This is a genomic window from Acidithiobacillus albertensis, from assembly GCF_001931655.1.
Classification (GTDB): Bacteria; Pseudomonadota; Gammaproteobacteria; order Acidithiobacillales; family Acidithiobacillaceae; genus Acidithiobacillus; species Acidithiobacillus thiooxidans.
In genome coordinates this window covers 1530277-1586199 of record NZ_MOAD01000001.1, presented here as the reverse complement: position 1 = coordinate 1586199, position 55923 = coordinate 1530277, and the positions used below count along the sequence as shown (strand labels likewise).

General features: G+C 53.7%; 62 protein-coding genes and 1 tRNA gene (1 of these 63 only partly in view). 28 read left to right on the top strand and 35 right to left on the bottom strand.

The window, feature by feature from the left end:
* Positions 1–1145: the 3' portion of a cysteine--tRNA ligase gene (gene cysS, locus BLW97_RS08185; protein WP_075322901.1), read on the top strand. Its footprint begins 256 nt before the window's first position; only the last 1145 of its 1401 coding nucleotides appear in the window; the start codon falls outside the window, past its left edge; the stop codon is at positions 1143–1145.
* Positions 1146–1172: 27 nt separating this feature from the next.
* Here the strand turns inward: cysS and BLW97_RS08180 are convergent, their stop codons facing one another.
* On the bottom strand, positions 1173–3638 hold the full coding sequence (locus BLW97_RS08180; protein ID WP_242947770.1) for an Rne/Rng family ribonuclease: 2466 nt from the start codon (positions 3636–3638) through the stop codon (positions 1173–1175).
* A gap of 198 nt (positions 3639–3836) precedes the next feature.
* Between BLW97_RS08180 and rluC the strand changes: the two genes are divergently transcribed.
* The 6 genes from rluC (at position 3837) to BLW97_RS08150 (ending at position 7953) form a co-directional block, all read left to right on the top strand.
* Positions 3837–4790, top strand: coding sequence for a 23S rRNA pseudouridine(955/2504/2580) synthase RluC (gene rluC / locus BLW97_RS08175; protein ID WP_075322900.1), 954 nt, complete (start codon positions 3837–3839; stop codon positions 4788–4790).
* Positions 4787–5449 (top strand): HAD family hydrolase, encoded by a 663-nt coding sequence (locus tag BLW97_RS08170; RefSeq protein WP_075322899.1) that lies wholly within the window; start codon positions 4787–4789, stop codon positions 5447–5449. The genes rluC and BLW97_RS08170 overlap by 4 nt, the downstream gene beginning before the upstream one ends.
* A 10-nt stretch (positions 5450–5459) precedes the next feature.
* Complete coding sequence (locus tag BLW97_RS08165; protein WP_143214864.1) at positions 5460–5672, top strand: hypothetical protein; 213 nt, start codon at positions 5460–5462, stop codon at positions 5670–5672.
* A 175-nt stretch (positions 5673–5847) separates the two neighbouring features.
* Entirely contained in the window at positions 5848–6819 is a 972-nt protein-coding gene (locus BLW97_RS08160; RefSeq protein WP_077218321.1) for a DMT family transporter, read from the top strand.
* 463 nt (positions 6820–7282) lie between these two features.
* On the top strand, positions 7283–7531 hold the full coding sequence (locus tag BLW97_RS08155; RefSeq protein WP_010638602.1) for a type II toxin-antitoxin system Phd/YefM family antitoxin: 249 nt from the start codon (positions 7283–7285) through the stop codon (positions 7529–7531).
* A complete protein-coding gene (locus BLW97_RS08150) occupies positions 7528–7953 on the top strand; it encodes a type II toxin-antitoxin system VapC family toxin (protein ID WP_010638603.1) in 426 nt (141 codons plus the stop codon). The genes BLW97_RS08155 and BLW97_RS08150 overlap by 4 nt, the downstream gene beginning before the upstream one ends.
* Before the next feature lie 180 nt (positions 7954–8133).
* On the opposite strand, the gene BLW97_RS08145 is transcribed toward BLW97_RS08150, so the two are convergent.
* Positions 8134–8218 (bottom strand) — tRNA-Leu (locus tag BLW97_RS08145).
* A gap of 55 nt (positions 8219–8273) precedes the next feature.
* Here BLW97_RS08145 and BLW97_RS08140 point away from each other — a divergent pair.
* Complete coding sequence (locus tag BLW97_RS08140) at positions 8274–8879, top strand: nucleotidyltransferase (protein WP_075322897.1); 606 nt, start codon at positions 8274–8276, stop codon at positions 8877–8879.
* Positions 8880–8920: 41 nt separating this feature from the next.
* On the opposite strand, the gene BLW97_RS08135 is transcribed toward BLW97_RS08140, so the two are convergent.
* The 4 genes from BLW97_RS08135 to BLW97_RS08120 all read right to left on the bottom strand — a co-directional run bounded on the left by BLW97_RS08135 (position 8921) and on the right by BLW97_RS08120 (position 12392).
* Positions 8921–9841, bottom strand: coding sequence for a DMT family transporter (locus tag BLW97_RS08135; protein ID WP_031575289.1), 921 nt, complete (start codon positions 9839–9841; stop codon positions 8921–8923).
* A gap of 89 nt (positions 9842–9930) precedes the next feature.
* Positions 9931–11004 (bottom strand): NADH:flavin oxidoreductase/NADH oxidase, encoded by a 1074-nt coding sequence (locus BLW97_RS08130; protein ID WP_075322896.1) that lies wholly within the window; start codon positions 11002–11004, stop codon positions 9931–9933.
* Positions 11001–11729, bottom strand: coding sequence for a dienelactone hydrolase family protein (locus tag BLW97_RS08125; protein ID WP_075322895.1), 729 nt, complete (start codon positions 11727–11729; stop codon positions 11001–11003). The genes BLW97_RS08130 and BLW97_RS08125 overlap by 4 nt, the downstream gene beginning before the upstream one ends.
* Positions 11730–11783: 54 nt before the next feature.
* Positions 11784–12392: a TetR/AcrR family transcriptional regulator gene (locus BLW97_RS08120; protein ID WP_010638608.1), complete on the bottom strand. Its 609-nt coding sequence runs from the start codon at positions 12390–12392 to the stop codon at positions 11784–11786.
* Positions 12393–12519: 127 nt separating this feature from the next.
* On the opposite strand from BLW97_RS08120, the gene BLW97_RS08115 reads away from it, so the two are divergent.
* Positions 12520–13755, top strand: a complete 1236-nt coding sequence (locus BLW97_RS08115) for a hypothetical protein (RefSeq protein WP_075322894.1) — start codon at positions 12520–12522, stop codon at positions 13753–13755.
* 1 nt (position 13756) lies between these two features.
* On the opposite strand, the gene nadC is transcribed toward BLW97_RS08115, so the two are convergent.
* Genes nadC through BLW97_RS08085 form a run of 6 tightly spaced genes read right to left on the bottom strand, consistent with a single transcriptional unit; the run spans position 13757 to position 21809 of the window.
* On the bottom strand, positions 13757–14584 hold the full coding sequence (nadC, locus tag BLW97_RS08110) for a carboxylating nicotinate-nucleotide diphosphorylase (RefSeq protein ID WP_075322893.1): 828 nt from the start codon (positions 14582–14584) through the stop codon (positions 13757–13759).
* Positions 14581–15948, bottom strand: a complete 1368-nt coding sequence (gene nhaA / locus BLW97_RS08105) for a Na+/H+ antiporter NhaA (protein ID WP_075322892.1) — start codon at positions 15946–15948, stop codon at positions 14581–14583. The genes nadC and nhaA overlap by 4 nt, the downstream gene beginning before the upstream one ends.
* Positions 15949–15950: 2 nt before the next feature.
* Positions 15951–18773 (bottom strand): valine--tRNA ligase, encoded by a 2823-nt coding sequence (locus tag BLW97_RS08100; RefSeq protein ID WP_075322891.1) that lies wholly within the window; start codon positions 18771–18773, stop codon positions 15951–15953.
* Between the two features lie 9 nt (positions 18774–18782).
* On the bottom strand, positions 18783–19859 hold the full coding sequence (locus BLW97_RS20010; RefSeq protein WP_242947769.1) for a hypothetical protein: 1077 nt from the start codon (positions 19857–19859) through the stop codon (positions 18783–18785).
* Between the two features lie 14 nt (positions 19860–19873).
* Positions 19874–20299, bottom strand: coding sequence for a DNA polymerase III subunit chi (locus BLW97_RS08090; RefSeq protein ID WP_075322890.1), 426 nt, complete (start codon positions 20297–20299; stop codon positions 19874–19876).
* Between the two features lie 10 nt (positions 20300–20309).
* The gene (locus BLW97_RS08085) at positions 20310–21809 is read right to left on the bottom strand and encodes a leucyl aminopeptidase (protein WP_075322889.1); all 1500 of its coding nucleotides are present in this window, start codon (positions 21807–21809) and stop codon (positions 20310–20312) included.
* Positions 21810–21918: 109 nt separating this feature from the next.
* Between BLW97_RS08085 and lptF the strand changes: the two genes are divergently transcribed.
* The 5 genes from lptF to BLW97_RS08060 all read left to right on the top strand — a co-directional run bounded on the left by lptF (position 21919) and on the right by BLW97_RS08060 (position 28442).
* Positions 21919–23052: an LPS export ABC transporter permease LptF gene (gene lptF / locus BLW97_RS08080; RefSeq protein WP_075322888.1), complete on the top strand. Its 1134-nt coding sequence runs from the start codon at positions 21919–21921 to the stop codon at positions 23050–23052.
* Complete coding sequence (lptG, locus tag BLW97_RS08075; protein WP_075323625.1) at positions 23039–24112, top strand: LPS export ABC transporter permease LptG; 1074 nt, start codon at positions 23039–23041, stop codon at positions 24110–24112. Before lptF ends, lptG begins: the two co-directional genes overlap by 14 nt.
* Positions 24113–24204: 92 nt before the next feature.
* The gene (locus BLW97_RS08070; RefSeq protein ID WP_341465660.1) at positions 24205–26223 is read left to right on the top strand and encodes a dynamin family protein; all 2019 of its coding nucleotides are present in this window, start codon (positions 24205–24207) and stop codon (positions 26221–26223) included.
* Positions 26224–26255: 32 nt separating this feature from the next.
* Positions 26256–26915, top strand: coding sequence for a hypothetical protein (locus BLW97_RS08065; protein WP_075322886.1), 660 nt, complete (start codon positions 26256–26258; stop codon positions 26913–26915).
* 9 nt (positions 26916–26924) lie between these two features.
* Entirely contained in the window at positions 26925–28442 is a 1518-nt protein-coding gene (locus BLW97_RS08060; protein WP_075322885.1) for a sensor domain-containing diguanylate cyclase, read from the top strand.
* Positions 28443–28474: 32 nt separating this feature from the next.
* On the opposite strand, the gene BLW97_RS08055 is transcribed toward BLW97_RS08060, so the two are convergent.
* From BLW97_RS08055 to BLW97_RS08025, 7 genes are all read right to left on the bottom strand, one after another.
* On the bottom strand, positions 28475–28807 hold the full coding sequence (locus BLW97_RS08055; RefSeq protein WP_010643119.1) for a hypothetical protein: 333 nt from the start codon (positions 28805–28807) through the stop codon (positions 28475–28477).
* Between the two features lie 16 nt (positions 28808–28823).
* Entirely contained in the window at positions 28824–29516 is a 693-nt protein-coding gene (locus BLW97_RS08050; RefSeq protein WP_075322884.1) for a glutathione S-transferase family protein, read from the bottom strand.
* Positions 29513–29977, bottom strand: coding sequence for an EVE domain-containing protein (locus BLW97_RS08045; RefSeq protein ID WP_075322883.1), 465 nt, complete (start codon positions 29975–29977; stop codon positions 29513–29515). The genes BLW97_RS08050 and BLW97_RS08045 overlap by 4 nt, the downstream gene beginning before the upstream one ends.
* 4 nt (positions 29978–29981) lie before the next feature.
* Positions 29982–30296 carry an iron donor protein CyaY gene (gene cyaY / locus BLW97_RS08040; RefSeq protein ID WP_075322882.1) on the bottom strand — a complete coding sequence of 105 codons (315 nt, stop codon included), beginning with the start codon at positions 30294–30296 and terminating at the stop codon, positions 29982–29984.
* 64 nt (positions 30297–30360) lie between these two features.
* Positions 30361–32169 carry a DNA helicase RecQ gene (recQ, locus tag BLW97_RS08035; RefSeq protein ID WP_075322881.1) on the bottom strand — a complete coding sequence of 603 codons (1809 nt, stop codon included), beginning with the start codon at positions 32167–32169 and terminating at the stop codon, positions 30361–30363.
* A 23-nt stretch (positions 32170–32192) separates the two neighbouring features.
* Complete coding sequence (locus BLW97_RS08030) at positions 32193–33029, bottom strand: symmetrical bis(5'-nucleosyl)-tetraphosphatase (RefSeq protein ID WP_075322880.1); 837 nt, start codon at positions 33027–33029, stop codon at positions 32193–32195.
* 4 nt (positions 33030–33033) lie between these two features.
* Positions 33034–33381 carry a DsrE family protein gene (locus tag BLW97_RS08025; RefSeq protein WP_010643129.1) on the bottom strand — a complete coding sequence of 116 codons (348 nt, stop codon included), beginning with the start codon at positions 33379–33381 and terminating at the stop codon, positions 33034–33036.
* 238 nt (positions 33382–33619) lie between these two features.
* On the opposite strand from BLW97_RS08025, the gene BLW97_RS08020 reads away from it, so the two are divergent.
* Entirely contained in the window at positions 33620–34444 is an 825-nt protein-coding gene (locus BLW97_RS08020; protein ID WP_242947767.1) for an ABC transporter permease, read from the top strand.
* Complete coding sequence (locus tag BLW97_RS08015) at positions 34441–35478, top strand: ABC transporter ATP-binding protein (RefSeq protein WP_242947766.1); 1038 nt, start codon at positions 34441–34443, stop codon at positions 35476–35478. Before BLW97_RS08020 ends, BLW97_RS08015 begins: the two co-directional genes overlap by 4 nt.
* A 20-nt stretch (positions 35479–35498) precedes the next feature.
* Here BLW97_RS08015 and BLW97_RS08010 read toward each other — a convergent pair whose 3' ends face one another.
* Positions 35499–35792, bottom strand: a complete 294-nt coding sequence (locus BLW97_RS08010; RefSeq protein ID WP_075322879.1) for a type II toxin-antitoxin system RelE/ParE family toxin — start codon at positions 35790–35792, stop codon at positions 35499–35501.
* A complete protein-coding gene (locus tag BLW97_RS08005) occupies positions 35780–36070 on the bottom strand; it encodes a CopG family ribbon-helix-helix protein (protein ID WP_010638636.1) in 291 nt (96 codons plus the stop codon). The genes BLW97_RS08010 and BLW97_RS08005 overlap by 13 nt, the downstream gene beginning before the upstream one ends.
* 202 nt (positions 36071–36272) lie before the next feature.
* Between BLW97_RS08005 and rpsT the strand changes: the two genes are divergently transcribed.
* A complete protein-coding gene (rpsT, locus tag BLW97_RS08000; protein WP_010638638.1) occupies positions 36273–36551 on the top strand; it encodes a 30S ribosomal protein S20 in 279 nt (92 codons plus the stop codon).
* Positions 36552–36746: 195 nt separating this feature from the next.
* On the opposite strand, the gene BLW97_RS07995 is transcribed toward rpsT, so the two are convergent.
* Positions 36747–38729: a UvrD-helicase domain-containing protein gene (locus BLW97_RS07995; protein ID WP_075322878.1), complete on the bottom strand. Its 1983-nt coding sequence runs from the start codon at positions 38727–38729 to the stop codon at positions 36747–36749.
* Between the two features lie 29 nt (positions 38730–38758).
* Positions 38759–39598, bottom strand: a complete 840-nt coding sequence (lgt, locus tag BLW97_RS07990) for a prolipoprotein diacylglyceryl transferase (RefSeq protein ID WP_075322877.1) — start codon at positions 39596–39598, stop codon at positions 38759–38761.
* Positions 39599–39733: 135 nt separating this feature from the next.
* Here lgt and BLW97_RS07985 point away from each other — a divergent pair, with 135 nt between their 5' ends.
* From BLW97_RS07985 to BLW97_RS07970, 4 genes are all read left to right on the top strand, one after another.
* Entirely contained in the window at positions 39734–40027 is a 294-nt protein-coding gene (locus tag BLW97_RS07985) for a toxin-antitoxin system TumE family protein (RefSeq protein WP_075322876.1), read from the top strand.
* Position 40028: 1 nt separating this feature from the next.
* Positions 40029–40394: an HVO_A0114 family putative DNA-binding protein gene (locus BLW97_RS07980; RefSeq protein WP_010638652.1), complete on the top strand. Its 366-nt coding sequence runs from the start codon at positions 40029–40031 to the stop codon at positions 40392–40394.
* A gap of 117 nt (positions 40395–40511) precedes the next feature.
* Positions 40512–41762 (top strand): NAD(P)/FAD-dependent oxidoreductase, encoded by a 1251-nt coding sequence (locus BLW97_RS07975; protein ID WP_075322875.1) that lies wholly within the window; start codon positions 40512–40514, stop codon positions 41760–41762.
* Between the two features lie 21 nt (positions 41763–41783).
* The gene (locus BLW97_RS07970) at positions 41784–42527 is read left to right on the top strand and encodes a class I SAM-dependent methyltransferase (RefSeq protein ID WP_075322874.1); all 744 of its coding nucleotides are present in this window, start codon (positions 41784–41786) and stop codon (positions 42525–42527) included.
* Positions 42528–42730: 203 nt separating this feature from the next.
* On the opposite strand, the gene BLW97_RS07965 is transcribed toward BLW97_RS07970, so the two are convergent.
* The 8 genes from BLW97_RS07965 to BLW97_RS20415 form a co-directional block, all read right to left on the bottom strand.
* Positions 42731–44128, bottom strand: coding sequence for a glycosyltransferase family 4 protein (locus tag BLW97_RS07965; protein ID WP_075322873.1), 1398 nt, complete (start codon positions 44126–44128; stop codon positions 42731–42733).
* Positions 44129–44158: 30 nt separating this feature from the next.
* Positions 44159–45634, bottom strand: a complete 1476-nt coding sequence (locus BLW97_RS07960; protein WP_075322872.1) for a flippase — start codon at positions 45632–45634, stop codon at positions 44159–44161.
* A gap of 24 nt (positions 45635–45658) precedes the next feature.
* Positions 45659–46135, bottom strand: coding sequence for a hypothetical protein (locus BLW97_RS07955; protein ID WP_077218319.1), 477 nt, complete (start codon positions 46133–46135; stop codon positions 45659–45661).
* Positions 46132–46431, bottom strand: a complete 300-nt coding sequence (locus BLW97_RS07950) for a nucleotidyltransferase domain-containing protein (protein WP_031572144.1) — start codon at positions 46429–46431, stop codon at positions 46132–46134. Before BLW97_RS07950 ends, BLW97_RS07955 begins: the two co-directional genes overlap by 4 nt.
* A gap of 4 nt (positions 46432–46435) precedes the next feature.
* Entirely contained in the window at positions 46436–46954 is a 519-nt protein-coding gene (locus tag BLW97_RS07945; RefSeq protein ID WP_242947765.1) for a Uma2 family endonuclease, read from the bottom strand.
* 100 nt (positions 46955–47054) lie between these two features.
* On the bottom strand, positions 47055–47654 hold the full coding sequence (locus BLW97_RS07940) for a Uma2 family endonuclease (protein WP_242947763.1): 600 nt from the start codon (positions 47652–47654) through the stop codon (positions 47055–47057).
* Entirely contained in the window at positions 47654–48088 is a 435-nt protein-coding gene (locus BLW97_RS07935) for a DUF2442 domain-containing protein (protein WP_075323621.1), read from the bottom strand. The genes BLW97_RS07940 and BLW97_RS07935 overlap by 1 nt, the downstream gene beginning before the upstream one ends.
* Positions 48063–48323: a DUF4160 domain-containing protein gene (locus BLW97_RS20415; protein WP_010638686.1), complete on the bottom strand. Its 261-nt coding sequence runs from the start codon at positions 48321–48323 to the stop codon at positions 48063–48065. Before BLW97_RS20415 ends, BLW97_RS07935 begins: the two co-directional genes overlap by 26 nt.
* A 115-nt stretch (positions 48324–48438) precedes the next feature.
* Here BLW97_RS20415 and BLW97_RS07925 point away from each other — a divergent pair, with 115 nt between their 5' ends.
* From BLW97_RS07925 to BLW97_RS07905, 6 genes are read left to right on the top strand one after another with little or no spacing between them, the layout of a single operon-like run.
* Positions 48439–48672: a type II toxin-antitoxin system Phd/YefM family antitoxin gene (locus BLW97_RS07925; RefSeq protein ID WP_077218316.1), complete on the top strand. Its 234-nt coding sequence runs from the start codon at positions 48439–48441 to the stop codon at positions 48670–48672.
* Between the two features lie 32 nt (positions 48673–48704).
* On the top strand, positions 48705–48905 hold the full coding sequence (gene thiS, locus BLW97_RS19770; RefSeq protein ID WP_207650575.1) for a sulfur carrier protein ThiS: 201 nt from the start codon (positions 48705–48707) through the stop codon (positions 48903–48905).
* A gap of 48 nt (positions 48906–48953) precedes the next feature.
* Positions 48954–49736 carry a thiazole synthase gene (locus BLW97_RS07920; protein ID WP_029316062.1) on the top strand — a complete coding sequence of 261 codons (783 nt, stop codon included), beginning with the start codon at positions 48954–48956 and terminating at the stop codon, positions 49734–49736.
* Positions 49729–50307 (top strand): hypothetical protein, encoded by a 579-nt coding sequence (locus tag BLW97_RS07915; protein WP_010638695.1) that lies wholly within the window; start codon positions 49729–49731, stop codon positions 50305–50307. The genes BLW97_RS07920 and BLW97_RS07915 overlap by 8 nt, the downstream gene beginning before the upstream one ends.
* 6 nt (positions 50308–50313) lie before the next feature.
* Positions 50314–51687, top strand: a complete 1374-nt coding sequence (gene mpl, locus BLW97_RS07910) for a UDP-N-acetylmuramate:L-alanyl-gamma-D-glutamyl-meso-diaminopimelate ligase (protein ID WP_075322868.1) — start codon at positions 50314–50316, stop codon at positions 51685–51687.
* On the top strand, positions 51687–52304 hold the full coding sequence (locus tag BLW97_RS07905; protein WP_075322867.1) for a flavin prenyltransferase UbiX: 618 nt from the start codon (positions 51687–51689) through the stop codon (positions 52302–52304). The genes mpl and BLW97_RS07905 overlap by 1 nt, the downstream gene beginning before the upstream one ends.
* Here BLW97_RS07905 and BLW97_RS07900 read toward each other — a convergent pair.
* Entirely contained in the window at positions 52237–53088 is an 852-nt protein-coding gene (locus BLW97_RS07900; RefSeq protein WP_075322866.1) for an ABC transporter ATP-binding protein, read from the bottom strand. The genes BLW97_RS07905 and BLW97_RS07900 overlap by 68 nt on opposite strands.
* Entirely contained in the window at positions 53088–54194 is a 1107-nt protein-coding gene (locus BLW97_RS07895; RefSeq protein WP_075322865.1) for an ABC transporter permease, read from the bottom strand. The genes BLW97_RS07900 and BLW97_RS07895 overlap by 1 nt, the downstream gene beginning before the upstream one ends.
* A gap of 70 nt (positions 54195–54264) precedes the next feature.
* Here BLW97_RS07895 and BLW97_RS07890 point away from each other — a divergent pair, with 70 nt between their 5' ends.
* Entirely contained in the window at positions 54265–54771 is a 507-nt protein-coding gene (locus tag BLW97_RS07890) for an LEA/WHy family protein (protein ID WP_075322864.1), read from the top strand.
* Here the strand turns inward: BLW97_RS07890 and BLW97_RS07885 are convergent.
* Together BLW97_RS07885 and BLW97_RS07880 are read right to left on the bottom strand one after the other, a co-directional pair.
* Positions 54710–55492 carry an endonuclease/exonuclease/phosphatase family protein gene (locus BLW97_RS07885; protein ID WP_075322863.1) on the bottom strand — a complete coding sequence of 261 codons (783 nt, stop codon included), beginning with the start codon at positions 55490–55492 and terminating at the stop codon, positions 54710–54712. The two genes, BLW97_RS07890 and BLW97_RS07885, sit on opposite strands and share 62 nt — an antisense overlap.
* A partial coding sequence (locus BLW97_RS07880; RefSeq protein ID WP_242947761.1) for a hypothetical protein occupies positions 55485–55923 on the bottom strand: 439 nt, incomplete at its 5' end. The genes BLW97_RS07885 and BLW97_RS07880, both read right to left, overlap by 8 nt.

Below are 55923 nucleotides of genomic sequence, written 5' to 3'. Positions count from 1 at the left end.
AGCAGGGCGAGTCTATTCAGGCGCTGACCGCGCGTTTCATTGAGGCCATGCATGCCGATGAAGCCGCCTTGCTCTGCCAGAAGCCGGACCTGGAGCCGCGTGCTACGGAGCATGTGGGTGCCATGCAAAACATGATTGCCGAGTTGATTGAACGGGGACATGCCTATGCAGCTGCCAACGGCGATGTGTATTACGCCGTGCGCAGTTTCCCTGACTATGGCAAGCTTTCGGGTAAATCCATAGATGAACTCAATTCGGGCGCGCGCGTGGAGTTGGGCGAAGATAAACGCGATCCCCTGGATTTTGCCCTCTGGAAAGCGGCCAAGCCCGATGAACCCTCCTGGTCTTCACCCTGGGGTGAAGGTCGGCCCGGCTGGCATATAGAGTGTTCGGCCATGTCTGCAGATGCCTTGGGCTGCACTTTTGACATTCATGGTGGCGGCGCCGATTTGCAGTTTCCGCACCATGAAAATGAAATTGCCCAATCCCAGGGGGCAGGGTGCGCCTTCGCCCACTACTGGATGCATAACGGCTTTGTGCGCATCAATGACGAAAAAATGTCCAAGTCCTTGAATAATTTTTTAACGGTGCGCGAGCTTCTGCCTCTTTTTTCAGGCGAAGTGCTGCGCTTTTTTATTCTTTCCAGCCAATATCGCAGTCCCTTGCATTACAGTGAAGAAGGATTGGAGCAGGCCCGTGCCGGATTGACGCGCCTGTACACGGCGCTGCGCGGCATGCCAGCGCGCCAAATTGTGCCCGAATTGGGCAGTGAATGGTGGGAGCGCTTTCATAACGCCATGAGTGATGACTTCCATACTCCGGCGGCGCTCGCCACCCTTTTTGATCTTGCCCGGGAAATCAATCGCTTGCGAGATGAGCAAAGCGAAGTTGCCGCACCCTTGGCCACCCTCCTGCGCGAGTTGGCAGCCATGCTGGGAATATTGCAGGAAAACCCGGAAAGCTATTTCCGGGGTTCCAATGAAAGCGATAATGCCTGGATTGAAGAGCGCATAGTGGCCCGCCTTGCCGCCCGCCAGAAAAAAGATTTCGCGGGTGCAGATGCCATTCGTGCGGAATTGGCTGCTGCAGGGATTATTCTGGAAGATGGCCCTGCCGGTACCAGTTGGCGACGGCAGGGAGCCTGAATTGCCGAGCAGTAGCCGCTTTACGAATTAATCGTCGTTAAGCGGCAGGGACTGCTGACCGGGGTCTTCAACACTTTCTGCAACGTCCCCTACTGAAACAGCCGCTGTTGCTGCCGTTTCAGTAAACAGCGGCAAATGCCAGTCTTCAGGACTGGTTACCGTCGCTGCTGATGAAGAGCTCCCGGTGGCAGAAGGTTCCGCCAGCGCAGTCACTGGCTCTGCAGAGAGCTCTTCTGCTTCAGAATCAGAGGACTGGACGGACTCTGTTATGGAGCTCGTGGTTTCAGGGGCTGAATCAGGCTGTATCTCCACTGCTTCCAATGTTTCCGCCCGGGTTTCTTCATGAGCTTCCGCTGGCGCTTCCTTGACAGCTGCAATGCCAGCAGGCTCGGTAGCGAGACTCTCACTAAGCACTGCTGTGCTCACCGGAGTGGCTACCAGCATTTGATGCCAGTCGTCCGTGGCAGGAACCGGCCCGGGATAGATCAGCAGTTCACGCGGCGCCGGCTGTTCAGGCTTTGCCGGCGTTTTGGCTGCTGCTTTAGGCGCTGCATGAGTGGTTTCCGGTGTGGTTTCCCCGGCCTCCATTTCCTGAGCGTTTTCGTTCTCTCCTGGATTACCCTGGGTCGAACGCCGGGCTCTGGCCCGCCGACCTCCGCGCCGCCGACGGCGGCCCCGGTTTTCTTCGCCGGAATTTTCTTCGACTATTTCCTCTTCAGGAGCAGGCGGCGTTTCACCGCCATTACTTTCTGCCAGAAAGGTAGCTGCGTCCACCGGGACATAACGCGATACCAAAGCGCGTACCAGACGGGCGAGAATCCCCTCTTCGGGCGCGGCAGCCTTGTTGCTGCTGCCAGTATTTTTGCTTTTGGCTGCTGGCGCCGGAGTGCGGAGCGGGGGAAGCACGTCGGGCGGTGGTGGCGCAGTCAGCGGACTGAGCGCCGCAGATTCGGTACCAGGGCGGCTGGGACGTGCGGGTAAAGCATTGTTCAGATTTTGTGGCAAAGTCCGCGTGGCGCTCGCCTCCATGCGGGTGCGCTCAATGTTGTAGTGCGGTGTAACCAACTCCGGCTTGGGAATAATGACAATGCGGGTTTCTGTTTTTGCCTCAAGTTCGAGAATCGGTAGACGTTTCTCGTTGAGCAGATAGACAGCCACATCTACCGGTACTTCACACTGTACTTCAGCCGGCCCGGGTTTCATGCATTCTTCCTGCAGCAAGCGCAGCACATGCATGCTGGTTGCCTCACAGCCGCGAATCTGACCCGTACCATTACAACGCGGGCAGGGTTCCGAAGACGCTTCTTCCAGACTGGCTCCCAGCCGCTGCCGAGACATTTCCATCAAACCAAAGCGGGAAATACGGCCGAGCTGTACGCGCGCCCGATCCAGCTTGAGGGCTTCCTTGAGCTTGCCTTCCACTTCACGTTGATGTTTAGGAGACTCCATATCAATGAAGTCCACCACAATCAGGCCGCCCAGATCCCGCAGACGGATTTGACGAGCAATTTCTTCCGCCGCTTCCAGATTGGTACGGAAAGCGGTTTCGGCAATATCCTGACCCTTGGTGGAGCGGCCGGAATTGACGTCCACGGCAACCAGTGCCTCGGTATGATCAATGACAATGGCTCCGCCCGACTCCAGCCGCACTTCCCGACTGAATGCCGATTCAATCTGCTGTTCAATTTGATAGCGGCTGAAGAGGGGCACGTCGTTATCGTAATGTTTCAGGCGGTGCACCATTTTCGGCATCATGGCGCCCATAAACTGTACGGCAGCGTTATAGGCCCCTTCCTCATCAATGAGGACTTCACCAAAATCTTCCGAAAAATGATCGCGCAGGGCCCGGACGACCACATTTCCTTCCTGGTAAATCAGAAAAGGGGCGGCACGGGGTGCGGCTGTATCGACAATGGCCTGCCAGATTTGTTTCAGATATTCGAGATCACGATGCAGCGCCTCAAGTTCTTGACCAATACCGGCAGTACGGGCAATAACACCCATATTTTCGGGAATATCGAGAAGTTGAAGGTGCTGACGAATCTGGGTGCGATCATCGCCCTCAATGCGTCGGGAAACGCCGCCCGCCCTGGGATTATTGGGCATCAGGACCAGATAGCGACCGGCCAGACTGACGAAGGTGGTGAGGGCAGCACCCTTGCTGGAGCGCTCTTCCTTGTCCACCTGAACAATGACTTCCTGACCTTCGCGAATCAGCTCTTGAATACGTTTGCGGCCCTGGCCGGATTCCTGCTGCTGGAAGTATTCCCGGGCAATTTCCTTGAGCGGCAGAAAGCCGTGACGTTCGGCCCCATAATCGACAAAAGCCGCCTCCAGACTGGGCTCTACGCGGGTGATTCTGCCCTTGTAGATGTTGCTCTTTTTTTGTTCCTTGTAGGCGCGTTCAATATCCAGGTCGAGGAGTTTTTGACCATCTACCAAAGCCACCCGCAACTCCTCTGCATGGGTAGCGTTAATCAACATCCTTTTCATAAGTTCTTCTTTCTCCGGCGCTCAACCCACATGCTCAATCAAGCAGGCCGGGGAGCGCAGCGTTTGTAATTGGGACCGAAAGGCTTGCCCTTCGATGCTAAAATGGGGGCCGCACTCTGTTAGCGCAGCGTCCTCAGTCGCAATATATGCCATAAAAGAATAGAATCGCAATCGAAAAAATGCAGGGGCGGTGAAAATATGGCGGAAAACGGAGTGCGACAGTGGCTGGTGACCGATGCGGATGCGGGCCAGCGTCTCGACAATTTCCTCCTGCGGGTCATGAAGGGCGTGCCCCGTTCCCACATCTACAAAATCCTTCGTAGTGGCGAAGTGCGGGTCAATAAAGGCCGGGCGCGGCCACATTACCACATTGCTGTTGGCGATGTGCTGCGCCTGCCGCCGGTGCGCGTTGCTGAGCCGAGTGATCCGGCCATTCTTCCTGCCCATCTGCGCGGACAACTGGAATCGGCGGTTCTTTTTGAAGACAGCCATGTGCTGGTACTGAACAAACCCAGTGGTCTCGCAGTTCATGGCGGTTCCGGTTTGAGCTGGGGAATTATTGAAGCCCTGCGCCAACTGCGGCCTGAAGCCCGCGAACTGGAACTGGTGCATCGCCTGGATCGCGATACTTCCGGTTGTCTGGTGCTCAGCAAAAAGCGCTCGGCATTGCGGGCGCTGCATGAGGCCTTGCGCCAGGGGCAGATGGAAAAACAATATCTAACCCTGACCCTGGGTGACTGGAAAGACAAAACGCGCTCTGTGCGCTTGGCCTTGCGCAAAAACACCCTGCAATCGGGAGAACGCATGGTGCGGGTGGATCCGGTCGACGGCAAACCCGCACATACGCGGTTTACGTTGCTGGAGCATTTCCCAGGTGCGGCTTTATTGCAGGCCGATCTGGATACCGGGCGCACTCACCAGATCCGGGTTCATCTACAGGCCATAGAACACCCGGTGGCGGGTGATGAAAAATATGGCGACGCGGCTTTCAATCAGCGCATGCGCAGTCTGGGTTTGCGCCGCCTGTTCCTGCACGCGGTCAGCATTCGTTTTACGCATCCTCGTGATCAGCAGCCCATGCATATCCAGGCTCCGTTGCCTGCAGAGATGGAAGGATTACTTCAGCAATTACGTCAGGAGTCCAAATCATGAATCCCGTGCTGCAGGATCGCCGTCTGATTATTTTCGACTGGGACGGCACTTTGATGGACAGCATTCCCACTATTTGCCGATGCCTCGCCCATGCATTCGCCTATGCCGGACTGGCCGATCGCGGTGAAGAGCAATATAAGGAAATTATTGGCTTAGGCCTTGGTGATGCGCTGGCGGTTCTCGCCCCCGATGCGGACGAAAACTTGCGTTCCCGCATTTTGGAGGGGTACCGGAATTGCTTTTTTGCCACCCCGGCAGTCGATATGCCACTTTTTCCTGGCGTGGAACAGACGGTCATTGCCCTGGCGGATGCCGGTTTTGAAATTGCCGTGGCAACGGGCAAGGCGCGCCGTGGTCTGGACAAGGTGCTGAACGAAAACCCGCACCTGGCGGCACGCATCAGTGCCAGTCGTTGTGCGGACGAAACCCGTTCCAAGCCCGATCCCCTGATGCTCGAACAGCTCCTGGATCATTACGCGTTGGCACCCGAAGCCGCCGTCATGGTCGGGGATACCGTCCATGATATGGAAATGGCAGTAGCTGCAGGAGTGCTGCCTTTAGGGGTACTTTGCGGCGTTCATGACAGCCAACGGCTGACGCGGGCGGGAGCGGCGCTGTGCTTGCCTGATCCGAGGTTTTTGCTGCGTGAGGTTGGTTGAAGCTTTATTCATGCTATTCATTAAACGCTTTCAGGTCGGGCAAGATCGCATTGAGCGAAAACTGGAAGAAGTGGTGACCCGTTTAGGTTCCTTGGAGGTCAGTGTTGCGAGTGTGCGCCGGGACATTGCCCATAACAAAGAGAACACAGCCACCATCAGTGTGCGAGTGGATCGTCTGAGTGAACGCATAGACCGCATCAAGTACCGCCTGGAGCTGTTTTGATCCAGCACAAAATGAGTGGCCTCTGCTTTTTGTCTCATACAGGCCCGGACCAGTCAGCAGGCTGGTCCGGTTCAATCAAAGGGTTGAGGACTAGACCAGTCCGGCCCATGAGACATAATGATGCATTGCGTCTGTTAAAAAGAGTTAATAATATCAATAGGTAAAAGGGTGGAAAGTGTTTGATAAAAAATTCAAGCATTCATTTTCTCTGGCGATCAGCGCGGGATTACTTTCATCCTTATTTTTCAGTGTGACCTTTGTACTGAATAAAGCTCTGGACAACGCTGGTTACAGTTGGCAATGGTCTGCTTCCCTACGTTATTTGATCACACTGCCCATTCTTTTGGTTATATTCCTGTTTGTAAAAAATAAGCGACCGTTGCTGGATTCACTGAAAAAGCGCCCCATACTTTGGATGCTTTGGGGAACGGTGGGTTTTGGTCTTTTTTATGCACCTTTGACCTTAGCCGCTTTTTATGGGCCAGCTTGGTTAGTTGCGGGATTATGGCAAATTACGATTCTTGCCGGAATGCTCTTGGATGGATTGATCAGTCGGAATCACGATTCGGAAACATGTCCAAGACGCTTTCCCTGGCGTTCTTTTGTCATATCACTGGCAATGCTGTTTGGGGTGCTATTGATTTTGTGGGATCATCTCATGACAACGACTTTTCATGATAGCTTGTTTATTGCTCTACCGGTACTGCTGGCCTGTTTTGCCTATCCCTTGGGTAATCGGATGATTATCAGCAGAATAGATCCGGCTGTGGGTTCCATGGACCGCATGCTGGGGATGACCATCGGCAGTCTGCCATTTTGGTGTGTTTTGGGTATTTGGGGGCAGACTGAGTACGGCTGGCCCCCGTTGCAGCAGGTTGGCCTTGCTGCGCTGATTGCTGTCAGCTCTGGTGTCGTGGCTACGGGGCTGTTCTATTATGCAACCCGCTCAATGTACCCTTGGCCTGATCGTCTTGCTGCCGTGGAGGCTACCCAAGCTGGGGAAGTATTGTTTGCAGTTTTAGGATCGATATTTTGGCTGGGTGAGGCGCTTCCAGGCACATTGGCACAATGGGGTTTAGTATTGATTGTTCTTGCCATGTTGGGTCATGTTCTGCCTTCTGAGTTATTCCGCCTGGGTCGAAACTAATGTCGCAAGCTTTCCAGTAAATCTACCGCCAGGACGGCTCCGGCTAAATCAATTTCCAGATCGCGGGCGAGGCGGCGGTTCAGGCTTGATTTCATACTCTACATGGCAGGTTTTGAGAACACGTGATCAGTCGCGCCTTTTCGTTACTCTGTAACGACTATTATTCAGACCATCGGATTGACAACCCGCTGGTCTGATCAACTCAACCTCCAGCAAATAAATGAATTGCAGTGCTGGTTGCACACTGATTTCTGGCACTTTGCCCAAAACTCGCCCAAGTGAACTCCAAAAACCTCCTGTTGGTATCCCGTCACCACAAAGTAATGTATGCAGTCGAGCTAAGGCCCTGTTAGTCTTGCTTCGCGAAACTTTGTTATTCGAGGTTCCCTTTATTTAACTTGTCTGTAACTTGCAATAAAAGCGACCAGTCTATATGCTGGTCTGTATTCGCGGGAGGTTTTTCATGAACATCGAAGTCGGATCCTATGAAGCAAAGACAAAACTGCCGGAGTTGCTGCGCGGCGTCCAGGCTGGTAACCGCTACACCATTACTTTACGTGGCGAGGCCGTAGCTGATCTTGTGCCCGCAGAATGCAATTTGCATCAGGATACCGTGACCGCTGTCGATGATATGCTCTCCTTTATGCAGACCAATAACAACCTGGTTGGTGCCGTTGATGTTAAGGCGCTCATCAACGAGGGCCGTGCGTGAGTTTTGTTCTGGATGCTTCTGTCGCCATGATCTGGTTGGTGCCTGAAACTAATCCGGCGGGTGTTGATTATGCCCGTGCGGTTCTCAGGAGACTGAAGGAATCGCAGGCTCTGGTACCCCCATTATGGTCGCTTGAAGTGGCTAATTTCATCGCCAAGTTAGAGTCCAAGGGTATAGTCACCGAGGTGAACTCGCGATATTTCATTGCCATCCTGGAGCGGCTCAACATCATGACCGATCAAGCGATGGTGACACACGCTTTGAGCGACACTTTAAATCTAGCCAGACGCTTCAAGTTGTCTTCCTACGACGCCGCCTATCTGGAATTGGCTTTGCGTAAAGGCTTGCCTTTGGCTACGCTGGATGCCGATCTGGCGAAGGCAGCGAAAATTGCTGGCCTATCAAATATGGACATCTCCTGAGATGGATTACATCCAAGGGTACTTCTGAAAAAGTGATTTATGGACTGGGCCAGCAAATCCTACGTCCATCCTGAGGGGGGATACGTCCGCATAGACTGATCCGCCCAAAGCGCGCTTCGTCCTGGTATATGACGCTCTGAGGGCGGGCAGTTTTTTGACTGGCGCGGCTAACCCTGTATTTGGTGCGAAAGGGGAGACTCGAACTCCCACGCCGTGCGGCGCTGGAACCTAAATCCAGTGCGTCTACCAATTCCGCCACTCTCGCTTACGCGCTATCTTATGCGGAATAGTCTCTGGCGACAATCATCGGAGTACCGAGCATGAGCAAGTCACAGCAACCCCATCGTTTACGCCGTTTGCTGGCTGTGGAGTCGGCGCGGATCATGGCGGAGGAGGGCGTCGTGGATTTTCGGGTGGCCAAGGAAAAAGCGGCGCGGCGTTTGGGTGCGGGGGGGGATGCTCAGCACCACTGGCCGAATAATAGTGAGATAGAATCGGAATTACATGCCCGCCTGCAGCTTTTTCACGGACCTGCCCATGCGGTGGATTTGCGCGAACTGCGCGAGCGGGCGCTGAAAGCCATGCAGTGGCTGGAGGTGTTTCAGCCGCGTCTGACCGGCCCGGTGTTGAATGGTACGGCTACGCGCCATGCGGCAATTACCCTGCATTTATTTGCGGATGCCCCTGAGACGGTCATTTTCTTTTTGATGGATCAGAAAACGCCCTATGAAGAAAGCTGGCAGCGCCTGCATTTTGGCGATGCCCCGGCGCAAGATTATCCCTGCCTGAAAATTGACTACGCAGACACGGAGATTCGTCTGGTCATTTTTGCGCTGGATGAAGACCGGCGCAGTCCCGCTTCGCCTGTGGATGGAAAACCGGTGAAGCGTGCAACTGGTCAGCAATTGCGCAAAATGCTGGAATAAGAGCAGACGCGAAAGGGACTTTAACATCCAAAATTTTCGATTTATTCCTGACCCGTTGGCAAAATAGCGTTTTCCTGTTCACGGGGGCGCAGGTGTTGCCAGCTGACCAAAGCCAGTGCGACAAAAATGCAGACCATTCCCACACCTTCCCAGCCTCCCGGAGTTTCTCCCAATTGCAGCCAGGCGGCAACGACGCCAATCAGCGGCGCTGCCAGGGTGCCCATGCCCGCGATTCCCGAGGGCAGTTTCTGCAAGGCGTAGGCCCAGAGAAAATAGGCCAGAGCAGTACCGGGAATAGCATTATAAAGCAGGGCACCGACAAATACGGGTGTCCAATGAACCGTCAGCGGGTCAATAAACAAGGTCATGACAATCAGCCCGAGTCCGCCGAAAATGGTTTGCCACAAAGTACTGTTGAATAAATCCATGTCGGGGGGCGCATAACGCTTTTGCCAGAGGGCGGAACTGGCCCACAAAATGCCTGAAATCAGTGCAATCACGCTGCCAGTCCATTCGCCGTCGAAACTCCAGGGCTTCAGAATGGCAATCAGACCCAACAGGGCCAATAGCACGGCGGGCCATTGTAATCCGTGCAATTTCTCGCCGAGTAGAGGCCAGGCAAACACAATCAGCCAAAGCGGCATCATGTAGACCAGAATGGCCGTTTTTCCGGCGCCGCCATATTCCAGCGCCCAGAGAGCAAGCCCAATAAAGCCGGTGGTTTGCAACAGGCCGAAGGGAATGATATAGCGGGCTGAGGGCATCCGCAGTGGTCTTTTCAGCCAGATGATCAGGGGAATCAGGACGATGACACTTAGCCAAACGCGCAGAGTGGCAAACAGCAGGGGTGGGCAGTCGCTTATGGCGACTTTCATGACGACCCAGTTATATCCCCAGATTATGGACAACAGGGCCAGTGCAGCCAAAGGCCAGAGTGTCACCGGTTTTTTGGGGGAAGGCATCAGTCTGTGGCTCCAGAATGTAAAAACCGGGATGGCAACCCATCCCGGCGATTCACTTAACCCCTCCCTGTGGAGAGATAAGCGACGTTTTAGCGCAATTTGGCCCGATCGTATTGTTCTGGCCAAGGCAAGTCTACTCCCAGTTCACGGGCGGCGTGCAGGGGCCAGTAAGGATTGCGGAGTAATTCCCGGGCAAGGGCGATACCATCGGCTTGTTCTGTAAGCAGAATATGTTCGGCCTGCATGGCTTCGGTAATCAGTCCGACGGCAACAGTGGGTAATCCGGTTTGTTGGCGTATTTGTTGTGCGAAGGGCGTCTGAAAGCCAGGGCCAGCCGGAATGACCGCATCAGGGGTCATTCCGCCGCTGCTACAGTCAATAACGTCCACAGCTCTTGCCTGCAACTGCTTGGCCAGGGCGACGGATTGTTCCAGATCCCAGCCACCGGGTACCCAGTCTGTGGCCGAAATGCGAACCCACAGAGGCAGATGGTCGGGCCAGACCGCGCGCACGGCATCGGTGATTTCCAGGGGCAGACGCATCCGGTTTTCGAGGCTGCCACCATAGGCGTCATCACGATGATTACTGATGGGCGAAAGAAAGCTGTGCAGGAGGTAGCCATGGGCCATGTGCAGTTCGAGGACTTCAAATCCGGCATGGAGCGCTCTTTGTGTAGCAGCCACAAAGTCCTTGCGGACCTTTTCGATATCCTGAGCAGTCATGGCCTCGGGTACCGTGTGAGCCGGACTGAAAGGCAGCGGGCTGGGGCCATAAGGTTGCCAACCCTGTTCCGCATCAGGCGCGATAGGTGCGCCGCCGGCAAAGGGGGCCTGAGTAGAGGCCTTGCGTCCGGCATGGGCAATTTGTATGGCAGCTATGGCCCCCTGTTTTTTCATGAAGCGGACGATGGGTGCCAGAGCTTCGGCTTGGGAGTCGTTCCAGATACCCAGATCGCGCGGAGAAATGCGACCCTCGGGACTTACAGCGCTGGCTTCGGCCATGACCAGTCCGGCGCCACCCACCGCGCGGCTGCCGAGGTGAACCATGTGCCAGTCACCGGCTACCCCGTCCGGGGTGGAGTACTGACACATGGGGGCGACGACAATGCGGTTGCGCAGCGTGATGCTGCGCAGGGTCCAGGGTGTGAACAGTTTGTGACTCATGCCTGCCCTCCAAGATGCTGACTGAAATGATCCAGGGTAAGGCGCCAGCCTTCGGCGGCAGCTTCGGGACGATAGCTGTCACGCGGGTCGGCAAAAAACCCGTGAGGGGCACCGGGGAACAGCGTCAGGGTATAACGCTTTTTGGCGGTGCTGAGGGCTGCGGCAATGCGTCCATGTTCTTCCGGGGTGATGGATTGATCTTCGGCCCCGTAAAGGAGTAGCAGCGGGGCGCGCATCTGCTCGACCAGATGCAGGAGCGGTTGGCGTCCGGCCGGATCCTTATCCGGGGCAATGCCACCGCCATAAAAGGCCACGGACGCGCCGATTTTGTCGGCATGTACGGCATTGGCCATGAACGCAAAGCGGCCGCCCATACAAAAGCCGACAGCGCCGATAGCGTGCTTCATGACTTCGGGACGTTTTTGCAGTTCGGCAATGGCCAGCCCCGCTTCCTGCATGGCCAGATCATCTTTCAGGGTTTTAAGATGTCCGATCGCATTTTCAAAATCAGCATATTCGTACACCTTGCCATGATACAAATCGGGGACGATGGCGCAGTATCCCGCTTTGGCAAATCGTTCGGCTACTTCCTGAAAATGGCTGTTTACGCCAAAAGCTTCAATAAATATGACGACGCCAGGATGCGGGCCGTTGCCGCCGGGGCGGGCGTACCAGGCGCGGGGACCATTTTCCAGTTGTAGCCATTCGGAATGAATTTCAGACATCACTCTACCTCCTTATTCGAGCATGAAAAAAGGGAAGGGGGGATTGTTACGGGATCAGACCGCTAAAGACTGAATATAAACTTGTAGTTGCCGGAGGCAACGTTGGTAGGCGTCGATGGATTGGGCGTTTTTGCCCAGCCCGACACAGCCTTCGATGGAAGCAACAATATAAAGGGCGATATCCTCGGGATTCGAGTCCTGACGTACCTGACCTGCGGATTGACCTTCCTTGAGTGCCTGTGTGACGACTTCTACCCAACGTTCAATGATTTTTTGCAGACCCTGCCGAAAGGATTCATCCAGAGGACTCATTTCCTGAATCAGGTTGTTGAGCGGGCAACCATAGCGAATAACGGATTCATCCGCTTGGGAAATTTTCTCTGCAATGAGATTGTACAGACCAATGATGGGGTTATCGTGTTGGGCGAGCATGGTAAACCAGCGCTCTTCCAGTTGCGGCCCGATCACTTCTTCAATGACCGCGAGCCCGAGATCGCGCTTGGTACCAAAATGATGATAAAGCGCCCCTTTGCTTACAGAAGTGTTGGCGAGGATACGCTCCAGACTCGCAGCCTGAAAGCCGGATTCCAGAATTTCGTGGTAAGCAGCATCCAGAAGATCGTTGCGGGTCTGTTCGGGATTGCGCGTTTTACGTTGGCTCATAGTCATCATAAGCTTGGAAGATACCGACCAAACGGTATCTTGTCAATAAAGCATACGTCCGGTTTGGGAAAATGAGTTAAGCGCGTTAAACTGACAAGTAGCGTGTGAAGGCGAATCGGGGTGGTGGATGAAAGCATCAATAGATTTTCAGCGGCAGGGTGACAAGCAGAATTCGGCTTTTTTTGAAGAATGGTTAGGGCGCCTGTTGGAAGATCGCGATCGCCAGGGGCTTACGGAAAATATTGGCCGCATCGATGCGCTGATGATTACGGTAGAGCCGGGACATTCTGCCGCTTATGTGCATGAATTGTGTTTGATGACGCCTTACAATTATCTGGTCACCCTCGAAACCGATCAGCATTCCACCCACATTCTCCGCATTGATATGAATGCGCCAGATGTGTTGATTCGTGAAGTGAAAGATCCCAATCTGCATGGTATTTTCCGCAGCCTGAACGAGGTGTATCCAGTGGGGGCCAAGCGTCCCAACTCGCGATACATGGGAGAAGTCTTTCAGGTCAAAAATCTCCATGAAGTAGTTGCCGTACAAAAAAACCGCGAAGTTCGGTTTTTTAATCAGGAGCAGGTGCGGCACCTGGAGTTGCCGGGCAATATGGTTATCGTCAAACCTTCTCCCTATACCCACAATATTGTCGGTTACTGGGAACGGCCTGATGATGACATCCGCGTTTATTCCCTCGGCGTGTCTTCCATTCGCGATGATATGCAGGTGGCTTTTGAACAAGCCAAAGTGTTACGAGAACAACTGGGTCTGGAGCAATTACTGCTGCCCATCGATCATCTGGCAACCCGGGTATACAGTCAGAACCGGGAAGCCGCCATTCTCGAATATCTGACTCTGTCCAGTTATTACTACTGGGGTTCTTACGATATTCCCGACCAGAACTCTTCTACCAATGTTACCAAAAGCGTGCATTATGAAAACGTGTTGAATAGTCCTGCCAAGGTGTTTACCGCTGCCAATCATCCTTATTTTTGCAATCATTTGATTGGTCAGCCTTCGCCCACCGAGGCCTTTGTGCGTAATTTTGGCCCCCGCCTTCATCACATTGCCGTGGGCGTGCAAGACGGACGCACCCAGGATCAGATCAACATTGATTATGTGGTGGACGCTCTGCGAAATTGCGGGCAGAAGTTTCTGTTGCAGGTCATCGGTTCGGAGCAGGAAGGCTTGAAACAGATTTTTTCCAGTGCTTCCGAGCACTCTTCCCTGATTATTGAATACGTGCAGCGTTTTGGTGGTTTTCAGGGATTTTTCACCAAGGAAAATGTCGCTGACCTGACCGCTGCTGCGGGCGCCGATGAGACGCTGCGCAGCCTGGATGCAGAAGCCCGCGCCTGAGCTAAAAATAGCGCAGGGATAAATCCAGGCTCTGTAAATTCCGGGTAAGACTGCCGACAGAGATAAAATCGACGCCGGTAGCGGCCACAGCGGCTATGTTGTGGAGGCCCATATTCCCCGAAGCTTCCAGAGGAATTTTTCCGGCCACTCTCTGCACGGCCTGGCGCAGGGATTCCAGCCCGAAATTATCGAGCAGGATCATGTCCGCCCCTGCCACCAAAGCTTCTTCGAGTTGTTCCAGATTTTCCACCTCAATTTCGGTGCGGGTCAGGGCCGGAGCAAGGGACCTGGCAGCACTCAGCGCCGCCGTAATGCCACCACAGGCGGCAATGTGATTTTCCTTGATGAGAATCCCGTCAAACAGCCCCAGCCGATGGTTGTGCCCGCCACCCACACGCACCGCATATTTTTGTGCCTGACGTAAGCCGGGTATGGTCTTGCGGGTGTCCAGCAGGCGGGTCCTGCTGCCCTTCAGCAATTCTACAAAATGATGCACGGCCGTTGCGGTGCCCGACAGGGTCTGGAGAAAGTTCAGGGCGCAACGCTCGGCGCTGAGGAGGGCGCGGGCTGGGCCTTCGAGGTGGCACAGCACCTGATCGGCGGCGACGGCGCTCCCTTCAGCAACCTCCCAGTGTAGCTTCAGTTGCTTGGAAAGTGCCGCAAACGTGGCCGTGGCGTAGGGTTGTCCACAGAGAACCCCCGGCTCACGACTGATGATGCGGGCCTGGAGTGTCTGCGCTTCGGGAATGAGTGCAGCGGTCAGATCACCGCTCCCGAGGTCTTCGCGAAGGGCCTGTTTGACGACATCTATGAGGTCTTCAGGAATCATTCCAACTCCTTGGTTTTGCTGCCTACCCAAAACAGCCAGATTAATCCTGCGCAGGCGGCAGTCAATGAAGCCAGTAAAATGCCCAACTTGGCTTCTTCTACCAGCAATGCATCTTTAAAGGCCAGGTCACTGATAAATAGAGACATGGTGAAGCCGACCCCGGCCAGACCGGCAGCACCAAGAAGATGGGGCCAACTCACCCCGCTGGGCATGCGGGCCATTCTGATTTTGATGGCCAGCCAGCTTGCCAGGGAAATGCCGACAAATTTCCCGAGCACCAGTCCCAGTAAAATACCCAACGTGACCCGGCTGAGCAGCATTTCAATGCTGATGTGGGCGAAATTGATGCCGGCATTGGCCAGCGCAAAAATGGGAATCACGGCAAAAGTTACCCAGGGCTGGAGGCGATGTTCCAGATGTTGTTGCGGGGCAATGGCCTCGGCACTGCTGTGTTCAATGCTTTGAATGATGCCCGCGAGCTTGCCGTTGACCAGCGGATCAAGCCGTTTGCTGTGAATGATGGTATCGCGCAGGTTTTCACTGCGGGCGCTGAGGGTGTCCGCCAGTTGGTCAGGACGAACCCGTCCCCGTGCAGGGATGGTGAAGGCGAGCAGAATGCCGGCGACCGTGGCATGAATGCCGGAGAGCATCACAAAATACCAGAAAGGCAGCCCCAGAATCAGGTAAGGCAGAACTTTGCGAACGCCACTCTGGTTAAGCAGAATCAAGGCCAGCAGAATCAAGCCGGCGATGATCAATGCCGAAACATTCAGTGATGGAGTGTAAAAAATAGCAATGACCAGTACCGCGCCAAGATCATCGGCAATAGCCAGAGCGGTCAGAAATACAATCAGGTTACGCGGGATCCGCCAGGCCAGTAAAACTAGGATGCCAATGGCAAAGGCAATGTCTGTGGCCATGGGAATTCCCCAGCCTTCGGCGGCAGGCCCGCTGGGATTGATTTGGTGATATATCAGTGCAGGTACCAGCATCCCGCCCCCTGCGGCAATAATGGGCAGGGCTGCGTCCCGTAGGGAAGATAATTCTCCTACCATAAATTCCCGTTTTAATTCCAGACCGACCACAAAAAAGAACACGACCATCAGTCCGTCATTGATCCAGTGGTGCAGACTCTGGTCGAGTATCCAATGACCCCAATGGATGCCGAAATGATTTTCCCAAAACAGGTGATAGGACTGATGCCAGGGGGAATTGCTGAGGAACAGGGTCAGCAGTGTCGCGACAATGAGAATAATTCCACCTGCTGTCGCGCGTCGCAAAAACTGCTCGAAAGGCGAAAAGACCTTGCCAAAGAGCAGTTCGAGGGGGTAGTAATGTGTTTGGCGAGACTCGGAATCCGCCATGTTCAGAGCAACTCCAGTCGTGCTGCCTGTTCCTCCAGTTGCTGCAGGGCCGCTTCAATTTCCCGCAAACGCTCTTCTTCCTTGGCGACGACTTCGGCGGGAGCACGGCTACGAAAACTTTCCTGGCCCAGTTTACCGAGGGTCTTACCCCGGTCGGATTCCAGACGTTGCTGTTCCTTGTGCAGACGTGCGCGCTCGGCACCCACATCTATGACCCCGGCCAGAGGGACCAGGACTTTCAGATCTCCCAGCAGTTGCAGAGCGGCCGGGGGGGCTTCTTCGCTGTCTGACAGCCATTCCAGACTGATTAAACGGGCCAGGGCAAACAGCCAGTGTTGGTAGTGCTCTGCACGGGTACGATCCCGGGCAACGCCGCCTTGCAACAAAACTGGCAGTAATTTGCTGGGCGGGATGTCCATCTCACCACGAACGGAGCGTACGGCGCGAATGGCATTGATGAGCCATTCCGTATCGGCATCGGCCTCGGGATCCACACGTTGCAGATCGGCTATGGGGTAGGGCGCTACGGCAATGCTGCTACCGCCTTTGTCGAGCATGGGTGCAATGCGCTGCCAGAGTTCTTCACTGATGAACGGCATCACCGGATGCAGCAGACGTAAACCGGCTTCCAGTACCCGCAACAGAGTGTTGCGGGTTCCGCATTGCTGCGCCGCCGTAAACGGGCTGTCTTCACGCAGCACCGGTTTGCAGAGTTCAATGTACCAGTCGCAGTAATCATTCCAGAAAAATTGGTACAGTGCGTGGGCAGCATCGGCAAAGCGATACTGATCAATGGCAGTATTTACTACTGCTTCACAGTGCTGCAGGCGTCCGATAATCCAGCGTTCCGGGGCCATCAGTTCTCTCTCGCCGTGCAGCAGGCTGATTTCGGGAACCTGCATCATGGCAAAACGCGCGGCATTCCAGAGTTTGTTGCAGAAATTACGGTTACCTTCCACGCGTTTCAAATCAAATTTGATGTCCCGACCCTGGGTGGCCAGAGCAGTAAAGGTAAAACGCAGGGCGTCAGTTCCGAAGGCGGGAATCCCCTCGGCAAATTCCTTGCGCGTGGATTTTTCGATTTTGGCAGCCATTTGCGGCTGCATGAGTCCCCTGGTGCGTTTGGCAACCAGATCTTCCAGGCTGATTCCATCGATCAAATCGATGGGATCCAGCACGTTGCCCTTGGATTTACTCATTTTCTGGCCTTCGGCATCGCGGACCAGGCCATGGATGTACACTTCCTGGAAGGGTACTTCATCCATGAAGCGTAAACCCATCATGATCATGCGTGCGACCCAAAAGAAAATAATGTCGAATCCGGTAACGAGAACGCTACCCGGATAAAAGCGCGCGAGATCCGGTGTTTTTTCCGGCCAGCCAAGAGTTGTAAATGGCCAGAGGGCGGAGCTGAACCAGGTGTCGAGCACATCGGGATCCCGTTCGAGGACCACGGGCATCCCGTAATGGCGGCTGGCCTGACTATGGGCTTCCTCTTCGTGGCGTGCGACAAATATGTGCCCGTCGGGGCCATACCAGGCCGGAATCTGGTGTCCCCACCAGAGCTGCCGGGAAATACACCAGTCTTCAATCCGGTTCATCCAGTCAAAATAGGTTTTGTTCCAGTTTTCCGGCACAAAGCGAATCCGGCCTTCTTCTACGGCCTTGATGGCGGGTTCAGCCAGTGGTGCCACTTTCACATACCACTGATCCGTCAAATAGGGTTCAATGACCGCCTGGGAACGATCGCCACGCGGCACCATCAGCTTGTGGGCGTCTGTCTGGACTAAAAGTCCTTCGCTTTCCAGTTGGGCCAGTATCTGCTTGCGCGCAGCATAGCGGTCCAGTCCTCTGAGTGTGCTCGGAATCTCTTCGGCCGGGACGGATTCTGCGCTGGTAAACACCTCAAGACTGTCACGAATACGGGCATCTGGGGTAAATACGTTGATCAAGGGTAAATGATGACGCTGACCCACCTGATAGTCATTGAAATCATGGGCCGGAGTGATTTTGACGCATCCCGAGCCAAATTCCGGATCGACATAATGATCGGCAATGACCGGAATTTCTCGCCCCATGATGGGCAGACGCAGAGTTTTGCCAATCAGGGCGGCATAACGTGGGTCGTCGGGATGCACAGCAACAGCGGCGTCTCCCAGCAGGGTTTCCGGACGGGTGGTCGCCACCACCAGAGAACCACTGTCATCGCTCAGTGGATAACGAATGTGCCAGAGAAAACCGTCTTCTTCCTCACTGAGTACTTCCAGATCGGATACGGCGGTGCGCAGGACCGGATCCCAGTTGACCAGACGTTTGCCACGATAGATGAGGCCCTCATCGTGAAGTTGCACAAATACTTCGGTGACCGCTTGTGACAAACCGCTATCGAGGGTGAAGCGTTCCCGCGACCAGTCACAGGAGGCGCCCAGACGGCGCATCTGTCGGGTAATATGCCCCCCTGACGCATGACGCCATTCCCAGACTTTCTCCAGAAAGGCGCTGCGACCCATCTGATGACGATCACCACCTTCCTGAACAATCTGCCGTTCCACCAGCATTTGTGTGGCAATTCCGGCGTGGTCGGTGCCGGGTTGCCAAAGTGTTTCTTCGCCGCGCATCCGGTGAACCCGGACAAGAATATCCATGAGGGTATCCTGAAACGCATGCCCCATATGCAGGGTGCCGGTGACATTGGGTGGCGGCAACATGATGCAGTAGGGGTTTTGCCCGGGCTGAGGCTGGAATATTCCAAGCTCCTCCCAGCGTTGGTAACAGGTCTGTTCTATTTCGGCGGGGGCGAAGGGGCGGTCTAAATGGTCAGTCATGAGCCTTCATCAGTCAGGTTCGGTGGGGGTGATTTGTTCCAGGCCATTATGCAGTACCCGCTGAAGAATTTCAGGTAGGGAAGCGCGCATTTCCTGGGCAAGACTTTCGCGTAATTTAATGCCTTCCAGCGCCAGCGTGCGCATCAAGGTCAGACTGACCTGTTCTTTCCAGACTTTCTGCAGATGCTGAATCATCTGTTCTTCCATCTCGTTAATGACCCGTCTTTCTATTTCCTGAAAAAGTAATTGCTCAAAATCTTTCAGGAAATCAAGATCAAGAGGAGTTTTTTCTGGCACAGGTGATGGCTCGGGTTCCTGTACTGGATGTCCTTCCACAAATTCTTGATGTTCTTCTTCTTGATGTTCTTCGACGGATGGCTTAATTGCCGTATCTGCGGCCGCATCTGTAATGGAAGCCTCCGGCTCAACCCTGGTAGCATCTACAGTTACTTCCTCAACAGGTTCTTCGGCGGGTTCGGGATTGCTCTCTGCAGTTTCATTGATAATGCGCTCAGGTTGCCAGGCTTCAGACACTGGCGATTCGCCAATATCCTCTTCAAACCGTATTGGTTTTTCAGCGGGTTCCGGATTTATTGGTGCAGGCTTCAGGTGTTCGCTGACCAGACCAGTAATGGATTGATCTGCGAAATCGGAATCACTTTTTTCTCCAAATGTAGGCTCGGATCTGGAGCTGGTAAACTGCATGAGTCCCTGGCGCATACGCTTAAGTGCTGCTTCCAGGTCGCGGTCTTCAAAGTCCTGCTGCGGATTGGCTGTTTCTGCTGGCTGCCAACGTGCTTCACTTTGCGTGTATATTTTAGCCTGTTCTGTGTCAGCGACGGCTGTAGAGCCAGATTCAGCTTCTTCCCATTGCATCGAAAATTTATCGGCCTGTCCGGCATCAAGGGGTGCTGGTGTTTTATGGGATTCGCTATTGGGTTCCGGCATGAAAGGTGATTCTTCATGGCGCCAAAGCTGCGGAGGTAAACCTTCGCGTACAACCTTGGTAAGCAGCAAGGGTGCGTCGTCGTTGTCTTCCAGTGATTCTTCAAGCACTGGTTCCTTGCGATCAGATTGTTTATTCATTGTGGTATCTCCGGTTAGGCTTCCAGGGTATGTACCTGCAAAGTGTATCCGATGTTCTTCAATGTTTTATATCTCTCTCTTGCCAGGTCGCGAGCGTTGCTCTCGGCTGGAATAAAATCTACCAGTCTTTCACACGCCGGAAGTGGCTCAGGAAGATTCTGCAAGGCACACAACACGGCAACCACGCAGGCATCCGGCCATGGTTGTTGGTAGTGTATGCGCACAGAGTGCTTTGCCCCCAGTCCATGAGGAATAAAAGCATCCGCTTGAAAAGTCCAGAGCATGTCGTCCACGCTCTGAGCGGTTGCCAAATCTGCACAGAGAATATCTACTTCCCCAACAACTTGCCAGACCTTGTTGATGACCCGACAAATGGCGCGCATTTGCTCCTGCGGGGTCAACAGGGTGGCTGGCAGATCATAGAAGGAAGCAGCCGGCAATGTGGCCCCCTCAGGCAGTTTGACGGGATCGGTTGAGAAGATATTCGACCAGCAAAGGGACGGGGCGCCCGGTGGCACTTTTATTTTCGCCGCTTTTCCAGGCTACGCCCGCAATATCCAGGTGTGCCCAATGATAGTTTTCCGTGAAGCGCGACAAAAAGCAGGCGGCAGTAATGGTTCCGGCCGGACGACCACCGACGTTGGAAAGATCCGCAAAAGGGCTCTTCAGCTGTTCCTGGTATTCTTCAAAAAGAGGTAATTCCCAGGCGCGGTCCATACTTTCCTTGCCAGCGCTGATCAGATCATGAACCAGCCCTTCGTGGTTACCCAACACAGCGGCGGTTTGGTGCCCCAGGGCAATAACACAGGCTCCGGTCAGGGTGGCCATGTCAATGACGACATCGGGTTCGAAGCGTTCAACGTAGGTGAGGGCATCAGCGAGAATCAGGCGACCTTCAGCATCTGTATTAATGACCTCTACCGTCAGCCCTTTCATGCTCTTGTGAATATCACCGGGTTTGGTGGCCTGGCCGTCAGGCAGGTTTTCAGACGCAGGCACTACCGTGATGATGTTCAAAGGCAGTTTCAGTTCGGCAGCCGCCTGGATAGCAGCAAGAGCTGCAGCACCTCCACACATGTCATATTTCATTTCATCCATTTTGTCAGCAGGCTTCAGAGAAATGCCACCTGCGTCAAAAGTCAGGCCCTTGCCTACAAAAACAATGGGGGCCTGTTCATCGTTTCCTCCCCAGTATTCCAGAATAATCAGGCGTGGTTCCTGACGGGATCCCTGGGCAACACCCAGTAATAAGCGCATATCCAGTGCTTCCATGGCATCTGGACCGAGAATGGTGCTTTTGATTCCGGTTCGTTGCGCCATGGCTTCGGCCTGTTGTGCCAGCCAGGTGGGGGTACAGATATTGCCGGGTTCATTGGCCAGATCTTTCGCCCAGGCGACTGCCCGTGCGGTCGCCAGCGCTTCGGCACTGGCCTGTTTTACAGCCGCTTCTTCTTCCGCGCCATCAGCTACATTTAAATGCAGATGGGTCAGGCTGCGCCGGGGTTTTTCCGAAGGTTCCTTGTGATGATCAAACTGATAATCGGCATCCATGACTGCCTGCACTACAATTTTGCTCAAAGCTGCGGGTGAGCGACGGGCAACGGGTGTTTCCAGCAGATAAAAACTGACCTGGCTGATTTGCGCCTGCTGCAAGGCTTTGCCAGCACTTTGTACCGCTTTGCGAAATTTGCTGTCCTTAAGCTTGCCATGGGTGCCCAAGCCCAGCAGCATCACGCGCTGGGTAGCCAACCCGGGTAGCTGATAGAGAATTTGGGTTTCCCCACACTGGCCACTGAAGTCTCCCATCGCCATAAATTTCTGCAGGCCGCCGTCACAGGCTATATCCACCAGGGTGGCTGCAGGGCTCAGGATACCGTGTTCATAAACACCGACGACGATGCAATCCACTTTGTCGGTATTGGGCTTGAGGGCATGAATGGCTATCTCCACGGTAAATCTCCTGATAATCTGTGACTGAGGAATTCAATATGAACGAAAGTGTACAAAGTAAGCCCCAAAGGCGCCGTGAATCAAGTGATGGATTACAAGAGAATCGTCCATGACCCGCATCCATCTGCAGATTATCCGTAATATTTCAGTCACCTTTCTGCTGACCTGTCTGGTCATTCTGGCCATTCTGGCGATTGGTCAATTGACCCAACTGCTGAAGCAGGTCGCATCGGGGCAGTTGCCGTTACCGGTTGTCCTGCAATTGTTGGGGCTGGCCCTACCAACACTGCTGGTGACAGTGTTGCCCCTTGCGTTTTTTTTCGCGGTATATCTGGTATTCAACAATTTGTATCGTTCCAATGAAATGGTGGCAATTCGCAGTACAGGCACTGGTTTGACAGGATTATTGCCTGCAGTAGCCGTGGTGGCTGGGGTTGTTTTTTGTCTGGAGCTGGGTTTAGCGTTGATTTGGGCGCCTGCAGCCCAACGCACGCTTCAGTCGGAGTCTGAAAGGCTGGCCAATGTCGCTGCAGAAGCGATGCTGCAGCCCGGCAGTTTCACCTCCTTATCGGGGGGGCGGGTGATTTATGTGGGTTCTGCCATCGGAAAAAATACCCACCGTTACCATGAAATTTTTCTCTCCATCGCCCAAGGTACACAATCCGATATGGCAACCGCAGCTTATGGGGAAATCAAACCGGGTGATGATGGCGCACTCAGTCTGGTGCTTATTGATGGGCAGCGCTATCTCGGTCAACCCGGACAAAATGGTTTCAAGGTGCTGTCATTTGCGCGTTACCGGGTGATGCTTGGCAATTCTGCTATCAATGGTAGCAACCAGGCTGGCGGAATCAGCTGGACTAATGCATCCTTGTCCCAGTTGGTGGATCATTTTTCTGGTCTGGACAGGCGCTATGCGGTGACGGAGCTGCAATGGCGTCTGATATGGCCTATTGCTTTGCCGCTTCTGGCATTGTTGGCAATTCCACTGGCTTACAGCGAGCCGCGCGGTGGTGGTCGAGCCGCCGGAATGTTGCTTGGCGTTCTCTTCCTGCTGGCAATAAATAACGTTCTGATCTATATAAAAGAGCACATGATGGCGGGCAAAATGCCGCTTTTTCCGGGATTTCTCTGGGTAGTGCTGGGCATCGCCTTGATCGCTTTTTATACGTTTCTCCGCCGGAGTCGGGATTTGGGTTTGCTGCCTGTATTGTTCAGTCAGAGTGCGCATGAAACGCGCTGATCGACTGTTGTTTCGTGGCATGCTGGCCTACAGCAGTATTGTATTGCTGTTGTTGTTGGCGCTGGTCTATGTTGCCCAATTGATTGCCAAAGCTTCAGGGCCGGGGCACGGTATCTGGAATATGACGCGACTCATGCAGTACGCGGCTTTGCAAATGCCCGAAGTTGCCTATGATGTTATACCTCTGGCCCTGTTGCTTGGCGCCTTGGTCTGGATGAGTATTCTCAGTGGCCACTCTGAGGTGATTGCCTTGCGCATGTCCGGCTGGTCCCTATGGCGTCTGGAGCAGCCCTTGTTGCTGGTTGGCTTGCTGGGAACGGTGTTGATGTTCGCCCTTGGAGAATGGGTGATTCCTGTTACGGCTCCGGCATCTGAAGCCATGTGGGCCAATGCCAGTCAGCCCGGCGCCGGTTTTCATAATATGGGAAATGAGGGGCTCTGGTTGCGGCGTGATAAGCAACTCATTCAGATTGGTGCAGTGGGTGATTCAGGCAAGATACTGCAGGATGTACGCATCGTCTCACTAAGTCCCGGGATGGTGGGACTGAAGACCATGACCCACGCAGCTTCTGCATATTATGAGGCAGGTCATTGGGTATTGCAGAATGTTGAGTTGACCACGATTTCGCCGCAACAGTTACAGATGCGGCATGAACAAAGCTTGCTCTGGAACATTGACATGCCGCCTTCTACCCTCAGCAGTTTTGCCCATCCGACGCGCACCATGACCCTGCCCACGCTCTGGCGCAACTACCAGAATCTGCAAACCGGGGTAATTAAAATGAATCGTTTTGCCTTGGCGTTCTGGCGACGCTTGAGTTATCCGTGGGTAGGCCTGATCATGATTCTGTTGGCGGTCCCATTTGTCACCCGCAATCCCCGTGGTGGAGGGCTAGCCGCCAGGGTGATGGCCGGACTGGTGCTCGGGCTGGGGTTTCACTTTTTGACGGAGATGTCTGGATATATCAGTGTGTCTGGAGGGATCAGCCCGGTAATGGCTACGCTGTTTCCCATTGTTCTATTTGTTCTTATCGCCGGTTTTTTGCATCGTATTACTTAAAAGAAATTATTGGCTGGTTTTTTTTGTTGTTACCCCGCCTTTTTACATTATAATGTGGCCAACTTCCTAGGAATTGTACAAGACGATTTCAGATGCCCCGGATGTTGGATGGAGAGATGATCATGGCCTTACCGTTGCTGATTAAACACCTGAGAGAATATCATCAATGGCGCATGCGTATCGCAAATGCTGTGGATCAAATAGCAAAGCTTTCTGTCGATTTGGAAATTCTTCCTAGTGGTACCATGTTGCGGATGCAGAATCTATCCCGGGAAATCGCCGGAGATCAGCTGCGTATTTCATTTTTTGGTGAGTTTGCGCGGGGTAAATCCGAACTCATTAATGCCCTGTTTTTTTCAGATCTTGGTGCGCGTCTGATGCCCTCTGGTCCCGGGCAGACCACTATGTGTCCGGTTGAAATTACTTATGGTTTGGCGCCGCCTTCGCTTCAATTGTTACCAATACGCAGTAGAACACTCAATGATTCAATAGAAAAATTGAAGAAAAATTCTGGTCTGTGGACTTTTTCTCCATTGAATCCCGATGACCTGAACGATTGTGCAAAGCTTATGGGACAGTTGACAGAAACTCTTTGTGTTTCAGTGCAAGAAGCCCGAAGTTATGGATTATGCCCGCAGATCAAAGAATTGGGTTCGAATATAGCAACAACGCACTGTGCTTCTTGCGGGGAAGGGATGGTGAAGATTTCCCGTTGGCGTTACGCCTTGTTGCAATGGCCGCATCCGGTTCTGGAGGCCGGATTGGTCATCTTGGACACACCGGGTCTTAACTCTTTGGGCAGCGAGGCGGATTTGGGCCTGGAGGCAGCGCGTAGTGCGGATGCTCTGATATTTGTGCTGAGCGCCGATACTGGTGTAACTCAAAGTGATCTCGCAATATGGGAACAATCGCTCGGACGCCATGCCTTACAAAATCAGTTGGTGGTATTGAATAAGGTAGATACGCTATGGGATGATTTACGAGATCCCGGACAGGAGTCTGCAGTTGTTCAATCCCAACGGGAAAAGACTGCAGGGCAGTTAGGTCTAAATGTTGATCAGGTCATAGCCGTTTCTGCTCAGAAAGGCCTATTAGGTCGCATCCGGCATGATGATCAATTGTCTGCCAGAAGTGGACTGAAAGAGCTGGAAGAGGCCATAGCAGAAACGCTTATTCCAGGAAGGTGCAAATCCATTCTTGATAGTGCGCAACGACTGATTAAAAGAGTGGTTATTGATCAGCGGGTGCTTTTGGAGGAGCAAATCAAGAACCTCGGCGGCGAGATTGAAAGTATGGAACGGCTTCAGGCGCAAACTGGCGAGCAGCTGCCGCGATTGCTGGAAAGGCAGCAAAAACTGTTGCGATCATTTGCCGGTGATCGTGATTCTTTTGTTTTGAAAGAACAAGAATTTCTGGAGTCGGCCAATTCCTGGTTATTACAGGCGCTTTCTTTGGAACAGCTTGATCAGATTGTCGTTTCTGCACGTACCGAGTTGTTGGCTGCCTGGACTACGGTCGGTATTTATGACCGGTTTTCACGGTTTTTTGAAGAAACTATTGCACAATTTGATAATGCTCTGGAACGGGCTAATCGCCTTTCAGCACTCATGTTGGATGCCTATAGAATACTTGAGCAACAGTATGGTTTGCCCAAACTTGACACTATTCCCTATGCTATTTTACCCCGGCGTGCCGAGTTGCTGGCAATGGCTGATCGCTATGAGCGCTTCGGGAAACGTTTGGAAATCGCTGCTTCTACTCAAGGATCTGTAGTTCGCAAAGCCTTTTTCTCTCTCGCCCAGCAAATTGAGGCATTTGTAGAAGAAACCCGAAAAGAGCTGCGCAATTGGGTGAATGAGTCTCTGGATTTGATGAATCGTCAATTAGAGCTTTTTGCTGCTCAGTCGAAAGAGAAAATGGCCGCACTGGAAGCTATTGTAGATTCATCTACCAATATCCAGCCACGTATTCAGTCTCTCAGTCAACAAAGACAAGGTAAGGAATCAAATCTCACAATGTTGAATGAAACTTATGCAGCATTGTGTGATTTGATGGATATAGTTCCGGATTTTGGTTTACGGAAAAACTCCAACGAAGAGTTTTCTATATAGGGGTCTCTGTTATAGATGGCCGGACAATGTTTATGCTGAAAACACTGCTACTCCTATTTTTATTAGTCGGATTGTTTCTAGCTTATCGTGCGCTGGTTAAAAATCGTAAGATGTTCCGGGAGATGAACGCCAAAGCTGATTTGCAGTCTGCCCTGTTGGAAGTGGATAGGCTTCTGGGTGATTCTTTGACCAAAGACATTTCGTCAACTATGCGACAGATGGCAGATATCCTTGCTAAACGTCTGGATGCTTCTCTGGTCTGGATTGGTGTGCAGAAAACAATAGATAACGCTGTAAGCGTCATGTCTTTGGCGGGATCACATAGAGAGGTCGCTGTTAGCTTGACGATTCCTCTTGATGCAGATGGTTCTGTACGGAAAACATTGGATAGTGGGTGCGTCCAGCGTCTGTCGCTTAAGGGAGATGCTTCCTATAAACATTGGCCAATTGCTGATGATGCCACCTTTCATGTGAGTCTGAGTGTGCCATACCGTAGTCTGGATGGTGAAAAGGGTGTTATTGTTTTTTTTCTGCCAAAATCGATAAATACCGTTACATTAAGTCATACTTTATGGACTCGACTAGCAGATGATTTTGTTGTTTTTCTGGAAAGGCGCAAGAATGCTGTCAGTGTCAGTCGTATTTCAGGACATCAGTTAGCGATTGTCGATTTTCTTAAGGATATTCTTTAGGTTAGGGAATTGTCGGCGGCCTATAACCTGGCCCTTTCCGTGCTCACTACGCGTGCTGACGCCCTCAGTGCCTGGATTGTTGCCTACCCCGATAAGAAACAGACGAACACTTCCAATTTATTAGTGGCTTCTCGAGGGCAGATACCTGAGGCTTTACTCAGGATGGGTTTGGAAAATGACAGTGTAAGCCGGCGATGGCTAGATACGGTCATGGAGCGTGTCCGCGAAAAAGAACGTCCTTTTGTGGATGAGCTGCGTTTAAATTCAGCTTTGCAAACCTGGGGAGATACTGAACCCGGAATGAAAAATGTTGCGGTGATCGGTGGATGGCCTTTGTGGGATGATTCAGGTGTGCATGCAGTTTTGTTTGTCAGTAGCACGGATCCCGAATATTTCAGTAATAATCTCCAGATTTTTCTGCATCAGCTCACAGAAATTTTACATGTTGCCGATCAGCAGATCAGCAACAAGGCAGAAATTCTCCGCCGCAATTTGCTGTATCAGGCATTACTGGATGAGGCCGATGCTGTTCTTAAAATGAATGCAGAACAACCTTTGTTAGAAGAAATATGCAGACGTCTGGTAGGCAGCACCTTGTTTGAGTCGGCCTGGCTGACTCGTCCTGCTGAGAATCTATCTCTGGAGACCTTGGCTTTTGTTTCGTCGGTAACCGAGGATGCTAATAGTTTGATGGAGCAAATTACCGCCGATTTGCTGCGCGATAGGGTGCTGCATGTATGGAAAACCGGACAGGCGCTATTTCCCTCAGAAACTGGCAGCGCAAATAGTACGGAGCTCCCGGTTGCGCTCTTGCCGATTATTCGCAACGCTAAGTTGTGGAGTGTTCTGGTGGTGAGATGTTGTCTGGTCGAACATCTCATCAGTGCGGATGTGAACGAGCTCTTGCATAGAGTTGCATCATTGCTGGGTCGCGGTCTGGATGAAATGGACCTGAAAAAGCAACTGGCGGATGAGCAAAATCGGCAAAGCTGGTTAGCCAATCATGACGCATTAACAGGATTGAATAATCGGCGAGGTTTGGATACCTATTTCACCCATGCCATATTGCGGGCGCAGCGCAATAATACCCTGCTGGTTATTTTGATTATTGATTTGGATGATTTTAAACCCATTAATGACAGCTATGGTCATGAAGCGGGTGATCGACTACTGATCAAAGTGTCTGAGGCCTTGAAGAGCGTAACGCGTAGTACCGATTTTCTGGTACGCCTCGGGGGGGACGAATTTGTTATTTTACTGGAAGGTTTGCATAAGGCGGATGATCTGCTGCCGGTCATGGATAATATATACAAAGCCGTAGTTACGCCTTTCGTGCTAGAGGCTGAAATTAAGGTATCGGTAGGCTGCAGTGCCGGTCTGACCTTGTATCCTGAAGATTCAGCCAATTCAGACGGTTTGTTGCGCCATGCGGATGAAGCCCTTTATGTTGCCAAACGTAACAAACAAAGCCGCCCCCGGTACTGGGTAAGTTATCTGGATATTCTGGCGGCTGAAAAAAAAGATTAGCGAGCAGCACCTGATTCAGGAAATTGCAGCTCTTACTGCCGCTGCCGGATGAGTTCCTGATCAAAGGCGTTATCCAGTTCCTGGGACAATTTGAGCACCTTGCGAAAAATGAAAGGGTCGGCATCGTCGGCCTGGGCGCGCAGCCGCAGGCGAGCCAGTCCGTCAAAACTGTGGGCACGGTCTACCGGATCACCCAAAGCCTGACAATGGTTTCCCTGGTAAATGGCGATAAGCACTTCCGCCGTCAGGGGGTCTTCCAGCGTGTTGTTTTGGGCAGCCTGTAAGGCTTCTGCGGGGCTCAGATCACCGAGCAGAGGATATCCCAGGTGATGATTCAAAAATTCCACCAACTCTTGATAAGTCATTACTTACTCCAGAAAATCAAAGGGACTGGGTCATGCCGTCATTCAGCGAGATATTACAGGCATCAGCGACACGTTGAAAATAATATTGCAGATCCAAAGGAATGGTCACGCCATCCAGCAATCTGAGTAAATGCAGGTCGGCGGTCAGGATAATATCCACCAGTGACAAATCACCTGTGTAAAAGCGCTGGCGAGCCAGGATTTTGCCCAATTCGCGTAATCGTCCCCGACTCTCAAGTTGCTGGTACGCGCCGTAGCGATCATTGGCCAAAGCCTCGACGGATTGCTGGAAACGGCGTTCACATTCGTTCCGATAAAAATTCATGTCTTCTTCATCATGACTGATTTCAGCATAAGCCGGCAAAACCGGAGCGATCAGTCTTTCCAGCAGCGGTGTCAGGCTGTTGCGCCACTGACAAAAAGCCGCCCATTCCGGCTCGGCAATATTCTGCTGCATAGGTAGACTTTCGGGATAGAGCCGATCCAGTTCCGCCAATTCGGGCAGCGACGCCTGCTGCTTCTTGCCATTGGCATGGACCAGTACCGGCAAGTCCGCATAGTCCAGATCAAAAGCGGTTTCCTGGTCGCGCAGGGCACAGGGATGATCTTGCCAGTGCAGTTTTTTGGCGCTCAACACCATCCGCAGCATCTGCCCGGCAATCGATGACCAACGGTGATACAGGTGGATTTCGCGGGCGGAATCGCTCATTGGCGACCATCGTCAACAAGGCTTAGCACATGCTGCCATTGGCTTTGGGTGATGGGCAGAATGGACAGGCGGTTGCCTTTGCGTACCAGGGGGCTATCCGCAAATTCCGGCATGTTGCGCAGGCTATCCAGGGAAATGCATTGCGTAAAACTACGCCGATAGGCAACGTCCACCAGATCCCAGCGGGGTTTATCAAGGCTTGAGCCGGAATCGTAATAATGACTGTGCGGATCAAACTGGGTGGGGTCGGGTCGGGCGCTGCTGACGACTTCGGCCATCCCGACAATTCCCGGCACCGCGACCCGGGAATGATAAATAAAAATGCCATCCCCCGGCTGCATGCTGCGCATAAAATTCCGTGCCTGGTAATTACGGATACCGTCCCAGGGTTCCTGGCCGCGCGCCTTGAGATCATCCAGAGAAAAGGCTTCAGGTTCAGTTTTCATTAACCAGTAGGCCATTATTTCAGTCCAGGACGATGTGGTCATGTAAACGATGGCTGAGTAGCCGGCCCAGGGCGGTCGTCAGGTTTTCTCCCGTCTGGCTGTCCAGCCATTGATCATCTTTGGCCGAAAAGCGGGCGGGACCATCACTGCAGGCCAGCCAGATTTGCTGAACGGCCTCCTGACGATTGATGATAATCTGGCTGCCATCGGGCAGGAGCAGGGTGAGCACGCTGTCCACCAGATCACATTCCACATCCACAGTGCGTTCCTCAATGCGGGTCAGCAATTCTGTCAGAGTGTTTTCAACGGCGACGGCAAAGCTTTTTTCGTTCATTCGGGTTTCCTCAAGTTTGGTCCTATGATGCGACCTGACCTGTTGCAGGGCAAGTTTTGATCCATCAGGACCGGCCTGCGTGATTCAGTAATATGGCCAGAAACGATTCCCCATAAGCGGCGAGTTTGCGTTCACCAACGCCGGGCACCGTGGCGAGACTGGCCAGGCTCAGGGGGCGCAGGCGCAGCATTTCCATCAGCGTCGCATCATGAAAGATCACGTAGGGAGGTACTCCCTGGGTTTGTGCCAGGGCGCGGCGATGCTGACGTAAATCTTCCCATAGTGCTTTGTCGCTGGCGGGAATTTCCTGGACCTTCTCTTTTTTTCGGGGCTGGGCGTTGTCGTGCTGGCGCAGGGTGAGGGTTTGTTCGCCGCGCAAAATGGGACGACTCAGCGGACTCAGACGCAAGCCACCATGTCCTTCGCTATCTACTTCAACCAGGCCCCGGAGTAACAGATGGCGGAACAAGGCGCGCCAGGCGTTGGCAGATAATTCCTTGCCAATGCCATATACCCGGAGTTGATGATGGCCCCATTGCTGAATACGGGGATCATCGCGGGCAAGCAAGACATCGACCAGATACTGAACTCCAAAACGCTGACCCGTGCGGTGTACCGCAGAGAGGGCTTTTTGTGCAGCGACGGTGGCATCCCAGGTGGCCGGAGGGGTCAGGCAGTTGTCACAATTTCCACAGGGCTGGGCGAGGGTTTCGCCAAAATAGCTGAGCAGGGTCTGGCGCCGGCATTGCGTCGTTTCACAAAGAGCGAGCATGGCATCCAGTTTTTGGCCTTCCATTTGCTTGCGTTGCTGGTCGGCTTCAGATTGCTGGATCATCTGCCGCAGTTGCACCACATCCTGCAGGCCATAATGCATCCAGGCTTCAGCCGGCAAACCGTCACGCCCCGCCCGACCGGTTTCCTGATAATAGGCTTCGATACTTTTGGGCAAATTGAGATGGGCCACAAAACGCACATTGGGCTTGTCGATACCCATACCAAAAGCAATAGTTGCTACAATAATGACACCCTCATCGCGTTGAAAACGCTGTTGATGACGACGCCGTTCATCTGCGGAAAGGCCGGCATGATAGGGCAGGGCGTCCAATCCTTCAGCCTGAAGCCATGTAGCTATTTCTTCGACGCGTTTACGGGAAAGGCAGTAAACAATGCCTGCTTCACCATCATGGTGGTCGCGAATAAAATGCAGCAGGGCGTTGCGCGCACCCTGGCTGCTGCTGTGGATGTGGTAGCGGATATTGGGACGATCAAAAGACCGGGTAAAAATGCGTGCGCGTTGCAGTCCCAGCCGTTCGATGATTTCCAGGCGGGTTTTGGGGTCTGCTGTAGCCGTCAGGGCAATGCGCGGTATGGCTGGGAAGCGCTCGTGGAGAACCTTCAGTTGCAAATATTCCGGGCGAAAATCATGTCCCCACTGGGATACGCAATGGGCCTCATCAATCGCGAAAAGATTGACCTGACATTGTTGCAGCAGGCGCAGGGTACGATCCTGCAGCAGACGCTCGGGGGCAATGTACAGTAAATCCAGTTGGCCGCTGCGCAGGGCTTCTTCTGTTTCGCGGATTTCCCGGGGCTGAATGCTGGAATTAAGAGCCGCCGCTGCAACCCCCGCCTGCCGCAAGGCATTCACCTGATCTTCCATCAGCGCGATGAGCGGTGATATGACTACACCAGTACCCGGACGGGCGATGGCAGGAATCTGATAACACAATGACTTGCCGCCCCCGGTAGGCATCAACACCAGTGCGTCCTGGCCGCTCATGAGTGTGGCGATGACTTCCTCTTGAGGGGCTCGAAACTGTTCATAGCCGAAAGTGTGGCGGAGGATTTCGAGAGAGGGCGTAATGGTGGGCATGTCGGCTGAGCTGATGTTATTCCTTAGTTGCCGGGTTGAGCATAGGCGGGGCAATTGATCTGCTGAATCAGTGGCTCGGCGAGATCAATGCGCGCTGCGCTCAACTGCCGACCCCAGACGCAGCCGCTGTCCAGGGCCAGCAAGCGGTCATGCACCAGCAGACCCTGAGTCGCCCAATGCCCGCAGATAATAGAACCACTGCTCTGCCGTTCAAAAAACCATTGATGCCACGGCGCATACATATGCGCAAGGTCTTTGGGTAGGGTGCTGGGCCAGCTGAAAAGACCATCTGCGGTGACATAACGGGCGCGGGTAAATACCGCCACCCGAAAACGCTGGGCGTCATCTTCGTTGCGGCAACCTTCCCAGCGATCCGGAGCGGGCGCAGCCCACAATGATTTCAAAAAGCGTTTCCAGTGCGGGCCGCATAGTGCCTCCTGCACCTGCAAAGCATGCTCTGCAGCGCTGGAAATGTCCCAGTCGGGATGGATGGCGGCATGGACCATCGTCCAGCCCAGCGCTTCGTCATGATGGAGCAGGGGCTGCTGCCGTAACCAGTCCAGCCAGTCACCGGCATTTTTGTCAGCGAGGAGTACCGCAAGGGTGTCACTTTTTTTGGCGGGAACAATACCCGCCCAGCGCGAAAGGGCATATAAGTCATGATTACCCAGCACAATCTGGAGGCGATCCTGCCAGTTAAAAAGCTTTTTCAGCAATGGACGACTATCGGGACCACGATTCAGCAGGTCACCTGCCAACCAGAGGTGGTCATGCTGCACATCAAAGTCGACTTTTTGCAGTAGTTCGTTGAAAGGGGCACAACAACCCTGCAGATCTCCTAAAGCGTAAGTAGCCCCCATGGTTTTAAAGGGTGATGACCTGATCGGAGATTTTCATCTGGCGGACCAGGGTTTTCATGCTGGCAACCTCAATGCTGGAGTTGAGCAGGGATTTTTCAGACTGATGCAGCCATTCCAGGCCGACCACATATATCTTCGCACCCAGTTCCTGAAGTTCATGAATAAGATCCTGATGAACCAACTGTTTTGCTCCGGTTTGCTCATCCAGAAAAGCCAGGGGGCAGGCTTCCTGAGCAAGAAAAACGCTCACCTCAACGCCATCCGCCACAGCCGACGCCGCCATGCGCAGGCCGTGCAGAACAGGATTACCCTTTGCTTCGGGGTCGGATTTGAGGAGGATGGTCCAGTGCATTATGTCTGACTCTTTAATGGATAGTTAACGCTATTTGTTCCATAAGCATAGCATAAAAAAGCCGGAATTAATGTATGTACTATTCGACCTTGGCCAGAGCTTGCTCTGTAGACCGTTGCTGCGCCGGGCTGTTGCTGTAGGCTTGACTGGTTAGTGCCGCAGCGCTATAACCTTGCGGATATGTTTATCTGGGAATAACGTAAGGATTTCCCTGACACGCCTTTTGTGGGGAGGGGTATTGCAAAGCGCGGATCATGGCCCAGGCTTTCCGGCCTATCGGATGACAGCGGGTTTTGACCGTTTTCGCTGGATGGGGCCTGCTTTGGCTGGCCTGGTATTTGTCTTTTTGCTGGCCCCCTTTGCCGCGCTGCTATTTGCGACGGACTGGCCTGATTTTCATTTTGCCGATGGCGATCTTGGTGCAATCCGGACTTCCTTACTTTACAGCGCGTTGGCCCTGATTATTTCCGTGCTGGCCGGAACGCCGCTGGCCTGGTGGCTGGCGCGCGGGCAGGGCCGTGGCAAGTGGTTTTTTGATGCCCTGCTGATGTTGCCCCTGCTGACGCCACCCCTGGCTCTGGGTATTTTACTGAGCAGTTTTTATGGTCCCTATTCACCCGTGGGTACTTTATTCAGCCATGCCGGCATCTATCTCACCAATACGGCTCCGGCGTTTATCCTCGCCCAGATTTATGGGGCGATGCCTTATTATATCATCGCAGCGCGGGCAGCTTTTGAAGGTGTTCCCCGCGAACTCGAACAAATCAGCAGGACATTGGGGCGCAACCGAGTTCAGACTTTTTGGCGGGTCACCTTACCGTTGGCGCGCATTGGTTTGTCAGCCGGGGTGGCCCTGGCCTGGGTACGGGCCATGGGTGAGTTTGGCATTGTGTTGATTGTGGCTTATTTCCCTGAGGGAATCCCGGTCAAATTGTGGGTCAATTTGCAAGATATTGGTCTCAGTGCAGTTTACCCCTTGCTGTGGATATTTTTTCTGGTGGCTGTCCCCTTGCCGCTCTGGATTGGTTTGCGCGCCCGGCGGCAGACGCAGGCCATGTTTTGAAGCCATCGGCTCCCGCCCTGCACATTCATTGCCAGATGCAGCAGCCTCTTGCCCTGGATATCAGCTTGCAGGTACACGGCTTCACCGTACTGTTGGGCGTCTCCGGTGTAGGTAAATCATCGCTGCTGAAGGCCGTTGCCGGTTTGCTCCCGGCACAGGTCAATCCTTACGGAGATCTGGCCGTAGAGCAACGACCCATTGCTTATTTGCCTCAGGGCTATGCACTATTTCCGCACTTGCGGGCCTGGGAAAATGTCGCATTTCCCCTGTCGCGCTCTGCCCATCGCCATATGGATGCCCTGGCCTTGCTCCAACGGGTTGGTCTTGAAGATTTGGCGAATCGTTTTCCGTCTGAACTTTCCGGTGGCCAGAAACAGCGGGTGGCTCTGGCGCGGGCGCTGGCACGAAAACCGCAGTTATTATTGCTGGATGAGCCCACTTCAGCGCTGGATATGGCGACCCGGGACGAAGTGCTGGATGAACTGGTAAGGGAAGTTCACGAATTCGGGATTCCTGTACTGGCGGTCAGTCACGATCCGCATCTGGCGATGCTGGCGGACCATATGGCTATTTTGCGCGATGGCCGCATTGTCCAGGAAGGCGCCCCCGCCGAAGTGTTTGCACGGCCGCGTCATGTTGCTTCAGCCCGATTGCTGGGTTTCCGTAATTTTCTATCGGGTCAGATTGCCAGTTCTGAGCACAACTCCCGCCTGCAGGTAGCGGGCTCCGGATGGCAGATGCAGGCTGGGTGGCAACCAGCTCTGTCGGTAGGAATGCCCGTACAACTGGCCATGCGCGCAGAAGACATCTACCTGCAAGAGGATGGGGCAGCGCATTGTTGTCCCAATCCCTTGTCGGTGCAGGTCAAGGCTTGCCGAAAGGAAGGTCTGAGCATGCGCCTTTATCTGGAAGGACCCGCCTCACTGGAAATGCTGCTATCGCGCCAGCAGGCCGAAGACGCACAGATCACCGTGGGAAACTTCCTCAAGGTCTGCGTGCAACCCCGACATGTGCAGGTAATGACGGCAGAATGATTCAGCGTTTTTGACAAAAGTCAAAGCCCGGCCTCCTTCTGGTGCCAAATGGCCAGGATCGTCACCAGCGCAGCGCCGTCATAGCGATAGCGGGCCACATATCCTCTGTCGCCAAACTCGATCAGCCATTCCCTGAATTCTTCCGACAAGCCCTCAACCGTGCGCCCAATATGCGGATGATGTCCAAGTGCTTGCAGGGATTGCACGATGGCTGCAGCAGCCCGTTTAGCAGCTGCCGGGTTCTTCGGACGCAAAAATTCACGCAACCGCTCCAAGTCCCGCAAGGCAGCGGGCGCGAACTTTACTTGTGGCATGCCGGTGCAGTCTGCTCATTGTCGTCGCCCCACGTTTCCAGCCAGGCGATTACTTCGTCTCCAGTGACGTGCAGGCCGGTTTCCTGATATTCCTCCCATGCCTTGAGCGTACCCTGCCGGAACGCCTCACGCTTTTCCTCGCGCTCTACATATTCCTCAATGGCCTGTCGCATTATCCAATGCGTTGTGCGGTGTCGGACATCGGCAAGATGCCGGATGCGATCGCGTATATCGTTATCCAGTTTCACCGATACGGTTTTTGCTGCAGTGGCTGGCATAGTTTACCTCCTGCTATCAGTAATAGGTGTTACCTTATTACACCTGAACAGCGAATGCCAAGGTCTTCCCCGTCGCGACTACGCTGCGCCTGCCACCCCGGCATGTGCAGATAATCCGTTGACAATGTTGCAGGAAAGGGTCAAAATTTGCAGCTTCAAATTTCATCAGTAATCAGCTACGCAAAGACACGGAGAGTAAAACTTGGCGAATACAGCTCAGGCGCGCAAGCGCGTGTTACAAAACGAAAACCACCGCTTGCGCAATGCCAGCATGCGTTCACGCCTGCGTACCTACGTGAAGAAGGTGCTCAAGGCCGTCCACGCTGGTAATCAGGAAGAAGCCCGCGTGGCCCTGCATGCCGCAGAATCGGTCATCGACAAGACTGCCGGTAAGGGAATCGTTCATCCTAACGCTGCTGCACGTACCAAGAGCCGTCTTTCTGCACGCGTCAAGGCGATGGGTAGCGTCGCCGCACACTGATTGCAGCGCGCTATTGTCACTAAAAGGGGCTGTCTGTGGATGGCCCTTTTTGCGTAAGCGTCATCCGGTGGGTGTCTTGAATGCTTTTTGTTCCTGCGATGCGGTCATAGTTGCTTACATGGATGCTCCATGCGTGCAAGATGATTTTGATGTCTGGCGTATTGATGCAGAATCAGATTAGTTTTTACCTGGCATTCAGTTTTTACCCAGCATTTCGCGCAGGCGGGCAAAAGCCACGGCGGGGTCCATGGTCTCTGCCTCGCTGTCTGCACCCTGCCAGTCCAGATGTTCCTTGGGGATTTCCTGCAAAAAGCGGGAGGCCTTGGGATTGACGTCCTGACCATAGCGCCGTCGTTTGCGGCAGCGGCTAAGGGTCAGGCGGAAACGGGCGCGAGTCATTCCCACATAAAACAGGCGCCGCTCTTCGGCGATTTGTTCCGGGGTTTCACTGTTACGATGCGGCAGTAACTCCTCCTCCGCGCCCACCAGAAACACTTGGGGAAACTCGAGGCCCTTGGCAGCATGCAGGGTCGAAAGGCGCAGCACATCGCGGTCATCGTCTTCTTCCCGCTCCAGCACATTAAACAGCATCAGCCGGTTGAGAATTTCCACCAGGGTTTGCGGGCCATCTTCCTGCTCCTGCAGGCGCTGCATCCAGGCCAGTAGTTCCTGAATATTCTCCCAGCGCCGGGCAGCATCTTTTTCGTCCCCTTCATTGTGCAGATAGGATAAATAGCCAATGTCATCGGGCAGGCTCTGCAGAGCGGGCATCAGCTCCGCTTTCTGGACTTCATCGGCTTTCAGGTTGACCCATCCGGCAAAACTGCGCAGGGCGTTGCGGCCTTTTTCCGGCAGTTCCAGCCCATCTTCCCAAACCGCAGCAAACAAAGACAAATTCTGGGCCTTGGCAAACTCGCCCAGCTTTTCGAGGGTGCTGCTGCCAATGCCCCGACGCGGGGTGTTGACCGCGCGCAAAAAGGCCGGATCATCATCAGGGTTACTCAGCAAACGCAAATAGGCCAGAAAATCCTTGATTTCGCTGCGCTCAAAAAACGACAACCCGCCGGAAATCTGGTAAGGAATGCGGGCATTGCGCAAAGCCGCTTCAAAAGGACGGGACTGATGGTTACTGCGATAAAGAATCGCATAATCCCGATACTCTCCCTGGCGCTGAAAACGGTCACGGAGAATGGCGTTGACCACCTGTTCGGCTTCATCACTTTCATCGGCGCAGTTCAACACCCGGATGGGATGACCATCGCCCAGATTGCTCCATAGGCGCTTTTCAAAAAGATGGGGATTTTGCGCAATCACCGCGTTGGCGGACTGGAGAATACGGCCGGTAGAACGATAATTCTGCTCCAGCTTGATGACTTTCAGGGCCGGATAATCCTGGGCCAGACGATGCAAATTGTCGGCTGCGGCCCCCCGCCACGAATAAATACTCTGATCATCATCCCCTACAGCGGTCAGGTTGTGACGCACGCCCAGCAAATTGCGGATCAGACGATACTGGGCACCATTACTGTCCTGATACTCGTCTACCAGTAAATAACGGATACGATCCTGCCAGGCCGTGCGGGCTTCCTCGTTTTCCTGCAGCAGGCGGGTAGGGAGCAGAATCAGATCATCCAGATCCACTGCATTGCAGGCACTCAGGGCACGTTGATAGGGCTTGTAGATGACCGCTGCTTCTTCCCCCAGCCGATCTTCCCCCTGGGCCTCCTGGGGCAGAAATCCGTCATTTTTAAAGCGCGAAATGCGCGCCTGAATGGCCTCTGCCAGATCACTGGGACCATTGGCATCGCGCAGCAGGTTGCGCACCATGCTGAGACTGTCTCCCGGATCAATGACGCTGAAGTTGTTGCGATAACCCAGGCGTTCAATGTCCTTGCGCAAAATATCCAGGCCCAGACGATGAAAGGTAGATACCATCAGGCCCCGGCTGTTATGCCCCTGCAGGGATTGGCTGACCCGGCTTTTCATTTCGCGGGCGGCCTTGTTGGTAAAAGTCACCGCGCAAATATGTCTGGGGGCCACCTGTTGATCACGAATCAGATGCACAATTTTACGGGTGATGACCCGGGTTTTGCCGGAACCCGCGCCAGCCAGAACCAGCAGAGGGCCATGAACGTGGTGGACGGCCTCCAATTGCGGTGCATTGAGTTCATCAGCCACTGGTCAGTAGCTCCCGAAAATGTCGAAAATCAGTGTTCGCTGACGGTTTTGCTGGAGGCTGCCGTGTTTGTTGCCGGCGGTGACTCGGCAAAGCCTCCCTTGTACGCCCACCAGATAATCACCGGGCCAAGAATAATCATCGGTACGGACAAGACCTGTCCCATGGTGAACGGGCCAAACACAAAACCCAACTGAATATCGGGTTGGCGGGCAAACTCAGCCACAAAACGGAAAATGCCGTAGAACAGGACGAACATCCCGCCTATTGCTCCAGCTGGGCGCGCTTTGCGGCTGTAAATAGCCAGAATCAGAAACAACAGCACCCCCTCCAGCAGAAATTCGTAAATTTGCGAAGGCTGGCGCGGTTGCGGTCCACCGGCAGGAAACACCATGGCCCAGGGCAGGTGACTGACCCGGCCAAACAACTGATCGTTGATGAAATTCGCCAAACGCCCCAGCCCCAAGCCAATGGGTACGGCCGGTGCAATAAAATCGAGGGTGGGCAGAAAACTGTGAGCTTGATGAGATTTGGCAAACGCCCAGCAGGCCAGCACCACGCCCAGCAATCCGCCATGAAAGGACATGCCACCATCCCATATATACAGCATCTTGATGGGTTCACTGAGATAGTAGGGCAGGTTATACCAGATAATGTAACCCACCCGACCACCCAATATGGCCCCGACTGCCACATAAAATTCCAGATCGACGACCTGCTCCTTGCGCCAGTTCCAGTGCGACATTTTGCCACGCCGGATCAACCACAGGGTCGCAATGACAAAGCTGATGATTTCAAGCAATCCATACCAGTGAATGGTAATTGGGCCCAGGGGAAAACCAACGGTATTGATATCAGGAAAATGCAGCATGGGTGTCCTCACAATTTCCCGCAACCATGGCCGAGCCACTGCCTTCTGTCAAGTTGCAGCAAGCCACCAAAATAAAATTTGAGGTGATCGCGAAGATAAGTGGCTTGTTTGGTATCAGAAGTGATATATTTAATCATGGCTGACAAGAAACTGGTTGATGAGGTTCATCATATTTCCAGAAAGCGAGGGAACGGGCAGCTGCGCCGGGAAGTGTGGGTGGATGAAAGGGGCGAAGTAACACGGTACAACCTGGCGTATATCAATCATGCGATATGCGCCGTGGATAACGGTCGCGTTGTGGGATATGACAACCAGCACGGATACCACCATCGTCATTATTTGGGGGATATGCACCCGATAGATTTTATCAGTTTTGAGGATATCGAAGCACGTTTTGAAGAGGATTGGATGGCCTTAAGGAGGCAATAAAATGTTACTGCAGGTAGCCCATGAAAAAACGTTCTTTGAACGCGGCAAGAAAATTGCCCGTACAGCAGATGCCGGACAACCCATTTCCGAAGAAAAAATCATCAGTTTTGAAGACCCCTCAGACTTGCTGCATCTGCTGACTACAGCCCGACTTGCTCTAATGCAAGTGGTTTTGGAAAGACCGCTTTCCATTACCGAGATTGCGGAACGTCTCGGGCGTGATCGTAGTGCTGTGAAGCGGGATATAGACGTGCTGGCGGATTCCGGGTTGGTCATTGTCGAGGAAAAACCATTGCCGGGTCATGGACGAAAAAAAGAAGTGCGGCCTGCTGCGCATTCGCTTCGTCTGGAGGCTGTATTAGCATAATGCGGGTTATTGGGGCAGAATCTCGCTTTAAAGCCATTCAGGGGGGACCGTCATGGCAGAGAACGTGGAAGTTATGGAGCTTGGTTGCCCTCCTCGTGGACGGGTGGAGGCATACTGATGGCCAATCAACACGCTGTCATCGTCCTGGGAGCCGGCATTGTCGGTGTATCTATTGCCCTGCAGTTGCAACTACGCGGTCGGCAAACCCTGCTGCTCGACCGCCAGGGTCCGGGGGAGGGGACATCATTTGGCAACGCCGGCCTGATTCAGCGCGAGGCCGTCATGCCGCACCCCTTTCCGCGTGCTCTGGCGCAGATGCTGAGTTATGCCCGCAATCGTTCGACGGAAGCCTATTATCGCGGCACCATGCTGCCCCGTCTGGCTATTCCCTTTATGCAATACTGGTACAACTCCCAGGAAGAACGGCACCGGGTCATTGCCCGCCACTATGCCGCCCTGATTACCCATTGCCTGGATGATCATCTGGCCCTGGCAGGACTGGCCGGGGCGACAAACCTGTTTCGTACCGGTGGCTGGCTGCAGGTTCATGCCCATGCAGAATCCCTGGACCACGCCCTGCAGGAAGCCGCCTACAAGGCTGAGCACTTTGGGGTCACTTATAAGGCACTGGATACGGCACAAGTGGCGCAGATGGAAGCGACTTTGCGCCCCGGTCTTGCGGGAGGTATTCACTGGACCCAACCGCTGGCCGTTACCGACCCCCACGCGCTGACACGCGCTTATTTGAATTACTTTACCCAACTGGGCGGCGAGTTCCGCACCGGTAATGCTGAAAAAGTGCAAAAAGGACAAGCGGGCTGGCGCGTGCAAAGCGCACACGGTCCCATAGAAGCCGCCGAACTGGTGATTGCCCTGGGAGCCTGGTCGCCGGATATTACCCGCGCACTGGGTTTTCATCCGCCGCTTTTCGTGAAGCGGGGCTACCACATGCATTATAGCCAGCCCGCCACGCCGCTCTGCCACCCGGTTCTGGACGCCGATCAGGGTTATGTACTAGCCCCCATGCAAAGGGGCATTCGCCTGACGACCGGCGCAGAATTCGCCGACCGCGACGCGCCACGTTCGCCTATTCCCCTGACCCGCGCCGAAGCCCAGGCGCGGCGACTTCTGCCCAGCCTCGGTGAACACCTGGACCCGGAAGCCTGGCTGGGCTCACGCCCCTGCACCCCCGACATGCTGCCCATTATCGGTCCCGCCCCCGGCCAGAAAGGCCTCTGGTACGCCTTTGGCCACTGCCACCAGGGCCTGACCCTCGGCCCCACAACCGGACGCCTGCTGGCAGAAATGATGGGCGGTGAAACGCCGTTTACGGATCCGGAGCCTTATCGGGCGGAGAGGTTTATGTGATTTTAAAAAAGGATCTACTAAGTGGATATAAAAGATAAAAATGAAATTGAAATTGAATTTTGGAAAAAATCTAAAAATGAATCTTGCGAACTTGAAAAGCTATCATTAAATAATATCATCAATAAAGTATCTGAGGCAGAAATACTTATTGACTGTATTAAAAAATATAGCTCTCCATGTGATGGTGCTAACGTCTTGGAACTCGGCGGCGGTCAGGGGTGGGGATCGTGTGTTTACAAACGAATATATGACGGAGTAACTATAACAACAACTGATATAAGTAAATATGCAGTTTCGGAATTGCCGAAATGGGAAAAACTTTTCGATGTGAAGGTTGATAAGTCATATTCATGCAAAAGCTATTCAACCAATGAAAAAGACGAATCTATTGATTTTTTGTTCACATTTGCTGCCGCTCATCATTTTCTAGAACATAGGAAAACCATTGAAGAATTATCAAGAATTCTTAAGAAAGGTGGCCGCGCAATCTACTATTATGAGCCAACTACGCCAAGATATCTCTATAAGCTAGCCTATTGGAGGGTCAATAGGAAGCGTCCTGAAGTTCCTGAGGATGTGCTTATCGTATCTGAACTCGATTCTTTATCTAAAAAATATGGTCTAGAATTTAAGTGTGAATATTATCCATCAACAATAAGAAGGGGGAGATTTGAGAAAGTATATTACACGGTATTAAATTTTTTTCCATTTTTACAGAAAGTTCTTCCTTGTACGGCAAATATTATTTTTTATAAAACGCTTTAGCCAAATGACAAGTATCCTATTGTAGTGAGGGCTTTTGATTGCGAAACGAATGTTGATCGATTCCGGTGCATTTGTCTTTTATCGACTTTGGGTGGCTGACAGATAAGTTATAAGAAAGTCACCATTATAAATTTTCTGACCTAACTGATCCTGATCTATTCATGGCACGGAGAAACTGTGATGAAAAAAGAGGAGAAAGGCTGCTATTTGTGCTTTTCGAGCAGACCCTCATCAGGTTGATAGGTGATATACCAGTTATCTTCTAGAATTACCTTGAGTAGTTGTTGAGTGCTTTGCTCCCATGTCAGATAGGGCATTCCTTTTGATTGTGGAGCCTTTCCTTCTGCATCAAGCTCAAGCCAGTGCTGAATGCATTCGGCCAAATCAGAACTATTAGTGTTAGGGAAATAGTAGGCATATTCACCCGCTACTTCATGAAAAATAGGGATATCACGAGCAATAATAGGCAATCCATAGTACGCCGCCTCAATCAGAGGCAGGCCAAATCCTTCTGCGAAGGATGCGGCGAGTAACGCACTGGACTGCTTATAAAGTTCAATCAGGAGGGAATCACTGGCATTTTCAAGCCAGAATAAATGCTGGTTGCGTTCAGGATGACGGCGTAATTGACGCGCAAGTTGCCGGGTGCGCCAGCCTTCCTTTCCGATAATGACCAGATTAAGATCCATGCCTACTTTCCAGAATATTTCCATAGCAGCCAATGCTTGAGAGTGACCTTTACGCGGTTCTATGGTACCGACCATAAGTATGGTGGGGTGCGACCGGCATGCGGCTAGGATTAATATACTATCGATGTCCGGCGCTTGAATGGGTTGGCTGGATTCGATATTAGCGCCAAGGTGAAAATAGCCGATGGGCAAGGGGTAAGTACGTTGTCCGGGATGCTCCTCCAACCAGGTTTTGACTTCACTGGCTACAGTACGGGAGACGCAGACAATGGCATCGGTCACGGACATGACACCGGCGATCCAGTCGGTAAAGGCGAGTTCGTAGGCCCTGGGAAAGAGATGGGCATTCCTTAGCCCTATGATGTCGTGAATGGCAAAAATAATGTGCAATCCGCGCTGTTGTAGAGCAGCCAATGTCGCAAATGGATAATTTAGATGGAGATCTGGGCAGAAAAAGATGTCCCCAGAACGTGCCTCGATTAAAGAATCATCGGCATCATGCTCTAACTCTTCTAGCAATTTTTTAGTAAATTTGTTTGCGTAGCGGAGTTGACCTAAAGCATCACTATAAACGATCTTTATGATGTAATGATCAACAGGAGGGTTGTTTAGGAGTTCTAGTAGAATTCCATGCACAACACGCTGAATGCCAGTATGCAAATCGCGTAATATCAGTTCAGATATATCAATTAAAAGTTGTTTCTGTTCATGGTAATTTATAGTTTTGATCTGATGTTTTGTGGTATAAATTAGTGCGCTTTTATTATAAAAAAGATTTTTCTTGAGTAGGTAATTCCATACCCGTACTTTCTCTTCTAAGTGTGGGGTACGCTTAAGCAGTTTTCGGGTAGTGGATATGATCGTTGGATTAGATAGTGCGAATCGTACGATTTCTTTGCAGAATGCTTTCATGTGTCCTACTTTTCTATTTAACTAAATGATCTAATAATTTTTTTTGTCGCGCCGGCTAATTGCAAAATTATTTATGATTGGAATTTTTGATATAGATGAGTGCGGTATCATTCTCAGACACAAGTAAGTAGTTGTGAAGATAAGGAGTCCTGAAAATAAAATAAAAAGGTATCTATTGCTATTTAATGTTGTCAGAAAAATAGCCGTTATAACTAGAGGTATGGTCCTGCTAATTAATTTTAAGGCGTTTACCAAGCCATCACTTGCAGAAAACCACGCAATTGCGTCTGCAAGCATACGTAAAGACCAGGCTACGGCGGCTCCATAAATTCCATGCCATTCAATGAGTAGCCAGAGCGCTATAAGGAAAGGGATTAATTGTATAATATAAAACTTAGTCATGATATCTGGCCTCCCAGTTGCCTGCAAAAAAGCATAGCAGGGATATGAAGGACCATTGATCCATATACCTAATAGTATAATAATAGCTATAGGTGCCATCTTTGCAGCGAGGGTCTCACCGATCCAGAGAAAGAGGAATGGGTGCATTAGCAGGATAGCGAGGACGATGAAGGGAGTCTGGATGGCAGTAAGTACAGTTACGGCTTGGCGTAAGAGCCCTTTGGCATCTTCCTCTTGCGCTTTAGAAAAACGCGGGAACAGAGTGGTGTTGAGAGCATAAGGTAGATAGGTAAGCCGTTGGCTTAGATTAAAAGGTACAGTGTAGGCAGTAACGGCAGCAGCACCGAGTTGAGCACCGATGATGATGCGGTCAATGATGGTAAGTAACGGTGTGACAGCCCCGGAAACGCTGACCCATCCACCAAAGCGCAGCAAAGGGCCAATCTCTGCGCGGTGCAGGGCTGGCCATCCCGAAAAGGGTAATTTGCGGGCAGTCAGCCAGAACATAACTATCACCCCCATCAGGCGGCCGACAAGCGCGGAAGCGATGAGTGCGGCGATGCTCCCATGGCCGAGAGCAACACTAAGGAGAGGCAAGGTCTGGAGGCCTATGACGCCTATGATCTGGCTGACATTGAGGGAGACAAAGGCCTGACGCGCTTCAAGCGTTCCTGCCAGGACGGAGATAAGTGCGATGAGTGGGACGATAGCGGCGAGCCAGGGAATGGCCTTTTGGGCTTCGGCATGTAGCATAATCGGCATCTGAAAAATGTCAGAAAAAAGCCAGTGGCCGAGAAAAAAAAGAATAATTCCACCCAATATACCCATGCCCGCGCTCAGAAGGAAGGCGGTCCAAAAGGTACGGTTACGTTCCTCGTCATTTTCCTGTCGGGCGATCCGCTGCGCCACGGCACGCCCGAGCCCGAGGTCAAAGGCACCGAAATAACCCAGTATAGAGAAGGCGAGAAGCAAAACGCCGTAACGGACTTCACCAATCCAGCGCAGGTATAGGGGAACAGTGGCTAGAGAAACCAGGGTGGGGATGAGGAGACCTGCCAGATTGATGAGGGTAGACCGGGCAATGCGGGGGTGAGGGGCGGTCATGTTAGGGGCTGAGGCGCATAGGGTTCAGCCCGGCAGCACTGTGTGCATACGGGTGGCAAATCCATCCAGTATGGTCAATACCTGTTCAGCGGCAGCTATAGCCAAGCGCCACTGCGCGTGGCGTTCCGCTGGCGTTTCCGGGTAGTCATGGGCAAATGTGTTGCGGATACGGCGAAGTTCCGACCACTCCGCCGCAGAGGGTAGCCAGCCCAGTTGTTCCAGACGATTGAGGCGATCCACGACAGGCATGGCGGCGATATCCTCCTCCAATGCGCACAGAATGGCAGGCATCAGTCGTGTACCCATATCGTCTTGAATGCGCGTATATCGGTAGGCGAACTGATCGAGCAGACGGCGATCTTCCTTGGCAAGCTTATTCCACTCGAGTTCGTGCAGATCCCGCTGATGGAGATCAACGAGCGCCTCCTGCAGGGCTTCCGCGTGACCAAGGCATGTCGAATAGGCATGAGCCAAGGCGAGTCGTTCTGGCGTCTGTTTCACAAAGCAAGCCCGGTTTCGTGGGCGACGCGCACAATGGGGCGATCATCGTTAGGCTGTTCGATGACAAGGTCGATTTTTTGCTCGCCAAGGCGGGATTCTAGCAGGCCAAGCATGCATATTTTGCACCGCAATGCAACGTCAGACGACAGCGCGCGCGTCTGAACGAGCAGATCAATGTCGCCGCCCCGCTTGCGGTCATCCACGCGCGAACCGAAGAGCCAGACACGGGCTTCGGGGCCGAAGCTTTCGGCAGCGCTCTGGCGGATCTGGGCGATTTGCAGGGGGCTGAGGCGCATATCTTCAATCCACCCATAGCCCAGCCAGCGACAAAGGAACCGCCGCAAACGGATCAATGCTGGCTTCATTATCGCCGCCCCAAGTGCCGAGCAGCTGCCAATGACCGTCCTGATTGGCGAAAGCTTCCAGAGTGCGGACTTCGGGGTCAATTAACCAGCAGTGGGCGATGCCAGCGGCAGCATAGCGGGGAAGTTTGAGAATGCGATCTGTGCGCGCCGTGGTGAGGGAAAGCACTTCGCAGACCCAGTCCGGGGCCATTTCAAACCAGGCGGTTTGAGGTAACACTGGCATGCGTTCGCGGCGCCAGCCTGCGAGGTCGGGTACGAAAATGTCTGCATTCAGGTGGAGTTCTGGCCCATCCAGAATCCACCAGCCGCCGGGGCCACCGCGCCCACGTCCGAAAGGTTGTCCAAGTTCAATCCCAAGGTTTGATGTGGCAAGGGCATGAGCAGGTGCCGGTCGGGGTTGGGTATGCATTTGGCTAGCAATGATCTCACCCACCATGTTTTCAGGCAGGTCCAAAAGATCTTCATAGCGCGCAGGGCGAGGGGCGGCGGTCATAGTGAGGAGATTAGGGGGCGGGGCTGAATGCTGTCAAGGCGTTGGGCGACGCATGGGGCTGTTACGCACGCTCGGCATCCTGGTAGATATCATCGATGCTCACGTCCATATCCAGACAATCCAGATGGATGCTGCCTTCGACAAGCTTTTCATGCTGCCAGCCTTCTGACCTGCGGCGATATAGATCAGCCTGAAGACAGTCCTGAGCGAGCAGCAGGTATTCGTGCAGACTGGGCAGTCCGCCGGTATAGGCATAAAGTTTTTCGCGCCGGTCGATGCGTTCGGTGCTTTCAGAAACCACTTCGATAATCAGGCAGGGGCGGGTGCTGAAGTAAGTTTCCCGATCGTTGGGATCGCAGCCGAGTATCAGGTCGGGGTAATAAAAGCTCTCCTCTCCGGCCTGCTGGATACGCACTTTCATGTTATTGGTGAAAAGTTGGCAGCCTTGCTGCCGTGCTTTGGGACCCAACAAGAGGGTGAGGGAGGTGACTATCAGCGCGTGACGGCGACTGGATCCGGCCATGGCATAGACCATGCCATCAATATATTCGTGCCGGAACTCACCGTCCTGCTCGCCGGCTAGATATTCATCAACGCTCATCTTGTTAGACAGAATGCGTCCTTGTGTCTTGTGGGCCTCTCTCTGCCTAACATGAGACATTACGATACAGCCTTCTTTTCTGTGGATGGTGGACGCCCGCCAAGCCGTCCGTTTCTTCGTGCCGCTGCTGCCTTGGCGGGGCTTTTTGATACGCCTCCCTTCTGCCCAAGGTTGCGCATCCATGCCGATGTACCGAGAATGCCCCGCGCCAATGCAGGGACGTACAGATCAGCGTCCAATCGCGGGAAGTGTAGTCCAAGGCCACGTCCCTGAATGACGATCTCTGCCATATCTGCGGGGGTGGCATTCTCTATGCCTTGAATCAATGCTGGTGGGATGTGTAGACCAACGCCGTTGTTCAGCTCTATCACGATCTTTCCCGTAGGTTGGTCATAGTAGGCGGACTCCGCCAGTGGGCCAGCAGCAAGCGTCTCCTGTCCACGCTGATTTGCAGCGTCCCAGTCGCGCTCAAGAATTTTGTCTATCTGGTCCATGGTACCTCTCCCACTCTCCACAGAATAATGCCAATCGGGATATGCTTTCTTCCAGAATGTGACGTATCTCCGTCCTGGAAAAGCCAGTGCTCTCCCGTAGCTCCGGTGGCCCTTTCGGGCAATGCAATATGAATACTGCCTTACCATCCCCTTTTACCACGTGCACATGAGCAGGACGATGATCGTTGAGGTAGATCACTACCCGCGCTGCGTCTATGTGATCGATGGTGGGCATAATCTCGTTATCCTAGGCGGGCTTTGGTTTATATACAAGGCATCACCCCCAAAATTGTTGATCTTGATGTTTAGGTCCTTTATTTTGGCCATAAATATAGCCATCTTGGGAGAAAATGATGGGAACTTATACGCTGGCGCATACAAAAACGCATCTGAGTGAAATTCTTCATCAGGTCGAAAATGGTGAGACGGTTATCATTACGCGTCATGGGCGTCCTGTGGCGCGCGTTGAGTGTGTGGAGAATGGCACGAGCGCGCTCCCGTTCGAAAGACTTGCGGCATTTCGCGCAGAAATGCCGCGATGGCGCAAACGGAGTGCGGAACTTTTGCAAGAGTTGCGGGATTGACGCCCCTGCGGGGAGGTTCTAGCATCGCAGGCATGCTGATACAGGTAAATGGTGTGCCCCGTGAGGTGCCGGAGCAAATGACGGTGCTGGAGCTACTGGCCGATTTGGGTTGGGCGGAGCGGCGGGTGGCGGTGGAGCGCAATGGCGAAATTGTGCCGCGCAGCACCCATAGCGAGGTCATGGTTGCGGCGGGTGATCGTCTGGAAATCATTCAGGCGGTGGGCGGCGGTTAATGGTTGGCGCTGCGGCATCAATCCCTATTTTGAGGTGAGATAATGACCATGCATAAAGATCCCCTGGTGATCGCGGGGCGTGCGTACCATTCCAGATTGTTGGTGGGTACGGGCAAGTACAAGGATTTTGCAGAAACCCGGGCGGCTGTAGATGCGGCGGGCGCGGAAATTATTACCGTGGCGTTGCGTCGGGTGAATCTTGGCCAGGACCGCGACGCTCCCAATTTGCTGGAGGCTTTGCCTCCGGATCAATTTACCATTCTTCCCAATACGGCGGGCTGTTATACCGCTGAAGACGCGGTGCGCACCTGTCGTCTGGCCCGTGAACTGGGCGACTGGAAACTGGTCAAGCTGGAAGTCATTGGCGATCCTCAGACCCTTTATCCAGATATGCGGCAAACCTATGAAGCGGCTAAAACCTTGGTTGCCGAGGGTTTTGAGGTGATGGTGTACAGCATGGATGATCCGGTGGCCTGCAAGGCCTTCGCGGAAATGGGCTGTGTGGCAGTGATGCCGCTGGCAGCACCCATTGGTTCGGGGTTGGGCATTCGTAATCCCTATAATCTGCGCATTATTCTTGAACAGGCGACGGTGCCGATTCTGGTGGATGCAGGGGTGGGTACGGCTTCGGATGTGGCGGTAGCCATGGAACTGGGTTGTGATGGGGTACTCCTGAATACGGCCATTGCCGCTGCCAAGGACCCGATATTGATGGCGGAAGCCATGCGTCTGGGTGTAGATGCCGGGCGCAAGGCGTTTTTGGCTGGCCGGATGCCGCGCAAGCTCTACGCCAGCGCCAGCAGTCCGGTGGAAGGAACCTTCTTTGAGTAGCAATGACGCGCTGGAAATCGCCCGTAGCGCTGCGCTGGACCACCATTATCTGGAGCAGGTGGAGCTGCTGGTCATGGGTTCTGTCCCCGGCAGTCCCATTCCGGATTATGCCGATGATTGGGAAGAGGCAGAGCGCCTGATTGCCCGCCTTGGCGACCAGGGGGTGGGGGTGCGTCTGGAGTTTATGTCCGACGAAAACGGCCAGCGCTGGCATGTGTATATGGACTGGCAGGAACCCACCAGTCACGAGTGGCAGTTGACGGAAGTGGAAGAACCCACCGCTGCCCGGGCTGTTACCCGGGGTGCTCTGGTTTGGTATTACCAGCAGGAAATGGCCGCAGCCAGTGCCCAACCTCCCGATGGTTGGGCGTATTTTGAGGTGGTGGAGCGTTTGGGCATGGCCCGTGACATGCTGGCGCGTTCTCTGGACGATCATCCGGTGCTGGCCGAAGAAGAAGATTTGATGACCCGTTATCAGGAGTTGCTGGAGAAATTCTCCGCACTTTTTGAACTGGCCAACCAGATGCTCGATCAGCGTTTGGGCGCTCCATCCCGCAGTACCATGCACTAATCCCGCATGCATATTCACGTCCTCGGTATTTGTGGGACTTTCATGGGCGGCGTGGCCTTGTTAGCGCGTGCCGCCGGGCATCAGGTAACGGGTTCTGATACTCATACTTATCCGCCCATGAGTGACCTGCTAGCCCGCGAGGGAATTGTGGTGCATGAAGGGTATGATCCCGAACAGCTCAATCCCGCGCCGGATCTGGTCATTATTGGTAATGCCCTGTCCCGGGGAAATCCTTGTGTAGAGGCGGTGCTGGATCGGCAGATTCCCTATGAATCCGGCCCTGCCTGGCTGTCGCGGGAGATTCTCGCCAGTCGCTGGGTACTGGCAGTGGCAGGCACCCACGGAAAAACCACCACAACTTCCATATTGACCTGGATATTGCAGGAAGCGGGACTTAATCCGGGCTTTTTGATTGGAGGCGAAGCGCTGAATTTCGGGATTTCGGCGCGGCTTACCGATAGTCCGTTTTTTGTGATTGAGGCCGACGAATACGATACGGCCTTTTTCGATAAGCGTTCCAAATTCGTGCATTATCATCCGCGTACGCTGATACTGAATAATCTGGAATATGATCATGCCGATATTTTTCCGGATCTCGCGGCCATTATCACCCAGTTCCATCATTTGTTGCGGACAGTGCCTGGTACTGGCGCGTTGATCGTCAACGCGGCGGCACCCGCTTTACAGCAGGTGCTGGACAAGGGCTGCTGGACGCCGGTGCAGCATTTTGCCGACGGGGGAGATTGGCAGGTGCAACTGGATAGTCCCGATGGCCGGCGCTTCAGTATTGTGGAGCAGGGGCAGTTGCGTGGGCAGGCTGAGTGGGATACGGCGGGGGTGTTTAATGCCGAAAATGCCCTGGCAGCCTTGCTGGCTGCGCGGCATGCTGGAGTCCCCCTGGACGTGGGCATAGCTGCCTTGCGCCGTTTTCGGGGGGTGCGTCGGCGTCTGGAATTACGGGGTAGCGCTGCCGGGGTGTCGGTGTATGATGATTTTGCCCATCATCCCACGGCCATTGCGGCGACCATTGCCGCCTTGCGCGGGCAGATGGGCGCCTCCGGCCGCTTGATTGCCGTACTGGAGCCGCGTTCCAATACCATGAAGCTGGGAATACATCAGCAGACTTTGGCGGCCAGCCTGCAGGGGGCTGATCGTGCTTTTGTTTTTGCCCCCGCCGATATAGGCTGGGATGTTCGCGCCGCCCTGGCGGGAACGGCGCAAGTTTCCCCGGACATGGATGAGCTGCTACAGCAGATTCTTGACGAATTACAGGCCGGAGATCAGGTTCTGGTGATGAGTAACGGGGCTTTTGCGGGCATTCATGGGCGGTTGTTGGCGGAACTGGCGCGCAGAAATGCCGTCACAACAAGAGAAACATAATGGCAGAACAGAGTCCGCAGGACCGTATTTGTGTGGCGATGACGGGTGCTTCGGGGGCAGCTTACGGTATGCGTCTGGTGGAGGTCCTGCTCACCGCCGGGATTCAGGTTTATCTGCTGATTTCCGACGCGGCGCGGGTGGTCTGCAAGGAAGAGCTGGGGCTGGATTTGCCGGAAAAGCCCGAGGGTGTCACCCGGTTTCTTAATACCCATTTTGGGACCGAGCCTGGTCTGTTGTCTGTTTATGCCCCGCATGACTGGTATTCCCCCGTCGCTTCGGGTTCCAATGCGCCTCGCGCCATGGTGATTTGCCCTTGCTCGGGAGGCACTCTTGCGGCTATTGCCCATGGTTTGTCCGATAATCTGACCGAACGCGCGGCAGACGTCATGCTCAAGGAAGGCCGCAAGTTGGTGCTGGTGCCCCGGGAAAGTCCGGTTTCGACCATTCATCTGGAAAATATGCTGAGTCTGGCGCGCATGGGGGTGCGGATTTTGCCGGCCAGTCCGGGTTTTTACCATCGTCCCCAGCGCATTGAAGATTTGGTGGATTTTATGGTCGCGCGGGTGCTGGATCAGATTGGCGTGCCCAACCAGATTGGTCGTCGCTGGGGAGAGTAGGCAGCTTGCCGGTGGCGCGGAGGCTGTTGAGCAGCCTTTCACCGCGCTCCCCATGAAAAAATGCCTGAATATAGGGATGATCCACGGCCTGCACTGCATTGAGGGGGCCCACGGTCAGTACCTTGTGGTCGGCCAGTACCGCCACCCGGCTGGCGGTGGCCGCGAGACTGTCCAGATCATGACTGACCATGACCACGGTAAAGCCGATATCCGCATGTACCTGCCTCAGCAGTGCATCAAAATCCGAGGCGGCAATGGGGTCCAGTCCCGAGGTGGGCTCGTCCAGAAAGAGAATTTCCGCTTCCATGGCCAGCGCTCGCGCCAGGGCCACGCGCTTGATCATGCCGCCCGAAAGCTCGGCGGGCAGTTTCCAGGCATCTTTGGGCTGAAGTCCGACCATCTGTAATTTCAGGGCCACCAGATCATTGATTTCGCTGCGGGTCAGGTGTCCCCATTCACGCAGGGGAAAGGCAATATTTTCGAAAACGGTCAGGGCGCTAAACAGGGCACCTTGCTGGAAAAGTACGCCCCAGCGCTGGCGCAGGGCAATTTGTTCGCGCAGGGTCAGGGTTTGCGGATTTTTGCCGAGTATGGTCAGCTTGCCATCGGCAATGGGGACCAGGCCCATCATGGCCCGCAACAGGGTGGTTTTGCCGGTGCCACTACCACCGACAATGGCGAGAATTTCGCCGCAGTGGACTGTCAGGTCCAGATTGCGGTGAATCCAGTAGTCTCCGAAGCGGGTACCAATATTTTCCAAGATGATGGCATCAGGCCGTTCCATCAGCTAATCCCCGTATTGGCAAATACCAGCGCGAGGATGGCGTCAATGAGAATCACCAGGGTGATGGAGAACACCACGGAATTGGTGGTTTCCCGACTCAGGCTGGTGGTGTTGGGTTTGACTTTCAAGCCATGAAAACCAGCAATCCAGGCAATCAGTATGCCGAAAACGGCGCCTTTGATAATACCCAGCCATAAATTGAAACTGGGAACGGCGACGGGCATTTCCTGAATGAAAAAGTGGTAGCTGATGCCCAGGTTGGCCTTGGCGACCAACATGGCGCCGAGAATTCCCACCATGTCCGTCCACAACACCAGCAAGGGAACCACCAGAGCCAGGGCGATGACTTTGGGTAACACCAGACGGCGGATGGGGGGGATACCAAAGGTGCGCAGGGCATCGAGTTCTTCGGTGACGCGCATGGCCCCGATCTGGGCGGTAAACGCTGAACCCGAACGGCCGGAAAGGATGATCGCCGTGATCAACGGTCCAAACTCCCGCAAAATACTCAGACCGGCAATATTGACGATGTAAATGTTGGCCCCGTATTGGGCCAGGGTGGAAGCCGACTGAAAGGAAATCACCACCCCGATCAAAAAGCCGATGAGCGTCAAAATGGGCAGGGAACTGGGGCCGGTGCTGACAATGGTGGCGGATATTTCCCGCCAGGGAAAGCTGCGGGGATGCCGCAAGCCGCGCCCGAATTCCAGCAGTAGCGCACCCATCAACAAAAAAATCCCCCAAAGATCACCGCCGGTTTCGACAAGAAAAGCACCGAGAGCGTCCAGAATCTGAAAGGGACGGCGCGGGGGATGCGTCAAAGGTTGTAAATCGGCCAGTCGGGTGAATATGGCCTGATGCAAATCGTTCAACTGTATTTTTTCGGGGAAACGGTTTCCCCAGGCCTGCCAGAGCAGCAGCGCACCGGCGCTATCCAGTGCTTCCAGATTGCGTAAATCCCAGATCAGGTCGGCGTGAATGTTGCTCAGCATTTTTTGCTGTTGGGCAAAACTACCGCCCAGGCGGCGTAAGGTCCAGCGACCGCTCAGGGTGATGGTCTGCTCCTGAATCTGCCAGCGAGGCTCTTGGGGATTATGGTCGGTCATGCGCGAAATGGGCTTTTATCGGATATTCCTTGGGTTATACTCAGTCGCTTGGATCTGCTGGAGTGGACTGATGGGTATTGTTACACGAAGTGCTGGCTTCTCCCAAAGTTTTTGGCGTTGGCCTTTGCTGATGATGGCCGCTTTGCCGTTGACGGCTTGCAGCGCTTTTCCGGCCCATTCGCCGCAGGTGCAACTGGAAAGCATTCATCCCCAGTCGGTAGGTTTTGTGTCGCAGACTTTTATCCTGGACCTGAAAATCAGTAATCCCAACAGCAGTGCCCTGCGCGCCAAGGCCGGAGAAGCGCAACTGTTTGTGCAAAACCGGCAGGTGGCTTATGGCCTGCTGAATAAGCCTGTGCAGGTTCCGGCGTATGGAAGTAGCGTGGTTTCCATCCCGGTTACGGGTAATTTGTTACCCGTGTTGGGTGAACTGGGCAGTGTCGACAGTCAGAAGGGCCTGCCCTATGCCGTCAAGGGTTATCTGGTAACAGGACCTTTTGACAGCCGGATTCCTTTTACAGTGACCGGGTCCTTACATTTTCCCCTGGCTTCGAGTTCCAGCGCAGTCGCGCCTTGAGGGCCAGATGATCGGACAGGGGTTCGCCAATACTTTCAATTTCGGTGAATTCCAGATCCGGACTACAGAAAATGTGGTCAAAGGAAAAGCGCGGAGACCAGCTCGGAAAGGTAGGCGGGTTCCAGGGCGGCGCCTGTAGCCCGCTTTCGGCCAGGAGCAGGCGGATTTCCGGAGAGCGGGCGGTGCAGTTGAGGTCGCCCATGAGAATGAGATGGCGGCGCTGGCGCAGACGTTGCGCGAGATCGCGGATTTGACTGAAACGGGCGTGACGACTGAGGCCCAGATGGGTGATGACGACAGTCAGAGCCCTACCATTGATTTCGGTGCTGGTTTCCAGCATGCCCCGACCTTTCATGAAGCTCGGCAGAGTGTGCGGTTCACTGCGGGCAATGGGCCAGCGCGAGAGTATGCTGTTACTGTGCTGGGCCAGCTCGCCAAAATCACGGGTGCGTTGCTGCGCCCAGTAAGGAAAGTGCGCCCGTTCTGCCAAAAAACCGGCCTGATTGACATACTGGCTGCGAAATGACCCGGCATCTACTTCATTCAGGCCGACAATATCCGCTTCCGAAAGAATTTCGGCAATGCGTTCCAGATTGCGCAGGCTCTGGCCGTGCGGCATTACATATTTCCAGCCATGGAGCAGCATGTGCCGGGCACGATGAGAGCCAATACCCACCTGAATATTGAAGGACATGACCGAAAATCCATGGTCTTCAGTCATTTTCCAGCTCGATGATTTTTTCCTGCCAGCCTTGTCCGGCTGTCCGGGCATAGGCGCGTAGTACGATCACCCCACGGATGTCGGTTGCCAGACGGATTTGGTAGGGTGGATCAAAGGGGCTCAGGGGCTTTTCGGGCAAAGTGCTGTAAGGTTCCTGCGGAGCCGCCGCATAGCAGGCAAAAAGCGTTTCGCCCCGGCTGGTCAGCAGATCCAGCGCCATGCCGCGTTGTTCGGCACTGACCGGGTAAACGGAGCAGGGGCGTTCTTGCAAAGCGCCGACCAGCCCTTGTCCCGCGCCGGACTGCAGATCACCGAGCAGGGCGTTGGCCAGAGTGCGGGGTAAAATCAAAGAGTTCATGCGCAGACCCCGCCGCAAACCCCACAGGCTGGGTCGCGGCGCAGTTGTACCTGACGCCATTGCCAGTGGCGGG

Bases quoted from the DNA above. Each gene is read 5' to 3' on its own strand.
- BLW97_RS08180 (WP_242947770.1), bottom strand. From the start codon at position 3,638: ATGAAAAGGATGTTGATTAACGCTACCCATGCAGAGGAGTTGCGGGTG.
- BLW97_RS08045 (WP_075322883.1), bottom strand. From the start codon at position 29,977: ATGGCCTACTGGTTAATGAAAACTGAACCTGAAGCCTTTTCTCTGGAT.
- BLW97_RS08065 (WP_075322886.1), top strand. From the start codon at position 26,256: ATGCTGAAAACACTGCTACTCCTATTTTTATTAGTCGGATTGTTTCTA.
- BLW97_RS08055 (WP_010643119.1), bottom strand. From the start codon at position 28,807: ATGACTTATCAAGAGTTGGTGGAATTTTTGAATCATCACCTGGGATAT.
- BLW97_RS07940 (WP_242947763.1), bottom strand. From the start codon at position 47,654: ATGTCTCATGTTAGGCAGAGAGAGGCCCACAAGACACAAGGACGCATT.
- BLW97_RS08130 (WP_075322896.1), bottom strand. From the start codon at position 11,004: ATGAGTCACAAACTGTTCACACCCTGGACCCTGCGCAGCATCACGCTG.
- BLW97_RS07950 (WP_031572144.1), bottom strand. From the start codon at position 46,431: ATGCGCCTCAGCCCCCTGCAAATCGCCCAGATCCGCCAGAGCGCTGCC.
- BLW97_RS07895 (WP_075322865.1), bottom strand. From the start codon at position 54,194: ATGACCGACCATAATCCCCAAGAGCCTCGCTGGCAGATTCAGGAGCAG.
- BLW97_RS08115 (WP_075322894.1), top strand. From the start codon at position 12,520: ATGAAAGCATCAATAGATTTTCAGCGGCAGGGTGACAAGCAGAATTCG.
- BLW97_RS08155 (WP_010638602.1), top strand. From the start codon at position 7,283: ATGAACATCGAAGTCGGATCCTATGAAGCAAAGACAAAACTGCCGGAG.
- thiS (WP_207650575.1), top strand. From the start codon at position 48,705: ATGCTGATACAGGTAAATGGTGTGCCCCGTGAGGTGCCGGAGCAAATG.
- lgt (WP_075322877.1), bottom strand. From the start codon at position 39,598: ATGCTGCATTTTCCTGATATCAATACCGTTGGTTTTCCCCTGGGCCCA.
- BLW97_RS07925 (WP_077218316.1), top strand. From the start codon at position 48,439: ATGATGGGAACTTATACGCTGGCGCATACAAAAACGCATCTGAGTGAA.
- BLW97_RS08070 (WP_341465660.1), top strand. From the start codon at position 24,205: ATGCCCCGGATGTTGGATGGAGAGATGATCATGGCCTTACCGTTGCTG.
- BLW97_RS08050 (WP_075322884.1), bottom strand. From the start codon at position 29,516: ATGAGCGATTCCGCCCGCGAAATCCACCTGTATCACCGTTGGTCATCG.
- BLW97_RS20010 (WP_242947769.1), bottom strand. From the start codon at position 19,859: ATGAATAAACAATCTGATCGCAAGGAACCAGTGCTTGAAGAATCACTG.
- BLW97_RS07965 (WP_075322873.1), bottom strand. From the start codon at position 44,128: ATGAAAGCATTCTGCAAAGAAATCGTACGATTCGCACTATCTAATCCA.
- BLW97_RS07985 (WP_075322876.1), top strand. From the start codon at position 39,734: ATGGCTGACAAGAAACTGGTTGATGAGGTTCATCATATTTCCAGAAAG.
- rluC (WP_075322900.1), top strand. From the start codon at position 3,837: ATGGCGGAAAACGGAGTGCGACAGTGGCTGGTGACCGATGCGGATGCG.
- BLW97_RS07980 (WP_010638652.1), top strand. From the start codon at position 40,029: ATGTTACTGCAGGTAGCCCATGAAAAAACGTTCTTTGAACGCGGCAAG.
- nhaA (WP_075322892.1), bottom strand. From the start codon at position 15,948: ATGGCGGATTCCGAGTCTCGCCAAACACATTACTACCCCCTCGAACTG.
- BLW97_RS07885 (WP_075322863.1), bottom strand. From the start codon at position 55,492: ATGACTGAAGACCATGGATTTTCGGTCATGTCCTTCAATATTCAGGTG.
- BLW97_RS08010 (WP_075322879.1), bottom strand. From the start codon at position 35,792: ATGCCACAAGTAAAGTTCGCGCCCGCTGCCTTGCGGGACTTGGAGCGG.
- mpl (WP_075322868.1), top strand. From the start codon at position 50,314: ATGCATATTCACGTCCTCGGTATTTGTGGGACTTTCATGGGCGGCGTG.
- BLW97_RS20415 (WP_010638686.1), bottom strand. From the start codon at position 48,323: ATGCCCACCATCGATCACATAGACGCAGCGCGGGTAGTGATCTACCTC.
- BLW97_RS07890 (WP_075322864.1), top strand. From the start codon at position 54,265: ATGGGTATTGTTACACGAAGTGCTGGCTTCTCCCAAAGTTTTTGGCGT.
- BLW97_RS07900 (WP_075322866.1), bottom strand. From the start codon at position 53,088: ATGGAACGGCCTGATGCCATCATCTTGGAAAATATTGGTACCCGCTTC.
- BLW97_RS07905 (WP_075322867.1), top strand. From the start codon at position 51,687: ATGGCAGAACAGAGTCCGCAGGACCGTATTTGTGTGGCGATGACGGGT.
- nadC (WP_075322893.1), bottom strand. From the start codon at position 14,584: ATGATTCCTGAAGACCTCATAGATGTCGTCAAACAGGCCCTTCGCGAA.
- BLW97_RS08170 (WP_075322899.1), top strand. From the start codon at position 4,787: ATGAATCCCGTGCTGCAGGATCGCCGTCTGATTATTTTCGACTGGGAC.
- lptF (WP_075322888.1), top strand. From the start codon at position 21,919: ATGACCCGCATCCATCTGCAGATTATCCGTAATATTTCAGTCACCTTT.
- recQ (WP_075322881.1), bottom strand. From the start codon at position 32,169: ATGCCCACCATTACGCCCTCTCTCGAAATCCTCCGCCACACTTTCGGC.
- BLW97_RS08030 (WP_075322880.1), bottom strand. From the start codon at position 33,029: ATGGGGGCTACTTACGCTTTAGGAGATCTGCAGGGTTGTTGTGCCCCT.
- BLW97_RS08135 (WP_031575289.1), bottom strand. From the start codon at position 9,841: ATGCCTTCCCCCAAAAAACCGGTGACACTCTGGCCTTTGGCTGCACTG.
- BLW97_RS08025 (WP_010643129.1), bottom strand. From the start codon at position 33,381: ATGCACTGGACCATCCTCCTCAAATCCGACCCCGAAGCAAAGGGTAAT.
- BLW97_RS08125 (WP_075322895.1), bottom strand. From the start codon at position 11,729: ATGTCTGAAATTCATTCCGAATGGCTACAACTGGAAAATGGTCCCCGC.
- BLW97_RS07975 (WP_075322875.1), top strand. From the start codon at position 40,512: ATGGCCAATCAACACGCTGTCATCGTCCTGGGAGCCGGCATTGTCGGT.
- BLW97_RS07935 (WP_075323621.1), bottom strand. From the start codon at position 48,088: ATGGACCAGATAGACAAAATTCTTGAGCGCGACTGGGACGCTGCAAAT.
- BLW97_RS08165 (WP_143214864.1), top strand. From the start codon at position 5,460: ATGCTATTCATTAAACGCTTTCAGGTCGGGCAAGATCGCATTGAGCGA.
- BLW97_RS08120 (WP_010638608.1), bottom strand. From the start codon at position 12,392: ATGAGCCAACGTAAAACGCGCAATCCCGAACAGACCCGCAACGATCTT.
- BLW97_RS08100 (WP_075322891.1), bottom strand. From the start codon at position 18,773: ATGACTGACCATTTAGACCGCCCCTTCGCCCCCGCCGAAATAGAACAG.
- BLW97_RS07920 (WP_029316062.1), top strand. From the start codon at position 48,954: ATGCATAAAGATCCCCTGGTGATCGCGGGGCGTGCGTACCATTCCAGA.
- BLW97_RS08140 (WP_075322897.1), top strand. From the start codon at position 8,274: ATGAGCAAGTCACAGCAACCCCATCGTTTACGCCGTTTGCTGGCTGTG.
- cyaY (WP_075322882.1), bottom strand. From the start codon at position 30,296: ATGAACGAAAAAAGCTTTGCCGTCGCCGTTGAAAACACTCTGACAGAA.
- lptG (WP_075323625.1), top strand. From the start codon at position 23,039: ATGAAACGCGCTGATCGACTGTTGTTTCGTGGCATGCTGGCCTACAGC.
- BLW97_RS08005 (WP_010638636.1), bottom strand. From the start codon at position 36,070: ATGCCAGCCACTGCAGCAAAAACCGTATCGGTGAAACTGGATAACGAT.
- BLW97_RS07960 (WP_075322872.1), bottom strand. From the start codon at position 45,634: ATGACCGCCCCTCACCCCCGCATTGCCCGGTCTACCCTCATCAATCTG.